Raw genomic sequence first — 57671 nt, forward strand, 5'->3', positions numbered from 1 at the left:
AGAGTTCAGAGCGAGTGACAAAATTGTGTTCTAGGGATTGGGCAAGTGTGACCAGTTAATTTTCCAGTTTGGTATAAGGAGTGTTTTAGCCTGCCTATACTTTTGCGTTGAAGCACTTCACAAGGGAGCAATTATTCCATTGTTAATTAATCTTAAATTGGTTTGCTAAATACCTTAAGTAGATCAATTTCTTATACTGGTCGATAGATACCGCTAAATAATCGCTGCGACTGTTATTTAGGTCATTATTTTTTAACAGCTTAAGGTTGAATCTAATCTTGTATACATAGCACTACTGCCACCTATAGATTGTGGTTTAAGCGAATAGTTTTGCATCATCAAAGTACATATAGTTAAAAAATGGAGGGTAAATACTGCTTAAAATAATCTAGTGGGAATAGAACTTCTATAAAGGTTTTGGTTGCGGCTTGTTGGTTGGCGTAGCCCGTTACATTGGTAACGGGCAGAATTAGGCTTAAACGGGAGAGTTAAAAGAAGAAGAAGTAGGCGATAAGAAAAAATGACAGTAAAGCACCAATTATTACTGGGTAGATCTGATATCCATCTTCTGCTCTACGTGCACGCCTAAAGCATAGGTTAACCAGTAATAAGTTAAACATGGCTACGATGACTGAAGTTGTTGCACCATGCTGGAATGACATCTGTTTAATCTCTACAATCAAATAGATTAAGATAATCCAATCGAACAAGATTAAATATAGGAAAAGCTTTTGTAAGGCATCGGGTCCTTTGCGCTCGTATGAAGCAGGCATTGTGATCTCCTTATTCGTCACTGAATACCTAATTTATTTAAACCACTACTTACGTGGTGACCGACTTAAACTATAGATTTTATTGATAATATAAAGTATTTGTTCTTCTTCCTGTAGCGCCCATTTAGCGCCAATAAAATTAAGCTTATGACTAATATTTTCTACATGCATCACTTGAATTGGAAAGTCTTCGCCATCAATGGATATGTAGATAGTTTGTTTGGCCTTTAAGTTACTGCGACTAATCAGCCCTGCGCCTCCTAAGCCAATATTTTTTATGTTAGCGATACCAAGCTTCTTACTTAGCAAGTAACCTTTTTTTAATAGAGAAACCGTAACGCCGTCACTGGCGAAAAGTATATCTTGTTGGTCATTATCTCTTAGGCTCATTCTTACGTATTGTCGGCTTTCTTTTCCTGGTTTCTGTATCTTTACTTCTTTATCCGCAGGAATAAATTCACCGACTGTAACTATTGGCTCGTCCATAGCTGCGGGTATCTCGTCCGTGGTTGATTGGCTTCGGCAATGTTTTTGGCTTGCTGGACGTTATCATCCGGGGTTGCTGGCTGTATTGGCTGTCCCATCATTTGTCGTAGTTGATTTTCAGCATCAGAGGTCATGACTAACACTTCAATACGCCTATTTGCAGCAGCTGCAGTATCATCAATGATGTACGGGGCCTGGTCTGCCATGCCTGTTACCTGAATGATTTGATTACGCTTAAGGCCGCCATATTCAAGTACCCGCCTCGCTAAAAGAGCGCGATTACTGGATAGTTCCCAGTTGGTGAATGTCTTACCGGCATAAGGGCTTGAATCAGTATGGCCTGAAATGGTGATCTTATTTTCTACCTGACTAAGTAGTGGGCCAAGGGCCATTAGCAGATCTTCAAAGTAAGTTTTCATCTCCGCACTACCACGGGTGAACATAAACTGATTTATATTATCGTGCATTAAGATGCGCACCCCCTGCGGGACGACTTGCAGCTCAACATTGGCGCCCATGCTCACATCTGTGATTACCTTGTCGATTTCTTTTGCTAAGAATTCAAGCTGTGCTTGAGTTTCAAACTTACCAGGAACCAAGGAGTTTAGCTCTGGCCCTTTTCCAGCTTTAGCATTTTCAGTACCTTGTGGAATACGGTTATGCATAGCTGGGCCACTGCGTTCAACGCCACTAGAGCTTGCAGGTAATACGGCTTGTTGTATAGCTATACTCCCTTGAAAGTCGAGCATCGAAGGTGCACCACTTAAGTTGAAAGGGTTAATTGAGCCATTATCGTAAAGATCACCATTAAGGTATTGCACTATCATAGTACGTTCTTGCTGATCGGCTATCTGCATGATCCATAAAACCATGAATAGCGCCATCATGGCTAAGGTAAAGTCAGCAAATGCCACTTTCCAAGCGCCACCATGACCGGCTTTAGCCTTGGAGCGCTTTTTGCGTCTAATGACGATAGGCTCAGGTCTAATTGCCATTAGCTTTTTTGCTCCACCAACCAACGTTCAAGTTCGATAAAGGTTGGACGGTTTTCACTTTGGATCTGTTTACGTCCAGCATCGATAGCAAGCATTGGTGGTTTGCCTTTAGCGAAGGCGGTTAGCATCGCTGCTACGCATCGCATCTGGGCCGATTGACGTTCGACTAAATGCTCCATTGCCTTGGCAAGGGGGTCAAATATGCAATAACAAGCGAAGATCCCGATAAAGGTTCCAACCAGCGCGGCGGCAACTTTTACACCAATCATCGTGATTGGGCCATCGATATTCGACATGGTGATGATAATCCCCATTACCGCGGCAAGAATACCGAAGCCTGGCATGGCTTCTGCGACTTTACCGAGTGCATGGGAAGGACGCATTCTATCTTCATCTATGCGGTGGATCTCTTCTTCGAGCATATGTTCTAGATCATGAGGAGATAGCTTACCTATTGATTGTAATCTCAGGTTATCAATGAGGAAGTTAAGCACGTTAGGGTGTTCAAGTACCGCTGGATACATTAAGAACAGTGAGCTCTCTCTTGGTTTTTCGACATGGTCATCCAGTACTCGCAGCCCTTGAGACTGGATCTGTGACATTAACATGTTCATTAAACCAAATAGTTGCGGGTAAAGGTCAGGGTCTTCTTGTTCGACCTTTACTAGATCTTTGAGCTGCTGAGACATCTCTTTCAGAACCGGCTTAGGGTTAGCGATAATAAGCGCACCGATACCTGCACCAAAGATAATCAGGATTTCGGCTGGTTGCCAAAGGGAAATTAATGCTCCCCCTGCCCACACATATCCACCAAAAACTGACAAGAGAATTATTACTAGCCCAAACAGTTTACTCATACTACCTCACCTGCTTACCGTTCCCATTGTTTGTAGATGTTCTGAAGCTGTTTGACTGCTTGTTTGTGCAGCTGGCAAATACGCGTTTCAGTCAGTCCCAAGGTTGCGGCAATTTCTTTTAAATTGAGTTCATGTTGATAGTAAAGCGACAGGATCAGCTGTTCTCTTTTGTTTAATTTTGAAATAGCTTGGAATAAACACTCTTTTGCTGAAAATTGCTCCAATATGTCATTGTTATCGACAAAGTTTCCGCCTTCGCTTATGAGTTCATCTAGGCTGCGCATCGATTCTGACTGGGAGGCAAATAAGCGCTCTCGGTATTCTGTTTCACTCAATCCCATGGCTTCAGCGACCTCTTTGTCACTTGGCTCTCTTTCCAATAAGCGGGTGAGCTGACGCACGGTGTCGTTAAGTTCGTGAGCTTGCTGTCTTACAGGCCGCGGTCGCCAATCTTGGCGGCGTAGCTCATCTAAAATCGCGCCGCGGATCCGCTGGCCCGCAAAAGAAAGGAAGCCATTATCATATTCTCCAGGGTAACGCCTAGCTGCCTCTAGTAATGCCATCATGCCTATCTGCTCCATATCTTCAATGGCCAGAACAGAGCCACAATGGCTTCTTAGTTGCGATACGGAGCGCTTTACTAAAGGTAGATATTGCACCATCACCTTACTCTCGGATAGACGGTTGACAGCGATATCTTCAGACACTTCTTGATAGGCAGATTGTGCAGCATTCATAGCATAGGCCTTTATTGAATAACCATGCGAGTAAACAGTACGTCATCAAGTTCGATGGCGAAGTTATTTTCTTCCAGTACTGCAGATAACACGTTATGAGCTTCTTGTTGTAGGGGCTCAAATTGTTTTGCACTATTAAGTTCATTGAAATGTTTGTTTGAGAACATCTTCATTAATGAATTTTTGATAACTGGGTCGGCTTGCTCAATGATGCTTGCGACATTATTTGAGCGGCTTTTAAATGCCATTTCTAGTAATAAATAGTGAGGGTATTCATCTCCTGGAATAGAGATGACAAACTTATCTAATGGATAGAATTGTGCCGATTTAACTTCTGGTTCTTTTTCTACAAAGGGGCCGCCAATGAGTGTCGGTGATTGCCAACCAGCCCAAAAAATACCCGCCGTCCATGCAATGATAAAAAGAAAAAGACTGATCCGTTTGCTGCTGTTTTTAGTTAAAGGCATAAGTTGTTCCTTAGTTATGCGAGTAGATCAACCTGATCTTGTTGAGATGTATCAGCGGTTGAATGTTGGGCCTCATGAAAACTTTCAGCCGCTATCGCCGATTGAGATGAGCCCGGTGGTTGCTTCTGTTGCGACTCACCTTGGCTAATATCAACATCAATTTGTCCACCATGATCCATGGCTAATTCAGCCCGAAGTCGATCGAGTCCCATTAATAGGGCATCTCTTACTGAGGGGTTAGCTGCATGCATTTGAATATGTAGCCGATCACCATCTAGGCGCACATTAAGTTCAATCTTGCCGAGCTCTGGCGGGTCGAGCCTAATTTCAGCTTGTTTGATCTGTTGATCGATTTGGAACCTTAGTTGTTCTCTAAGTGGCGAAAGCATTTCGTGGCTCTGCTGCAGTAAGGGCGCAGACTGCGATACCGAAACGGGCCCCCACTGTGCAACAGTGTTGTGAGTACGAGAGCTGACAGTAGCTTGAGCAGAATCGATAGCGTCGATGCCTGCGCTTTCTATCAAGCTCGGAGCAAATGTGCTCGACACCTGCTGGGTGGCAGCTTGAAAGCCTGAATAGTGAGTAGCGCTATCAGGTTTGAGCATACCAGTCGCTAACGACAAATGAGTATTGGCAGGCTGAGTCCCGTTTATACCCGCAACAAGCTCTTTCATTGCTGTGGACTGAACTGAATGTAATGGAGCTGATTGAACCGCCGTTGTGACCTGTGATGTAGGGTTGGCGATAGCCTGGCTAACATTATGCGTGGCTAATGGATTAGCATTTAATGTTTGTTGGTTAAGCGGAAATGTCGCGCTGTAATGGCCTTTATGTTCTATCGACGGATTGCTAGCCGCTTGTGTGAATGAGTCGATTGATAGCTGCGTGTTGCTATAGGCCGTTTGCTGCTGTAGTTGGCCCAATGGCTGGCTCAGATCGCTTACTGTGCCAGCAGAAATTGCTGGCACAGTACCAGAAAGTGATTGCTGCAACGGCTGAATTAGCGAAAACAGTAAAGGCTCTGATCCGCTAGGTAGCTCGGCCTCCTCAGAGTAATGGCTAGCGCCGTGGGCCCTTATTGCACTTGACTGTGTAGAGTTTGTCGATGCGCTGACAAATGTGCTTGGAAGTACAGGGCTAGTCATTGTTTACTCCACCACTGACGCAGGTCAGTTGGTAGGCGGCTAGGCCATCTTGTTGCTGTTTAAATTGACTCATCTCTTGTTTCAGTTCGTCTTGAGCTTGCGCGAGTTGTTTAAGTATTTTTTGATGGGTGTTAGCCAAGGATTGACGCGCAAGTAGTTGCGATCGACTACTTGGTTTGCCAGCCATTTTTAGTGCAGCAGTCATCTTGTTATTCACTATGACCAGTTTTTCCCAGTTTTGAGTGCTCGCATAGAATTGCAGCGCTTTTTCAAACTGTTGCCACTGCTCAATTGAGATTGTCCCAACCTGCTCTGACATCGGTAATTACCTTGGTAATGGGTTCTAGGGCGGTAACGCTGTTTTCAACACTTGCGATTACCAGCTGGCGACTGCAATAGTCATAAAGACGGTTTAGCCCTGTGGCCACTTCGCCGCCATTTTCGATATCGAGCATGGAATCGAGTCCATGCACAATATTGAGGCACTTGTTGATACTCTGACCTTTATCTTCAAAGCTCCTGCGCTGCATAAAGCCGCTAGCACGCTGGATCTCTTCTAATAGACCGTCGAGAAGCATTCGTACCATCTCGTGAGGGTTCGCAGCTGCGGCTCTAGCATTCAAAGAGGTTTGCTTATAAGCATTAAAGGGATCGTGCTCGTTCAACATTTTTTAGTATTTCCTTAATAAAACAGTGCGCTAGCTGAGTTGAGTTGGCTAATAGTGGCTTCCATTGCGGTAAATTGAGCCAGATAAATTTGATACCTTTGTTCCATCTGTCTGTCGTGAGTATCCATACTGGTTTCGACTCTCTCGATCTGTTTCTCAAGGTTGTCTTGCTTGAGATCCATCGAGCCTTGGAACTTGGTGAAGGGGTCGATGATGGTATCGAGCCTGTCTATATAGCTGCCAGAATCGGTAAACATGGCTTGTATCGCGTCAGGATCATCTTTTAGTGCTTTAGATAACTTATCTTTGTCAATGTCGAGTTTGCCGTCACGGCCCATTTCTACACCGATGTCAGATAGACGCATACCGTTTGGCGCAGCATCAAAAATGGCATCACGCATATTCTGTTGCAGCATTCGAATACTCGAATCACCCTTGAGTACGCCTAGCTGATCTTCGGTAATTGAAGAGTTGAAGTCATCATCTTCGTCTTTATCTTCATCTTCATCACTGTCGCTGTTATCGTCATTCTCATTATTAAGATCATCTAAGGCTTCACTGCCCATGGAGCGAGTTAACTTATTTATTTCGTCCATCAAGTCATTGAAAATATCAACAAAATCTTCAATTGCTTGTTCGCTGGAGTCAGTATCAGATTTGATCTTAATGCTACTGCTTTCACCTACTGCGTGGACTTTATTAAGTTCAATAGAGACACCATCAATAACGTTAGTTAAATTGTTACTGCTGCTCTGAATATCTATGCCGTTAAGGGTCGCCAGCGCATCTTGCGCCGCTTTTCGTTCGGTCATGCCCCAGTCTGCACCGTCCATCTTGACGTCAATGGCGTTTGCTTCACCCGTCTCTTTTGAGGTCAGCATCAATTCGACTTGGCCACCCGTTCTGACCAAAGATGCTTGCACTCCCGGGTTAGCTGAATGGTTATTGATGGCATCCCGTAGGTCGGTAACAGTCTTTGTGCCATCGGCATTGAGCACTGCCATGTCGATCTCTATGGTGTCAGCTGCGCTAGGACCAACTTGAATGCTTAGCATGCCCGTTGTCGGTAGGACTTCAGTTTCGCTGGCAAAGCTCTTGGTTAATTGGTGTGCCTGGGCTAGTTGCTTAACATGCAGATCATAGTTACCGGTAGGTGCGCCACTTTCGACCGTGATTGAGGCATTATCATCACTAATGGTTGAGGTTTTGCTCTCGAAAGCGTCACCATCAATTGTCTCTAGTTTGCTGGTCATGCTATTTAGACTACGCTCGAGGATCTTATAGGCATCGAGTTGCGACTCATATTTGGTCATATTGCTTTCAAATATCTGATCTTTACCCATGCGTTCTGCGACGATAAGCTGTTCGGCGAATGAGGCGCCACCCATACCTGAAATCATTTGATCCTCCAATCTTGCTGTAATGCAAATGGCAATCTTTGTGCCAATAGTTAAGTATATGTTTTACATGTTCTTTAAATCTTTAGCTGCATGTGGCGGATTAACTTTCCTTCCGTTACTAACGCTTAAAGGGAAGTACTGCTTCCGCTTGCGACTATTGCACTATGTTCACTACAACCATGTAATAAGTAAGGCGACCTCAAGCTAGGGGCACTGAAGTTTTGCGGGGAATTTGTTGCCAAAAAAAAGGGCCAGAAGGCCCTTGATAGAAAGTTGGGAGAATGGGGGGAAGATTAGCCCAATAGACCCATAACCAAACCAGTGTTTTGGTTTGAAGAAGACAGGATGTTAGTACCGGCTTGAACGAGTAGCTGGTTTTTGGTCATCGCTGCCGTTTCTACCGCAAAATCGGTGTCCATGATACGACCAGCAGCCGCTTTAGTATTTTCGGTAACGTTAGTTAGGTTAGATGCTGTGTGACCTAGGCGGTTAATGCTAGCACCTAGGTTAGAACGCTCAGCAGCAACGGCATCGATCATAGCTGTAGCGTTGTCGATTTCAGTTACAGCAGATGCTTGGTCTGTAATTGTACCTTTGAAGGTAGCATTAGCCACAACAGTAGATGTTACCGTTAGTGTCTCGCCACCTGATGCGCCAATCTGGAAATCTACGCCGGTATCTAGAGTAGCGAACAGTGCGTTGCCGCTATATTCAGTATCTGAAATGATGCGCTGTGCTTCTTCGTTTAGTGCAGCATATTCAGTACCGATAGCAGTAATATCTTCTGCAGAGTTCACGCCGTTAGCCGCTTGTGTTGCTAGTTCTTTTTGACGGTTAGCAATAGTCATTAACTCGTCTAATGCGCCATCGGCAGTCTGTAGCATAGAAGTTGCGTCAGATACGTTACGGTTTGCCGCTTCCATACCGGTTACGTTAGCGTTTAAGCGAGATGCGATCTGTAGACCCGCAGCATCGTCAGCCGCACTGTTGATGCGAAGACCTGTAGATAGACGCTCCATAGCGTTGCTAAGTAGGTCGTTATTTTTAGTGACAGCATTTTGAGCGATGTTAGACGCGTTGTTAGTCATTACAGATAACATAGGATATTCCTTTGAGTTTTACTGATTGTTTGGTTTCTATAATCTTAAAACGACGCGCTAAATGAAAACTGAAAGCAATTGGTGATTTAATTTGTTGCTTTAAGTGTATCCGTATGAATATTAAGGATTAAATATTTTTAATTATAATTGGTGAATGACAAAAAAGACTTTAGTTAATCGGTGTTTTGGTCGCTCTTAATAAGCATATCTAGGCTTGGCCAAAACTTGATAATAAAGAGAGCAATAATGAAGCATTCACTCATTAGACCCAGTTTCGTCACTAACTTCAGCTGTATTGGCGGCGAGTGTGAAGACAGTTGCTGTTATGGCTGGAATATCCATATTGATAAGCAGAGCTATAAAAAAACCTTGGCACATAGCGAGCTTAAGGTTTTGGCTAAAACGGCACTGAAAAAGGTCAAAAAGAGTGATCAGGTGTGGGCTCAAGCGGTATTGAATGAAGAGGGGGCATGTGGCTTTTTAGATGACAATAAACTCTGCCAAATTCATGCTAAGGCCGGGGAGGCATTGCTGAGTAATACTTGCAAGACCTATCCAAGAATGTCGCATATGAGGGGTGGGGATCGCTATGACAGCCTATCATTATCTTGCCCTGAGGCAGCGAGAAATATTTTGCTTCGACCCGATGCATTTAGTTTGCAGCGAACAGCAATTAATCATCATCGTGGCTACAAGGCGACACCACTTTGGGCCCAAAAAGCTTATGATTATTCAATTCAATTACTCTTAAAGCCTGAACAACCGCTGGAACTCGGTCTTACCGCTATCGGTATTTTGATGAATACTGCAGATAAAGCGGCTAAAGGGGAAGTTGAAAGTAGTGCTCTCGATAGTATGTTTCAGCAGCTTGTTATTTTAAGTGATAACGGTCAGCTTAAGCAGCATTTCGAGGGCTTTAATCAAGATACAGATACACACCAAATGCATGCATTTACCTCCATTCAATTGTGGTTGAATACCAATAAAGTGAGGCGAGGTCGGAGTCGGTTTGAGCTAATAAACCAAGCTATTTGCTCAATGGCAGATGAGCGTAAAAACATTAGTATGAGCAGTATTAATCAAGCTTGGAAAGAGATAGCTGAACCTACAATAGGTGACCAACAAGAGTTATTTAGTCGTTATCTGCTTTATTACTTTTACCATATGAATTTCCCCCAGGTTGATAAGCTGACACCATCGCAAGCCTTTAGGGTGATGTTGTTAGATTTCTTTATGTTGCGTTGTTATTTAGCCGTGATTGCGGCTAAAAACAATGGCTTGTCTGAGCACGACATCATCATGTGTTTTCAGGTTTACCACACCAATAGGCAGCATAAAGCCAACTATAGTCAGTATGCTATTAATCTTTTAGATGAAGCTAAATTTGATGATTTAGCTTCAATACTGACCTTGTTATCGTAATCTTTTCCGCTCATGGTTTTTTCGATGATAGTTTAGTTTGTGAGGCCATGGTTTTGGCTTCACCTCACTCAACTAAGATAATAATGCGGATACCTGAGGACGGGTAAAGTTTGCCTGTGCCATCAGTGAAGTCACTTGTAGGCTAAAAGGCGAGGACTGCATTAGCTCGGATACTTGAGTCAAAGTGGCTTCAAGTTCAAGTCCAGCATCTTTGTGAAGGTTTACTTTTTGTAGTTGCAACTTGAGGTGTTGCTGACTGGCATTGAGCTCTTGTAATTGGGACTCAACTTTATGGCGTAATTTTGCTATTTTGGCCAGAGATTGCTTGATTTCAGTTTGGCTGTTGAAGCGCCACTCTCTAGGATCTTGCCAATTAAGCTCCTCACTGACCTTGATGGTTCTAGCGTCACCGGCGGGTAAACGCTGCCCTTGCCCGGTCATCATTAATCCTGACTGAACCTGCTGCCATTGCTGCTTACTGCTCTTGAAGATAAGCTTACCGTCGTTATTCCTCACCGCCTGCATGTCTATCGGTTTTAAGGCGTTATTGAGTTGGTTAATCAGCTCCATAGGTTGAGCATTTGCGGGTAATAGAACTCTTATCGACTCATTGCCAATTTGCATATTAAGCTGCTCATCTCGGAGTTTTACAGCAGCTAAATCTACCGATTTCAAGCTAAAGCAGTATTGACTTGCTGGTCTTTGGGGCGAGATAAGATTGAGCTGATGATCGATCAGAGGCTTACCTTGATAGCTTACCTCTAATTGGGCTAACTTTTGTTGTAGCTGCTGAATACGACTAAATTGCTCAGTCCCTGTATTCGTCGACAAGGATTGCTGACCATGGCCTTGCAACTGCTTAAGTAGGCTTTGTACTTGCTGCAGCCCCTTTTCTGCGACTTGTGAAGCACTGATCTTATGTTGACCCTGTGTCACTTTCGCCCACTTACTATAGCTCTCTAATCTGTGGGTAGGAATGCTAGCAACGTTTGCTTTGGTTTGCTCTTTAACTGGTAGCTGCACGCTAGCAGTGGGCGCAACCGTCTGGCTGCGCTGCTGTACATTAAGTGCGTCTGAAATCCCGTTGAGCATTGACTTCTCTTAAGCTGGTTAAAATTATATATGGTTAAAAAGTGACAGTTGCGATACCTGTACAAAGGTTTGCTGCGTCACTTTTAGGGTTGTCAGCTTTAAGTTGAACTCCGCTGTGGCTTGAGCATAATCTAAGCCTTCAGTTTCACCTATCACTTCTTTATTAAATAGTACCCGTTCTTCGTGCGAAGCTTGCACTAAGCTCAAGGTATTCTGCTTGCCACCAATATCGGTGATCGCCGAGCTGATGCTGGTCAGAGTGTCATCTAAGCTAGTTTGCATGTCGGTGGCTGCTTGACTAAATACAGGATCGCCAGGGGAAAGCGTCGGGTCTTCGAGTGCTGCGATAAAGTCTTTAGTTTGATTCAGAATATCGGTGCTACCGTTAGAAAAAATAAAATCTGCAGCGGTGCTGTTCGCTGTCATCCAAGACGAACCAGAGGTTTGTACTTCTCGAGTATTGGTATCTCCCTGATAAACATAGTTACCACTGGCGTCTTTACCGATTGGAGGCGTATCAGTTTTGTTGCCTGAAAAAAGGTAGTTACCCGCTTCGTCTTTAGCGTTAAGGGTGTCGGCAAAGGCTTCCAGTAGCTCGTTCATCTCGGCGGCATAAGCCGCTCTATCTTCAGGAGACAAACTGCCATTATTGGCTGATACAGTGATTTCACGCATACGCCCTTGCAGCTCGACCATGCTCGACATATAGGTTTCAGAGCGACTAAAGCTGGTACTTAACGACTCGGTATTTTTAATGTACTGATTAGTCGCAGCCATATCTCGCTCGTTGCCCATCACCCTTACTGAGCCAATAGGGTCATCAGATGGGCGTAGAATTGATTTGGCAGTGGACATCATCTCGTTGATTCTGGCGATATCGGCAGTGGAGTTCTGCAGACTCTGTAAATTACTGCTATAGAGATTAAGCATACTTACGCGCATGAAGAGCTCCTTAAATACTGTTCAAAATGGTTTGAAATAGCTGATCGGCAGTCGAGATAACTTTGGCATTGGCTTGGTAAGACTGCTGATAGATGATGAGGTTAACGCCCTCTTCATCCATATTAACGCCACTGGTGCTGGCCCATTGTTTTTGGGCTTCAAGTTGGAGGGTTTCAGCCGTGTCTTTAGACATCTTAGCTTGGCGAGAGGCTGAACCTAGCTCTCCAATCTTACTGGCGAACGCATCGCCCATGGTGGTATCGACACCCATGGAGCTAAAGGTAAAACTCTTGTTAGCGATTTCGACCAGTTCCTTAAGGTTGCTGTTATCCCCAGGTGTCCCGTCTTTACCAAAAGCCAGCATGTCAGCGTTAAACCCCGCAGTCATCTTTAGACTACCTGCTGGGTTTGTTGGGTCGTAAGTGAACAAGTTTTGGGTTGGTGTATTACCATTTAAATCGGTACCGCCAGCAAGCACGGCATTAAATTCATCAGCCATGGCCATGGCCAGCTCATCGATGAAAGCCATCGAGTCGACCATGCTATTATCACGATAGTCGATCAGTGCGCCCAAGCTACCACCGGCGGTTTCATCAAGTGGAAAGCTCGATTGTCCGAACTGAATGCTTAGCTGACTAAACTTGGGATTAGCCGGATCGGGAGTAACCTGGACCTTTGAGGCAATAGTGCCAGATAACAGAGGCTGACCTTGGGCTAGCGAGATGTTGATCATGCCACTAGAGTCTTCAACCACATTGATATCTACAATCGCTGACAGATCATCGATAGCGGCATCTCGCGCATCGAGTAACTCTAAAGGCACGTTGCCAGAAGCGTTTGATGATTGTATTTCAGCGTTAAAGCTCGCGATAGTTTTTAGTTGAGCGTTGATCTCTTTAGCTGAGGCGCCAATCTGGCCTTCAACTTGACTTACTTGAGAGTTCAAGCCTTCACTAATGGAGTTGAAACGTTGAGTCAGCGCTTTAGCTTCGTTGAGTACACCTTGGCGATGAGCTATCTCGCTAGGCTGTTCCATCGCCGAGTTTAGTGAGGCAAATAATAGGTCTAGACCGGCTGAAATACTGTTACCTTCTGAGCCAAAAATCTGCTCTACTTGGCCTAAATAGCTCGATTGAGTCTGAGCAAAGCCTAGGTTGCTGGTGGTGTTCCATAACTGCGCGACTTCATATTGATCCGATATCCGGCGCACACCGTCGACCATCACGCCTGAACCACTGCCGTAGACACCATTACCAACAGAGCTAAGCATCACTTGCTGACGAGAATATCCTGGCACCATGGCATTGGTGACGTTATTGGAAGTGGCTGTTAGGGCTGCCATGCTGGCATTAAGCCCCGACATACCAATGTTGAGCATGCTCATCTTGAATCCTTATCTCTATCGTTTTAAATGATGGCTAATCAGCAGCGTCATTTACTCTTGCGGTTTAGTCATAAATGGCAATATTAAAGCGGGTTGCATCGCAACTGTATTGGGAGTGCCATTCGATTGATTATTAGAGGCGACCATCTCAGGCTCAGACTTAAGTCCCGCTGACAATTGTTTAGTCATCACCTCCGCAAGCCCGGTGTTTTGCATCTGACTTAAGCGTCCAGCGAGCTCGGCATCATGCCAGTCACGGTACATACCATCATTTTGTGAAGAGAGCGGGCTGTCTTTATCGGCCATTACATCGGAGGCGCTACGCATCTGTTTTAAGACGGTTTGCAAAAACTGGGCTTCAAACTGTTGGCTAACAAGTTTAAGGGCACCGTGTTCACCGTTTGCTTTAATTAGTTCACCCGCATCGAGTTGATTGAGGTAACTATGGTTATTGTCGAGTTTCATTAAATCACCACTAATTCGGCTTCAAGCGCGCCCGCTTCGTTTAGCGCTTGTAATATTGCCATTAGATCCATCGGGGAGGCCCCTAAACTATTTACTGCGCGAACAATATCATTGAGGGCGGTACCTTCAGGCCAGACGAACATATGGCTATTGCCTTCATCAATATTGACTTTGCTGTCGTTTGTTACAACCGTTTCACCCTGTGCTTGGCCTAGGTAGGCCCCATTAGGTTGGCTAACAAACTCTTGTTCAACAATGGTCACTGTGAGGTTGCCATGACTGACAGCAGCTTTACGTACCACCACATCGCCGCCCATAACCACGGTGCCGGTACGGCTGTTAAATACCACTCGTGGGGATTTACGACCTTGCTCAATTTGCAGCTCTTCCAACATAGACATAAAGGTGACGCGTTGGCGGTTCGAGCTAGGCGCTCGTACGATTACCTTTGCGCTGCTATCGGCTTCAGCGACATCGGGGCCGAATAGCTCGTTGACTGCACGCTCAATATTGCGGGCAGTTTTAAAACTAGGGTCGATTAAGTTAAGGACAATGTGCTCGTTTTCATTAAAGCTACTGTGCATTGCAGCTTCTAACAGAGCACCGTTAGGTATGTTCCCGACCGTCGGTACATTAATAGTGATTGAGCTGCCGTTGCGTCCTTGTGCCGAAACACCACCGACAACTAAGTTGCCTTGAGCGACGGCATAAACTTCGCCATCGACGGCGCGCATTGGCGTCATCAATAGCGTACCGCCACGTAGGCTTTTAGCATCACCGAGTGATGACACGGTAATATCTAATGTTTGTCCAGGGCTTGCTAGTGGCGGTACGGTGGCGTGAACCGCAACCGCGGCGACGTTTTTCAGTTTCGGGTCGGTCTTGTCATCAATCTGCACCCCAAATTGTTTAAGCATGTTAACGATAGACTGACTGGTAAAGCGGACTTGAGTACGGTCACCTGTACCGTCTAGACCCACGACTAGACCATAACCAACGAGTTGGTTGTCACGGATCCCTTGCACATCGACAATATCCATCAGATAGCGGTGCTGAACCTGTGCCATAACTGGAAGTAAAGGTGATAAGCCGAGCAACATACTGAGCATAAAGATGGCTATTTTTTTCATTCACACAATCCTGACTTTTGAATATTCAAACAAACGATTACAAGGGAAACCAAGGGCTATTGAAGTAGCGAGCGGCCCAGCCCATGCGATTACTATCTGAGATAGCGCCTTGGCCACCATAAATGATTCGTGCATCGGCGATACGTTGTGATGAAATGGTGTTGTCGTTGCCAATATCGTCGGCGCGGATTAGCCCGAGTAAACGCAGGTACTCATCGCCTTGGTTTAAACGCAACCACTTCTCGCCGCGGATCAGCAAAGCGCCATTAGGTAGTACCTTAGCGACGGTCACCGTGATAGATCCTGATAACTGGTTCTGTTGAGTGCTTGAACCTGTACCGTTAAAAGAGCGCCCCATATTGGCTTCACCGCTGCCAGCAATACTGCTTGTGCCCGTAGTGCCTTGGCCGTCAATTGATACACCGCCTGATTTACTGGTTTTAGTGTCGGCGCGTTTACTCGAATAGGTTTTTTCATCCAGCGCCACGGTGAGAATGTCACCCTCACGATAGGCGCGCTTATCTTTAAATAGCGTCAACATAAAGCCTGGACGATAAACACTGCCGTTCTCAGCTGGTGGTAGGCTGTAATCAATTTCTGGCGGCGCCCACTCTGGGTTTCCTGGTGCGGTATCTGGTTCGGGGATGTGCGCGACACAGCCTGATAGCAGTAATGTTAAGCCTACGCAAAAGCTTAGCCATAGTGATTGCATGCTGGAGCCCTTTTCGAGTGTTGTTGGTTGATAAGCCATGGTTGAGCCAGTCAATAAAGCGCTGGTTACAGCGCTTGGTTGAGGAACTTAAGCATGTCGTCTGAGGCCGACACGACTTTGGCGTTCATTTCGTAGGCGCGCTGAGTTGAGATCATTTCGACCATTTCCTCTACGACGTTTACGTTAGCGCCTTCTAGTGCTCCTTGGCGTATTTGGCCTAGAGCTTGGTCACCTGCAATACCTTCAACCGCTGCGCCAGATGCGCCAGTTTCACGATACAGGTTATTACCACGGGCTTCGAGTCCGGCTGGATTGGTAAAATTAACCAAGGTGATCTGGCCTAATTCTTGTGAGTCGGTTTGGCCTGCCATCTGGGCAGAGACGATGCCGTCACTGGCGATAGTGACATTGAGTGCGTCTTCTGGGATCTCAATATTGGGTGCTAGCGGTAAACCTTGAGAGGTCACCATAAGACCTTCGCTGTTGCGATAGAACTGGCCGTCACGGGAGTAGCTTAACTCACCATTGGCTTCTTCAATTTGAAAAAATCCTTGGCCTTCAATCGCCAAATCGAGTTGTTGATTAGTGGTGAGCATGTCACCCGAGGTAAAGACTTTTTGGGTACCCGCAACACGAGTACCTGTACCGAGTTGCAAGCCTGATGGTAGCTCGTTTTGCTCATCGACTTGACCGCCAGGCTGGCGCTGTACTTGATAGAACAGGTCGTTAAAAGCAACGCGGTCGCGCTTAAAGCCTGTGGTATTAACGTTTGCCAAGTTGTTGGCAATGGTGGTCATCTTGGTATCTTGGGCGGTTAAACCGGTTTTACTGACCCATAAAGCTGATTGCATCTGTTTTTCCTTTAAAGTCTAGGCTTTAAAAAATTGGTCTACGCATCACGTAGCAAGCGGTTGCCTGCTTCTGCGAGTTTTTCGGCGCTCTTCATCAGTTTGACCTGTACTTCAAACTGACGGCTCAAATCCATCGCGGCGATAAGTTCGCCCACGGCTTGGACGTTACTGGCTTCGAGAAAACCGCTGCTGACAGTCACTTCATCACTAGCTGGTAACGGTTGGCGGTCGGCGGTATACAGCAAGCCATCTAGGCCCTTGCTCATCAGGCCAATATCGGGATTAACCAGCTTGAGCTGGCCAACTTCTTCGATAATGCCGCCTTCATCGGCAATAATGCTGAGTCTGCCGTCATCGCCAACAAAAAGTTCGCGGTATTCTGGCAGTACGATAGGACCGTTGACGCCAGCGACAGGGCGGCCATCTAAGGTGAGCTGGCCGTTGGCATCGGGGGTGATGGCACCTGAGCGGGTATAACCTTCGCCTTCAGCTGTCATCACTGAGAACAAACCTGCATCGTTGATGGCGAGATCTAAGGTTCTACCTGTAGGGTTCATGGCGCCACTTTGCAGATTGAAACCACTGCTCTGGGTTTGGGCGAGCACACGTGTCTGTAAGCTATTACCTGTCGGGGCAATAATCATGGCATTAACGCGCTCTAAGTCAGCTTTAAAGCCTGTGGTATCAGCGTTGGCGAGGTTGTTGGCGCGGATCGCTTGCGCCTCCATCACTCTGGCGGCGCCTTTTGCTGCTGTATATATCATTCTGTCCATGAGTCAGCCTTAAATCGCGTTTAGCAAGGCTTGTTGCATGGTGGAGTTAGTATCTAACACCTTGGCATTCGACTGATAGTTACGCTGCGCCGTCATCAAGTTAACCATTTCGGCGGTTTGATCGACGTTTGAACCTTCAAGGTAACCGCCCGCAATTGAACCTAAGGTGCCGGTAGTTGGTGTGCCTATGATTGGCTGACCCGCAGCATTCGTTGCAGCCCAAGCATTGTTACTCTGAGGAATTAAGCCGTTAGGGTTATTGAAATCAGCTAGAACGACTTGGCCTTGTAACTGCTCTTGACCGTTGGTGTAAGTTCCGTAGAGCATGCCGCTTTCATCTAAGCGAATACCATTTAGCTCACCAGAGGTGTAACCGTTTTGGCTAAGGCTTGAGTTGTTATAGTCAGAAGCGTATTGAGTGCTCTTGTTATAGCTCAGCGCTAGGCTCATGTTTGAAGCACCGCCAATAATATTTGGGTCGGTGATATTGAGCGTCAGATCTTTACCTGCGGTTAGCATACCGTCTGAGTCGAAACTTAGCTGGTGGCCACCTGCTGGAGTCACATCTGTGTCGCCCATCATGTAGTGTACAGACCAAGAGTTGTCAGCGGTCTTAACGTAGTATTGGGTCAGAGCATGCTCGTTACCGAGTGAATCATAGGCTGTTACAGTGCTTGAAGAGTGATAGGTCGAAGCATCATCTGAGTCGAACGGGGTTGTTGCAGGGTCAATCTCTTCGACTCTAGCATCTAAGTTAGAGATCAAGCCAATGGTTGAGGTCGCTTGGGCAGGTAGGGCTCCGGCTTGTACTTGTAGGTCGGTAACGTTACCTGTCTGCAGATTACCAGCAGCACTCACTGAGTATCCCTGTAAACGGTTGCCTGCAGGGTCAGTAACAAAGCCATCAGCATTTTGGTTAAACATACCGGCTCTTGAGTACATGGTGCTGCCGTCTTGGCCGCTTAGCATAAAGAAACCATCGCCTTGAATACCCATATCTAGTTGGCGACCAGTGTAAGTTAAGCTACCGCCAGCACTGAAGTTTTGGCTGGTATTCATTACGTTCACACCGCCAGCTTGACCGCCATTGTAAATGGCTGAAAACTCACTGCGACCACTGCGAAATCCGATGGTAGATGAGTTAGCAATGTTATTACTGATAGTGTTTAGATCTTGTGTGGTTGCTTGTAAGCCGCTTAACGCAATATTGAAAGACATCGATCAATCCTTTAAACCAATTATGAAACTTCAGAGATTTCAAGCACCGAAATCGTGCCTAGACCATTACCGAGCTCAGCCATCATCATTCCTGATGCGCTGATGAAATGTATTTTTTCGATTTCAGCTTTTACGAAGGTATCAGCTGTTTTACTGACTTCTCCAGCCGTGGTGTTAGCCACAATGCTGTATTCACCTGCAGGCAGTTCTAATGCTTGTGGGTCGATAGTGAAACTGCGATCGCCCGCTTCTTGTGGGCCCATTTCTAAGCTGTGTACCACTTCACCGTGCTCATCGACGATATCGATACTCAAGTTTTCAACCGAGCTGTCGAGATAGACTTTGCCGTCGATAGGAGTGCCGTCGAGGCTAAACTCAGAGGCGGGTACCATGGCATCTTTACCGACAAGCTGTGCTGACTGCACAATACCTAGGTTTTCCATGATCACCATTTGCGTCGATTGGTTAGCACGCATCTGCTCAAGACTTTCAACTTGAGAAAACTGAGCTAGTTGACTGACATATTCAGTACCATCAATCGGATTGGTTGGGTCTTGGTTTTTAATTTGAGCAATCATCAAGGTCATGAATTCGTTCTTGATAGATGCAGAGTCATTCCCCGGTGAATTAACGACGTTATTGGTATTATTGGTGCTTGCTGTATTGGTAACGTTCATTATTTCGCTCCTAGCTGCAGTAAACCTTGCTGCATTGAGCGGGCGCGGTTCATGATTTCAACATTGGTTTCAAATGAGCGACTCGCCGCCATCATGTCTGCCATCTCTTCAATGGTATTGACGTTGGAGTAAGCGACATAACCTTGCTCATCGGCATAAGGGTGATCGGGTTCATAGCGAAGATCCAGCGGCGCATCAGATTGCACTATGGCAGATACTTCCACATGAGCACCGGCGACTTGACCTTCTTGAGTCTGTTTATAGATGGTCGAGAATACAGGCTTTAATGCGCGAAATGCTTCATCTGGACTTTCTGCAGCGGCCCCTGCATTGGCTAAGTTACTGGCAACCGTATTAAGACGAATGGTTTGGGCGTTCATTCCCGCCCCCGCAATCTGGTAAATTTCTGCAAATGACATAAGAGGTTATTGACCTTCGATAGCGGTACGTAAGCCAGAAATCTTCATATTGAGGAAGGTTAGGCTGGTTTGATAATCCATGGAGTTTTGCGAGTATCTTGCCTGCTCTTTTCCTAGTTCGACCGTGTTTTGGTCGGCTGATGTTTGATAAGGCACGCGATAACTGGCTTGATAATTTCGGTCTGGAGACATACCCGCGTTGATCTGCAGCATCACATTTTTGAAGTCGAGATCTCGCGCCTTGTAGCCTGGAGTCTCTGCATTGGCCAAATTACCAGCCAGCATCTTGCTGCGCTCGACTCTGAAATCTAACGTGTGCGGGTGAATGCCCAATGCGGCATCAAGGTTGATAGCCATTACGACTCCTAGTATGGTGTATCCAGTTTAATTACTGCTTGACTATTCAATTAGTGTGCCAATAGTTTTAGGTGAGGTTTTTCAATGGTTTGCATAAATGTGCGGCGCAAGATCGGAACCTGTGTTTCCTGCTTCCTCCTGTGTATTTCCGGTTTGTTTCCGCTGTTAAGTACCGCACAAACTGCGCTGGACGCACCGCAGCAAATAGATCAGGCATTTAGTCAGTTGTTATCTACAGAGTTAGAGTTATGGCAACAACAAGCCGGTTTAACTCAGCTAAGTTCTGATATTAAGATCAAGATACCCTCGGGTGCGAAGAGGTTAGAGCTTTGCCCTTCAAAGCCCATCATCGATGTCGGTTCTGGTATCCCTTTGGGCAATGTGCAGCGTAAGGTGAGTTGTGATGTTCTGGGCTGGAGTCTTTATGTTCGAGCGTCGGTAAGCGTTAGTGTAAAAATCCCCGTCGCCAATCGGGTGCTTAAGCGTGGGGAGCATATCTTGACCGCAGATATCGATTGGAAGGTGATTAAGTTGCGGCCATCTGATAGAGATTTAGTGACGGTTTTTGATGAAATTGTTGGTCGGCAGGTTGTGCGCAAGGTGCGTCGTTATCAGCCGATCAGGGCGTTGCAACTGAGTGCACCTCAGTGGGTCAATATTGGTGACCGAGTCATTATCGAAGCGAGAAGCAATGGTTTCTACGCCAACATGCCGGGCGAGGCGTTGGAAGGGGGCGGTGAGGGGGAGGCGATTCGGGTTAAGAACCTTAGCTCTGGCAAGATCATCTCCGCTTATCCGGTTGCTAAGGGACGGGTCGCAACGCAGTTTTAATGCCCTGATGGTGTAACGATTTATTAAATCGCGCTGCTATTTCAGAATGGGCTGTATGGTGTCGCTTTACTTCCTATAGTAGGCGTATTTGAGGCAGGCATTATGGAAATAAACAAGATAAACAGCACAATCAATGCTGAAATGGGCACAAGTAAGAGCAAGACTCAAAGCTTGCTCCAGCCGCAAGAGAGCCCCGTTTCTGCACAGATAAAACCTCAGCAAGAAGTGAGTGCAGACTGCAGGTTGATTGAACACAGTCAGCATCGCCTTGAGCAGTTGCCTGACTTTGATCTCGCCAAAGTTGCAGAGGTGCGTCAGTCGTTGATCGATGGCAGTTTTGACCTCGATCTTGAGAAGTTAACCGATGCTATGGTGTTACAGCATGGGTGAGTCGAGTCAGAGCATCAGTAAGCGAGAGTTAGTGCAGGGAATAGTGCGCGGCATTCGCCAAGATATTGAAGGCTATAAGCAGCTTAAAAGTCTGTTAAAGCGCCAACGAGAATTGATGCAACGTCGAGATAATGCGGGTCTTAAGCATCATAATGAACATCAATCGAGTTTGTGCGATAGCTTAATGAATAAGGCCAGCGAACGACGTAGGACCTTACAAAAATTAGGTTTTGCGGGTAATGCCAGTGGCATGGTGGCGCTAATTGCTAAGCTGCCTCCGTCGTCATCGGTGCAGGTGTCTATGTTGTGGGAAAATTTACTGTTGTTGGTGAAAGAGAGCCAGCAGGTGAATGAAGCCAACGGTAAGTTATTAGTGTCTCAGCAAGAGATTATTAACCAATTGCTGCAGCGCGAAAATGACAGTGCTATCGATTACGGCAATATACGTTAACCGCCAGTTTATTAGCGGGTCGCATAGCGCGCTGCTAGATCATCTAATTGTTTCTGCTCTTGCTTTTGCTGTAATAGATCACGCTGAAGCAATCTTTCTTTGTATAACCATTGTAAGCCTTGCTGGCGACCGAGCTGTTTACGCCAAAGCAGATGCATTCTTTGTTGCTCTTGTTGCAGTAATAACTGCTTGCGAGTTAATTGTTTCAACATGGGTTCGATGGCTTGGATCATCTGTGCGCTATTTTGCAGCATCATTACCGTACCGCCAGTAATATTGACTTGAGTGTAGTCGGTGACCATCTGTCCAAGCTGCAGCTTTTGCTGTGCTATGGTGTCTATCTTGCTCTGCGCTGCATTTCGCTGTAGCCCAAGTTGGCTGAGTTTTTTCTCTTCTTGCTGACATAATCTGAGTAATTGCTTCATCTAAATTTTTTCCACTATCTATTCGGCTGAAAGAGAAAAACCCATCTGACTAACTAATAGTTCTAAGGCGCTGAGGCTTTGATTCAGGTCGGCTTGGGTATGGGTCCCTTGGCGTAAGAATGCTGCCATTTGTGGATAGCTTTTTACTGCCATATCCATCTCAAGATCATGTCCTGCTTGGTAGCCACCTAAGGGTAATAGCTCTTTCACTTCGTTATAGCGGCTATTGAGATGACGAAACCACTGTCCCTGTTTTAGGCTATTTTGACTCGCAACCTGAGTGGCTAAGCGGCTGACTGAAGCGCCGATATCGATGGCTGGAAAGTGTCCCTGCTCTGCTAGCTTACGGCTAAGCACGATATGGCCATCAAGAATAGCTCGAGCGGAGTCGGCGATGGGATCTTGCTGATCATCACCTTCTGTTAATACAGTATAAAAGGCGGTCAGTGTACCGCTGGGGTGCTGACTGTTACCGGCCATTTCCACTAAGCTAGGCAGTTGCGCAAATGCTGACGGCGGGTAACCTTTGGTTGCTGGTGGCTCACCTAAACTCAGCGCAATTTCACGCTGGGCTTGTGCGTATCGAGTTAATGAGTCGACAAGTAGCAGCACCTGCTTACCTTGATCTCGGTAGGCCGCGGCAATGTGGTGACATAGGCGCATGGCGCGCATTCGCATTAAGGGCGTTGTATCGGCAGGGGCGGCAACTACTACGGCGCGTTTACGGCCCTCTTCGCCTAATGACTCTTCGATAAACTCTCTAACTTCTCGACCACGTTCACCAATTAACCCAACGACCACCACATCAGCTTCGGTGAAGCGTGTCATCATGCCTAACAGTACACTTTTACCAACACCAGAACCTGCAAACAGTCCGAGACGTTGACCACGGCCAACGGGGAGTAAGGCATTGATTGCGCGAATACCCACATCTAAAGGTTCGCGGATCGGCTTGCGTAGTAAAGGGTTAATGCCCTTAAACTGCAGAGGTACATGGGGAATATGTTTAATACTGCCTAAGTCATCGAGTGGCTGACCTAAGCCGTCGAGCACACGTCCGAGTAATCCAAGCCCTGTTGGTATTTGACTGCGCCCTTCAATGGGCATAACCCGAGAGCCTGGCATCAAACCGTTAGTGGGCTCAATGGGCATTAGACACAGGGTCTCTTTGTAAAAACCAACGACTTCGGCCTCGACTAATTGATTATCACGGCACTCGACATAACAGCGATCACCAGTGCCAAGTTGGCAGCCGACGGCCTCGAGTAGCAAGCCGTTAACTCGGGTGAGTCGCCCGTAAACTTGGGCGACAGGGACCTTAGGCCAATCTAAAATATCTGCGTTAAACTTCAACGTCAGCCTCGTTTGCTGGGCTGCTTGTTTGCGGCGTATCTTGTAGGTGAGCTTCAACTTGAGCCATACAGCTGTTGAGGCGAGTCTCAACGGATGCATCTGCATCGGCTGTTTCACTGACAATACGGCATCCGCCAGCGCTGATGCTAGGGTCAGCGACTAAGGTCCAAGAGTCAATCTTGTCGGCAGCAAGCTCTTTGAGCTTATCAACAGCACTAGGTTCTAAATGAATTTTAACTTGGCTCGGATCATCGGGCAGGGCTGATAAGGTTTCTTCAATCAAGTTTAAAATTTGCTGTGGCTGCAGGGTGAGTTCACAGCGAATAACCTGCAAAGACACTCGTCGCACAAGATCGAGGATCAATGATTGCTGCTGTAGGATCTGCTGATTGTGACCCTCTTCCAGTAATGCTTTTAGCGCGCCTAATGGGGCAATAATACTGTTAAGTTGGTCATCGATATTGTCTTTGCCTTTTTGCTGACCTTCAATGCGACCTTGGTTAAAGCCCGCAGCATAGCCAGATTGGCGACCTTCCTCTTCACCAGAGCTAAACCCGGCTTGATGCCCTTTGTGTACACCTTCATCGTAGCCTTTATCGAATGCTTGCTGGAAGTCTTGCCAATTAGCGCCTTCAGTGCCGTTTTCGGTGAGAGGGGCCGTTAGAGGCGAAAAACGATGACGGCGAGTATGATGGCCTACAAGACGCCAACGTGGATCGGATTTTGTAAGGAATGGGCTCATTACTCTACCACCTGCTCTTCAAATAACTGTAGTTCGATTTCACCTTCATCCATCATCTGCTTAGCCAGCTCCATAATCTCTTTACGCGCTGCTATCGCTTGGCTTAATGGCACTGTACCAATCGCTTCTACTTGGGTTTCAATTGCCGAAGACATACGTTTTGGTAGGGCTGCAAGTAATGTCATCTTAAGTTCGTTTTCAATACCTTTAAGCGCTAATGCCAATACATCGGCAGGTACAACGGCCATGATCTCTTGTAAGGTTTCAGGCTTTTGACGACCTAAAATAATGAAGTCGAACATGTTGTCGGCCACGTTGCTGGCGAGTTGCTTGTCATGTAGCTTGAGCATTTCCATCAACTGCTCTCTGTCACCATCAAATCGATTGAGAATATCGGCAACTTGACGCACACCACTAATTTGGGTGTGACTTTTCTCCATTGCCATTAGCATGCAGCGCTCGACCAGTTGCTTTAGTTCATCAACCACTTCTCGGTCTAAATCACCAAGCTGAGCAATACGGACAAGCACTTCATCTTGTCCTTCTGCCGGAAGCCCATGTAGTACTTGAGCGGCACTTTCTGGCGGTAATAAACCTAATAGTACGGCTTGTAGCTGGCAGTGTTCATTGGCAATCTCTCGTGCGAGTAACTGAGGGTCAACCCATTCGAGTCGCTTAACTAGCACCTTAATTTCATCGCCATAAATACTGTCGATGAGGCTTTTGGCGACCCTATCTCCGAGCGCCAGATCTAAGGTTTTTTGTAAGTAGGTACGCGACGCTCTGGCGATCCCTGACTGCTCTTGATAGCGGGTAAAAAATCGACCCAATACGGCCTCGGCTTCATGCTGAGTAATACTCGATAACCGCGCCATCTTATGACTTAGGTGCTGTACATCATTGCGATCTAAATGCGCCATGACCTGTGCCGCACCTTTTTCACCCATGCTAAGCAGCAACATGGCTGCTTGTTCTAGGTTGTCCATCTTGATTGTGAGTTCATTATTCACTGTTCGATTTGCCTATTCTTTTAACGCTAAATGCAATGGGTTTATTAAGCTTGATGAGTGTTTTGCTCACTCTCTCTGTCGCTAATCCAATGGGAAATGACCTCGGCAACTCTTGCTGGTTCTTGGTTGGCGAGTAGACTTAGGTGTTCCATCTGCACTGTCAAAGGCGATCCCGGAGCCGGTAAACTCAGATTACTGGTCCAGTTGCTGTTGATGTTGGCATTATTGTTTGCAAGCAAATTATCGGCCGCGGCTTGGACTGCATCTTGGTTTAAATCTGCTGCTGCTTCTGCTGGTGGCATCAATGGCGTCGGCGTTGCTGTCTGTGTGTCTTTAATATTGTGTTCAACGGTACGAGTTAGATGCTGCACCAGCGGGCGTAATACAAAGAAGATCATGCCTAGGCCTAAAATTGCGCCGATAAAATAGCGCAAATAGGCTTGATAGCTTTCACCTTGCCACCAAGGTAGCGGTTCAAATTCAGCAATTTTTACAGGGGCAAAGTTAAAGCTGCTGATACTAAACTGATCACCACGAGCTGCTGAGTAACCAATCGCGTCCTGCACCATGGTGCTCATCTGGTCGAGTTGCGGTTGAGTCCAGCCTGTTTCCCCTGCTGTTTGGTTGTTGAGCAGTACCGAGATCGACAGGTTTTCTAGCTGCATCTGCTGGTAGCGGGTGTGCTTAACTGAGCGACCGACTTCAAACTGGCGGCTTTCTTGTTGGTTTAGATTGCTCGTGCTGTTATTGGTCGCCGCATTTGCCGCTGGTGGCTGGTTACTCAGTGCGCCTGGAATGCCGAGCGCCATATCACCATTTGTTTGGTTCGTGCTTTGCTTTTCTTGGCTAACAACGGTTTGAGGATCGAGGGACTCACGAGTCTCTTCTACCTGGTTAAAGTTGACCAGTGCTGCCACTTGTACTTGAAAGTTGTCTTGACCAAGAATAGGGAGCAGCATGCTAGATGCGCGATTGATAAGACTTTGTTCTAGCTCTTGGGTGTACAGCAATTGTTTATCACGTGCTTGGCTTAGATCTTGATTAGCATTAATTGCCGAACTGAGATGATTACCTTCTTGGTCAACAATTTGTACTCGCTCTGGTGTCATGCCTGTCACACTACCTGCAACTAAATTTGCGATAGAGGTGATCTGTTGGGCTTGTAGCTGTTGTCCCGCGTAGAGATCTAACATTACCGAGGCTGAAGGTAATTCAGGTTGCTGACGAATAAATAGGGTCTTTTTCGGAATGGCTAAGTGGACGCGAGCAGCCTTGACCGCTTTTAGCGCCATGATAGTGCGCGAGAGTTCACCTTCGAGGCTATAGCGATACTTGGCTTGCTCCATAAATTGGCTGGTACCGATAGCCGAAGCGTCGAGCGACTCCATTCCTGATGGGACTTTGGCTTTAACACCGCGAGCAGCAAGCACCATACGGGCGTTGCCGAGTTTATCTTCAGGAACCATTACCAAACCTGATGTTGGATCAAGGCGGTAGCTAATGCCTTCGGCTTCGAGCACCTCAATAATGTGCGAAGTTTCGACATTTTCTTGATTGCCATATAGAGGGCTATAACCTTGGCCTGTGCTCCATAGCATTAACACGATTACGCAGGCTGCAACTATCGCGAGAATGCCGAGTGTCGCAGCATGTCGGTCTCCTCGACTGAACTGATGCCATTTCTGTTTCAGCGAGTTAATACGATCATTGTTGCCATTTACACCTGTCATGACAGGGCTGGTTTGAGTCAATGTGGTTGACATGCTTTTAGTTATCCTTGCTCAAAAAGACTGTTGAGTTTTTGGGCGTTAATACAAGAGAGGTTATAGGGTGCGGCATGATTTAGATCGGCATTTTCATTACGTCATCGAATGCCTGCACTAGGCGATTTCGAATTTGAATCATGGCCGAAAATGCAAGGCTAGACTTTTGAGATGCAACCATGGCGCCAACAAGGTCGTCGCTCTGACCACTATCTACGGCAGCCACCAAGGCTGATGATGCATTTTGATCAGCATTGATGGAGGCAACTTTATGCTTCATTAACTCTGTGAACGAAGCCGGTTGTAGGCCAAAATCTCGCGGATTGGGGCCGACTTTAATCGCTCCCTTTGCCATCTCTGAATGAATATTGAGTTGCTGGATCATTGACTGGGTGCTGGCGATGTTGGCATTTGACATATGTGCTCCTTATTTATCTTTAAAAGCTGGTTATGCAGCATGACCCGATTGCGACAGGATCTGGTCGATATCAATGCCTTCTTCACGCATTTGTACTAGCTTGTATCTTAATGCTCTGGTCGTCATACCTAAGGCTTGAGCCGTGTTACTGCGGTGGCCGTTATAGCGCTTAAGGGTATCTATGAGGTATTGGAATTCAGCTTGGCGTTTTGAGGCTTTAAGCCCTAACTCATTTTGTTCTACCAAGGCTGAACCGTCTTGATTGACTAAACCAAGCTCTTCTGCTTGTAAGGCTTGTCCACGGCGCATAACAAGCGCTCGTTGAATGGTATTTTCTAGCTCTCGCACATTACCGGGCCAGTCGTGGCTTAAGAGTAAGTTTCGTGCTTGTTCACTGAAGTAGCATTGCTGATTAGCCGCCAGAATTTTATATCGTTGTAGAAAATGGTCAGCAATAGGCAGAATATCTTCACGTCTCTGGCGCAGTGGCGATATCTTGATAGGCAGTACATCTAAGCGGTAGAAGAGATCTTCTCTAAATTTACCGTCTTGCACTGCTTGGCGTAGATCTTTATTGGTGGCGGCAATGACCCGGATATCTAGCGTAATCGATTTGTGACTGCCTAGTCGTTCAACCTCTCTCTCTTGTAGGACTCGCAGTAGCTTGGCCTGCAAAAGCAGTGGCATTTCGCCGATTTCGTCGAGCAGCAATGTGCCGCCATTGGCGAGTTCGAATTTACCTGGCTGGTCTGTTGTTGCACCGGTAAAGGCCCCTTTGATGTGGCCAAACAGAATCGACTCTAAAATACTTTCAGGGATAGCAGCACAATTAATCGCGATAAAGGCTTTATCTGCACGATTAGAATGGCGGTGAATATAGCGGGCGAGCGGCTCTTTGCCGGTACCGCTTTCACCGGTGAGTAGCACGGTCGCTTCGGTATTGGCGGCGCGATGAGCCAGCATCAATAGTTGGCGGCTAACAGGGGCCGCACAAATTAACTCATTATTGGGCAGCTCTAATCGGCGTAACCTTTGTAGTAGTGAGCACAGTTGCTCTTCATCTATTGGCAGTAACAAATAATCTTGTACACCGCACTGCATCGCGATACTGGCTAACTCTGTTTGTTCGGGATCGAGTAGGGCGACTTGATGCTTGCCCGGAAATTGTCGTAACTGTGCGGCCACATTTTGATTGCTGCAATGAGACAGGTTGATCAAGCTTAACCAAGGGCGATTGTTATTATCGGATTGCCATAGATTAAAGCCTTGTTGTATCAACTTACTTTGACTCGATTGCGTCAGCTCTGTATCGACAAACCTTAAACTAGAACGATTCATTTTTAGCTCTCAAAGCTGAGGTTACTGCAGCATTTTTCGCTGATTTGACTAAGCGTAAAGTGACTCGACGGTTTAGCTCTCGTCCTTCAGTGTTGTTATTGCTGGCGATTGGGGCTCGGGTACCGTGATGACGTGTTTGGATCATCTGTGCCGGAACGCCTAGCTCTATTAACCGAGAGACCACTTCGTCGGCGCGTTCTTTACTGAGTACCAAGTTTGCCAAGTGGTCACCAGAAGCATCGGCGTGACCGTCGATCAGCACTTCAACGATACTAGGATCTGCTTGCAGGTAACGGTAAATGGCATACAGGTCTTGTTCATGAGATGTATTTAACAAACTTGAACTTGGGGCAAATAAGAACTCTAGACGTCGCAAATAGGTAAAAGGTTGCGGCAGCAATTGTTGACGACAGAGCCTAAATTGATTGGCTATAGAACTCGTCGATATAGGGCTAGAGCTTATTTGGTAGCCACTACTATCGGCGCTCTTGATATTGACTTGCCAGGTATACCCTTGCTCTAGCGCTTCTAAAAAGGCTGCGGTATTTTTTTGGCTGATTGCTTGTGAGCCAAACCAGTGCAGTGAGGTCGTGGCGATAGGCTGATGCGCTTGCTCCTGCCAAGAAGCGGGAACGACAGAGGCTTGGCTCTGAGCGTTATGTAAACTAAGCCAGTCAGCTTGCAAAGCAAAACTCAGTGCTTCACCTGGGTTCGCTTTTAATGCGAGCGTACCGAAGCTTGCGACTCTATGAGTAATCTCGCAGCCAAATTGATCGCCTACAAATTGCCAATGAGCTTTTTCAAAAGGAGTTTGATAGTTAATTGGTGCCGCAAATGCGTTATTTGTGATGTTTTTACAAATAAAAACAAAACAGATTAATATATAAACTGATAGTTTCAATTTCCAATAACCCTTAAAAGTAGATACTGTGATTTTATTGTTTTTATATTTGTCTTTTTAAGGTTGTCAATTAAACACGTAATACTAAACTATGTAAAACTTTTTATTTGTATTTTGTGCTTGAATCAGATTTTTAAAACTTTAGTTAAAGTTAAGTGTATTTGGTTCAGATGTGATGTAAGCTTGCCGCCATTATTTAACAGCGTTAAATTGTTCGATTTTAATACGTATCGCTTTTTCTCTCTTTGTTTTTGATGAAGGTGTGGTCTTGTAGGTGTTTGTTTTTAAGGTTTATTTTAATTTGATTGAAAAAATAACAAAATAAATTAAAGTTTTCTTTAATACAGTCGCTTTATAGGTGGGTTTTATTTTTTGCTTTTTTGGTGGCTTGTTTTATGTTAATTCTTTTTGTTGGTATAAATAATATTCTAGCTGATCATTGAAAGTGATTTTTTATTTAGTCATTATTTTGTCGCGCGTCATTTAAATAGCGCTTTTATTTTTTCGTCGATTATTTGACGTTATTTTGTTGTGGAATTTAGGATGAAAACAACCGCTAAAGCCAATTTGATCAAATCGAGCCAAGGGATAGATGTAAGGCCTGTGGTCTTGATAAAGGAAAAGTTGGCTAGAAGTCGATTATTAATGCAATTAGAGTCATGTCGGCGACCTATAATGGATGCTGTTAATGAATTGCTGACGCCTATAACTCGACAGGGACATTACGCTTTATCAAAAGTATCGTTGAGTGCAAAAACTAATGTCATTAATCCTCAATTACATCATGCTTGGTTTTTGCTTAGTTATAACCGTGTCGATCTGGGGTGGTGGTTAATAGATAAGTGCACTTTAGATCAGCTTGCAAGTGGCTACTATGGTAGCTGCTCTAGTGCGCTAAAGTCTCCTATGAGAGCACCGAGTCAGTCTGAATTTCGCTTAGTTAAACGTTTGATGATGGCGGTGATAAAAACACTGCCGATAACGGAGATAGATGAAGAAAAACTGGAGCTGGAATTGGTGATGAATACCACACCGATTAAAGCGCCAGTGTGTTGTGAGTTATCTTTCCCTGCTGCCCATGCAGGTCCTTCAATCTGCTTTTATATGGCAGAGTACCTATTAGAGTTGATGGCTGAACAGCCAAGCCAATATCAGGCTGATCCAGCCTTATCTGAAAAGTTGGCGCATCGACTCAAACAGATCCCATTGCGAACATTACTCGAATTGGGGCATCAGAGCATGCCTGTTACTTCTCTACAGAGTTTGGTTGTTGGCGATATTCTGCCGATGAATTTGCATTCTCGCTGCCCTGTTACCGTGGGTAAACGTCCACTTTTTTACGCCACAGTTCATACCCATGAGGGACAGATGGTGGCCAAATTGACCCAAGAAGCCTTTCAAATGGAGGAACAATCCAATGGCTGAACATAATATTCTACAAGATGAAGACTTTTTACTCGATGATGATTTTTTTGCCGATGAGCAAAGCCGTGAGCCAAAAGTTCAAGCTAAGCCGGTAAGAGATATGTCTTTTTTCAATCAGCTTCCGGTACATGTGACTTTAGAGCTTGCTAGCGTAGAGATGTCTCTCGGCGAGTTGGCACAGATGGGTGAAGGTGATGTTGTGGCACTCGATCGTATGGTGGGAGAGCCATTGGATATTAGAGTTAATGGTGCCTTATTAGGACGTGGGGAAGTAGTTGAAGTGAATGGTCGTTATGGTGTGCGCTTGCTCGAAGTGGAAGCGACCAGCCTAACTGGAGCTGTTGACTAACTATGTGGCGAGTGTTGCTGGTTTTTGGGTTGTGTTTTTCATCGGCGGCTTATGCGAGTGATGGATTAACGTTATTTTCTCTAGCTGATGGTGATAAGACACAAGCTGTGAGTGTAAAGCTGGAAATCTTAGCCTTGATGACAGTGCTGAGTTTTCTGCCCGCATTATTAATGATGCTCACCAGCTTCACTCGAATAATTGTAGTGTTAGCCATTCTACGTCAAGCCTTAGGTTTGCAGCAAAGCCCGCCAAACAAGGTATTAATCGGTATCGCTTTAGTGATGACCATTTTTATTATGCGACCCGTTGGACAAGAGATCTATGACGATGCTTTTCTACCCTACGATATGGGGCAGATAGAGCTTCCTGAGGCTGTGGCACGTGGCGAGGTGCCATTGCGTCAATTTATGTTGGCGCAAACCCGAGAAACTGATCTTGAGCAGATGCTAAAAATTGCTGATGAACCTACCACATTAACCGCTGATGAAATCCCCTTTTTTGTACTCATGCCTGCATTTGTATTGAGCGAGTTAAAGACGGCATTCCAGATTGGTTTCCTGCTGTTTTTACCTTTTTTGGTGATCGATCTGGTGGTCGCCAGCGTGCTGATGTCTATGGGGATGATGATGCTGTCGCCACTAATTATCTCTTTGCCCTTTAAATTAATGGTGTTTGTGTTAGTCGATGGTTGGTCGATGACGGTGAGTACCTTGGTGGCAAGTTATGGTTAGCGCATTGTTTAATCGTAATATTTGTCCGCAGAGAGATTGTTGATGAAGACAGTTAATAATGATGAAACACTTAATATTTCAATCATAGACATGATTTACCTGACGTTGAGTTTATTGGTGTCAGCGTTAGTTATATTCAATGATTGGCCGGCAGTGATTAGCTTTTTGATCAATAGAGTCGCTTAGCGCAATGGGTGTAAATGAACTCACAGCGCTATTTGCTGAAGCTATCTTTCTTGTCGTCGCTATGGTGGGCGTTTTGGTTGTACCAGGGTTAATGGTCGGCTTGTTTATTGCGGTTTTTCAAGCAGCGACTCAGGTGAATGAACAAACTCTTAGCTTTTTACCAAGGCTGGTGATCACTTTATTGATGGTTGTGTTTGCGGGAGAGTGGTTGCTGATGAAAATTTGCGACTTTTTTGATCGCTTATTTCTAAATATTCCCCATCTTATTGGCTGAGGACGAATAGCTTGTTATCGCTTACCTCAATCCAGAATAGCAGTGTTATCGAAACCTCTTATTGGCTATGTATGGCTCGTTTACCGTTATTGAACCTAGTCCATCTGGAGGCTGCTAAAGCTTACCGGATAAGGAGGCATATTTGCTGTCACTGACCTCTGTCCAGATAAGTACTTTTATTGGTACGTTTTGGTGGCCATTTTGCCGCATTATGGGGGCATTTATGGTGATGCCTTTTCTGGGTAATAACTACATTCCTGCCACGGTTCGTATCCTATTAGCTCTTAGTATATCGGCGCTAATCGCCCCTATGCTACCGCCTTTTCCGGAGGTTGATGCAGTCTCTTTTCAGGCATTGATATTAGGGCTAGAACAATTGCTAATTGGTTTTATGCTGGCACTATTCTTGTCCATTATGATCCATGTTTTAACCTTATTTGGCGCGATGATGTCGATGCAAATGGGCTTGTCGATGGCGGTGATGAATGACCCGTCCAGTGGTGGCTCAAACCCCATTCTTGGACTGTGGTTTATGTTATATGGCACGCTGTTATTTTTAGCACTAGATGGCCATTTGGTGGCCATTGGCATCTTAGTGGATAGTTTTAGGTTGTGGCCAATTGGGATGGGCGTGTTTGATTTACCCTTAATGGGACTCATTGCGCGTTTCTCTTGGATTTTTGCCGCCGCTTTTATGTTGGCACTGCCTGCTATTCTGGCCATGTTAGTGGTCAATCTTACCTTTGGTGTATTGAGCCGCGCTGCACCGTCATTAAATGTATTCGCCTTAGGCTTTCCTATGTCGATGTTGATGGGGTTGCTATGCGTATTTTTCTCATTCAGTGGATTACCGACTCGTTATAGCGACCTCTGTTTAGATGCGTTATCTGCTATGTACCAGTTTATTGGTGGTACAGCGTGAGCAATAAAGACTCTGGCCAGAGTAAAACAGAAAAAGCGACCCCGCAGAAATTAAAGAAGGCCCGTGAACAGGGGCAGGTTCCACGCTCAAAAGATCTGGCTTCTTCGGCGTTGATCATCGGGTGCTCTCTATTACTGACAACAACGGCTGATTGGATTGCCGCTAAGGTTGCAGCAATGACACGAATCAATATGTCATTTACCAAAGCGCAGCTGGATGAGCCCGGAATGATGACGCGCCATTTAGCCTACTCCCTATTGGAAGTGTTAAATATTCTTGGGCCACTGTTTTTGATGGTGGCGTTAATTGCCATGGTGGCTGGCGCTATGCCGGGGGGGCCGATACTTAACTTTAACAATGCTAACTTTAAATACAGCCGTATCGACCCGATTGCTGGATTGGGGCGGATGGCGTCGGTTAAGTCGTTGGTTGAGTTGGTAAAATCCATTCTAAAAATAGTCTTGCTTATTGGTATCATGCTGCTGTTTTTGCAGAAGAACTTTCAAGCCTTGATGGCAGTGAGTCAGCTGCCTATCGACGAAGCCGTTACGCGCGGTATTGAGATGTTGAGTTTGGCTATGCTCTATATGGGGTTAGGTCTGCTGGTGATCACTTTTATCGATGTGCCGTATCAGTATTGGCATCATCATAAAGAGCTAAGAATGTCACTGCAAGAAGTGAAAGATGAGCATAAGCAGCAAGATGGTAAACCTGAAATCAAGGCTAAGATCCGCCAAATGCAGCAACGTCTTAGCCGTTCACGAGCCGATATTTCGGTGCCTAAAGCCGACGTATTATTAGTTAACCCAAGTCATTATGCGGTCGCGCTTAAATATGACATGACCAAGGCTGATGCGCCTTATGTATTGGCTAAGGGCACCGATGAGTTAGCGCTCTATATGCGTGATATTGCTAAGCGTAGTGGGGTCGAGGTCATTGAATTACCACCACTGACTCGTGCCATCTACTACTCGACTCAAATTGAACAGCAGATCCCAGCGGGCTTATTTGTCGCTATCGCCCACATTCTGAGTTATGTGATGCAACTGAGAGCGGCAAGACAAGGCAAACAGGCTAAGCCTGAGCCTTTGCCACACTTCTATATTCCTAAAAATTTACAACATGATTAAAGGTTATTTGTATTAATGAACTGGTTTAAGCGTACTTTTGCCGGTAGCCCAGGCTATATCGGCATTCCAATCATGCTACTTGCAGTCTTGGCTATGGTGATCTTGCCATTGCCGCCATGGTTATTGGATATCTTATTTACCTTCAATATTGTGCTCGCAGTGATGGTGCTATTGGTGGGTGTTTCAATTCGTAGGCCATTAGAGTTTTCGGTATTCCCGACCGTCTTGCTGCTTGCGACTTTACTGCGTTTAACGCTAAACGTGGCCTCGACTCGAGTGGTATTGATTGAAGGCCATGAAGGGGGAGATGCTGCAGGTAAAGTGATTCAGGCCTTTGGTGAGGTGGTGATCGGCGGCAACTATGTTGTCGGTGCGGTGATTTTCTTAATCTTGATGATCATTAACTTTGTGGTGATCACCAAAGGTGGCGAGCGAATTTCAGAGGTGTCGGCACGTTTCACCCTAGACGCTTTGCCCGGTAAGCAGATGGCAATTGATGCCGACCTGAATGCCGGTGTATTGTCACAGGATCAGGCCAGAGATAGACGTCAAGAGGTTGCGCGTGAAGCCGACTTCTATGGCTCGATGGATGGTGCCTCTAAGTTTGTGCGTGGTGACGCGATTGCCAGTATTTTGATCTTAGTGATTAATATGCTCGGTGGTTTGGCGATCGGTATTTTCATGCATGATCTCAGCACCAGTGAAGCATTTAAGACCTATGCATTATTGACGATTGGTGATGGCTTGGTAGCGCAAATACCGTCGTTGCTACTCGCAACCGCTGCCGCAATTATCGTAACGCGTGTCTCTGATGCTGAAGAGATGCCAGAGCAATTGCGTCAGCAGTTGTTGGCAAACCCTAAAACGTTAGTCACCTCAGCGGGGGTCATGTTTATTCTTGGCATCGTGCCTGGTATGCCAACGTTTGTGTTCTTGTCATTTGCTGTCATCTTAGGATTTGTGGCTTGGAAGCAGAGTCAACTTCAGCCAGAAATTGCTGAATCTAAAGTAGAACAATTACGGGAAACTAGCCTAAGTGAACCTTCGGCGCCGAGTTGGGACGCATTACCTTATACCGATTTAATCGAGGTACGTTTAGGTTATCGCTTGGTGCATTTAGTTGAGCGCAGCAAAGGCGCTGAACTGCAAAAGCGTTTAACCGGGATTCGTCGCACCTTGTCTGAGCAGGCGGGTTTTTTGCTGTCTGAAGTGCGGGTTCGCGATAACTTGTCGCTGGCTCCCAATGCATACCAGATTAATTTGATGGGGAACCCGGTCGTTACCTCAGAGCTGGAACCTGAACGTCTAATGGCGATTAAGAGTGGCCCTGTGTTTGGTGATATAGATGGAGTCATCACCAAGGAGCCAGCCTATCAGATGGATGCCATCTGGATTGAGCAAGACAATAAAGCTAAAGCGCTAAACCTTGGGTACTCCGTGGTGGATAACGCTACGGTTATTGCAACTCATGTGAGTAAGCTTATTCGTGAGTCGTTGCCTGATATGTTGCAGCATGATGATGTGCTTGCCTTGAGTGACCGCTTAGCCAAGCAAAGTCCAAAATTGGCTGAGTCACTCAATAGCGCCCTAACGCCAATTTTACAGTTGAAGGTGTATCGTTTACTGCTTAAAGAGCAGGTGTCGCTGAAAGATATTCGCACCATTGCCACCACTTTGCTTGATTGCAGTGAAAATAGTAAAGATCCTGTGTTGCTTGCAGCCGATGTACGCTGCGCGCTGCGTCACTCTATTTTGCATTCTATTGTGGGTACTGAGCCTAAGCTCAATGTCATGACTCTGGCACCTGAACTAGAACAAACTCTGATGTCAGCGCTTAATCAATCTCAGCAGCAAGGTAAAGGCTCGCTCGATAGTTTTCCGGTCGATCCTCAATTGCTGGCCCAGTTGCAGCAACGTATGCCGCAGTTATTGGCGCAAGCAAAAGAGCATGGCCACAGTCCGCTATTGTTGGTGTCACCGCAATTACGGCCTATCTTGGCTCGCTATGCGCTAGCCTTTGCTCGGGGGCTACATGTGCTGTCTTATAATGAGATCCCAGAGACTCGGGAGCTAATGGTTGCAGGGCAGTTAGGTTAATTGAACACAAAAAAGGGATAGCGTCGCGCTATCCCTTTTTTAATTTTGGATTAAACGTTAGCGTGTTTGCTGTAGAAAGCTGAGCAATACGTTGAGCGCTTGATTACGTGGCTTATCACGTTCCATAAAGATCTCATGGCGGGCATAAGGGATTTTAGTCAGCTTACATAAGCCGTTAATCGCTCGTTTTTGCGCGCGATTATCGACGATTGTGTCTTCTTCCGCTTGCAGGATCAGTAAAGGGATTTGACTATTTCGTGCGGCATCTTCCGCTCGTGCGGCTGCGTCGATTGATTCGACCAACCAATGATTAGTCGGTGAGCCTAACTGCAGTTGTGGGGTTTTCTGATACAGTTCACGATAATCGTCATAACGCAGTTTACTATTTGTCAGGTCGTTCTTATCAAATGGCTCGGCATGGTATCCCTTGCCGCCCAAGATATAGTTGGGTTGCTGATGGTTATCGAGCAATGAGGCTAACCCGCGGATAAAACCTCTAGGCAGAGGCAGTTTTATGCCGTACATAGGGGCCGAAAATACTGCCGCTTTAAAGGTTGCTGGATGCTGCTGTAGATACAGAGTGCCAATGGCTCCCCCCATAGAGTGGCCAACAAGATAATAGTTTTCGCTTGGTATTGGTTTCACAATATGAGTGACAAATTCTGCGAAATCGTCGATATATCGCTGGAACTTGTCGATATATCCCAGATGCGGATTAGCGGTCGTGCGTGCCGACAGGCCCTGACCTCGATGATCGATTGCAAATAAACTATAGCCTTGCTGGTAAAGATCAAACATCAATTCTTTATACTTTAGGTAAGACTCCACCCGACCATTGCTAAGGACAATGGTGCCAATGCTATTCGGGTGAGTTATTTTGGCGTAAGCCAAAGTGATGTCGTCACGAGTCTTAAATGTGGCTTGGGTGACCTGTTGCCAAAAGACTTTTTGCTCAGGACTATTTAAATGGTGCTCAGATGAAAAATTGGCAATTTGCGTATTCGTCATATAAGCCTCTGTAGCTATCGACATGGCATAAGTTCTATTAGGTGATCTTGCATGCAGTGTAACAAACTTGTTCGATAGATTGGCAGAGACGAATTAAGATTAATCAATAAATAAGGCCGCAAGCGCGGCCTTATTCTATTGTGGGTAAGTTTAGATTTGTGCTTTCTGTTGCTCGATAAAATCGTTTATCTGCTGCTCCAGTATCGACATAGGTACAGACCCATTTGCTAATATGGCGTCATGGAAGGCGCGAATATCGAAGTGCTCACCGAGCTCAGCTTCAGCCTGAGCGCGCAGACGTTTAATTGTCAGTTCGCCAATCTTGTATGACAGGGCTTGTCCTGGCCAGTTAATGTAGCGGTCAATCTCTGTGGTGACGTTATGCATCGACAATGCTGTATTGCTGGCCATAAAGTCTATTGCTTGCTGGCGAGTCCAGCCCTTAGCGTGCATGCCGGTATCGACGACTAGACGCGCAGCGCGCCACATTTCGTAGGTTAAGCGGCCAAAGTTGCTATAAGGGTCTTGGTAGAAACCAGCTTCTAGGCCGAGATATTCAGAATACAGCCCCCAACCTTCACCAAAAGCCGAGATATAACTGTAGCGGCGAAAATCTGGCAGGTTGGTTAGCTCTTGGTTTAGAGCTATCTGCAGGTGATGCCCAGGCACTGCTTCGTGTAGGGTTAGCGCTTCCATTTCGTATAGTGGACGTTTATCTAGGGCATAGGTATTGACCCAGTAATAACCCGGCTCATCATCGCGGCTTGAACCTGAATAGCGTCCAGTGGTGTATTTAGGGGCGATTTGTGCAGGAACAGGTTCAATACCGTAAGGCTGACGCGGTAGTTTGCCAAAATACTTTGGCAGCATGGCATCGGCTTTCTTGGCGATAAAGGCCGCTTCTTTTAGCAGTTCTTCTGCTGTTTTAGGGTAAAACTGTGGATCGGTTCTTAAAAAGTGCAGGAACTCGGCAAAACTGCCCTCAAAGCCAACTTGTTCGATGATTTGCTGCATCTCACCGCGAATGCGCTTCACTTCTTGTAAGCCTAGTTGATGTACTTCATCTGATGTCATCGCTAAAGTGGTGTAATAGCGTACGCGGTTTTCATAGAGGGCTTCACCCTCGGGAAGATCATAGGTGGCGATGCTTATCCGGGTGTTAGGAATATATTCGATGGTGATGAAATCGAAGAAGGCCTGGTATTGGGGCAACACTGTGCTTTGGATTAAGGTGCGACCTTGCTGCGTTAATTGGGCTTTTTCTGCCTCGGTAAAGTGCGATGGATACTGAGTAAATGGTTTGAAGTAACCACTGTCTTCAACTGGCACGATAAAGGCTGTAATGCTGGTTTCAAAGCCTTTTAGCGTCGCTTTAGCTGGCGTGATACCGCTTGCGAGTCCCTGCTTTAACCAATAGATTTGCTGCTCAAAATAGTTAGGCAGTGCTTGCAGTTGCTTAATATAGTTTTGATAGTCTTCGACTTTAGCAAAGCGTCCCTTAGCTATCGAGGCGATATAGGCATGAAATCCTCCTTCGGCCGATATGGGCATGTAATGATCTTTGTAGCGATATTGGTCAACATCGTTTTGCAGTTGGTCTTGCAGGATCTGCGCGTTAATTGCATCTTCTTTACTTAAGCTATTTTTGTCTATCTTTACTAATTGCTGCAACAACACTTGCTTGCGCTGATCGAGTGCTTCAAGTGTGGCGGGGGACAAGTCTTGTAGCTTTCCGGCTGCACTCTTGTTACCCAGTGAATAGGCGAAGCTTGGGCTTGAGTCTAAGGAGATTTGCCAAGCGGCATCGATAAGTGATTGTAGCTGGGTATTACTGGCAACTTGTTGGGTGCTGACACCTTGTTGTGGGGCGGTTGTTGTCGTAGTTTGGCAGGCACTTAGGCCTAATACCAACACAGAGGGAAGTAGGTACTTATACATAAACTGTCCATTATTGTTTTAATTTTCAGCTTGATTATGCCGTCACAGCTTACAAAGATCACCAATGAAAATTAAACTAAATGTGACTAGAAGTGTTTGCAGGTTTGGGGGAAAGGAGTCACTAAGAGCATTTTTGGACTTATAGATACAAAAAAACCGGCTAATGCCGGTTTTTTTTGTATCTAACGCAAGATTAGATAACGCGAGAGAACTGCTGTTGTCTTGCTTTCTCACGGTAGTAAACATCGAAACAGATGCAGATATTACGGATCAATAGGCGGCCTGTTGGGCTGATAGTGATCTTGCGGTCTGTGATGTCGACTAATTTATCATCGATAAAGGTTTGCAGCAGCTTTAAATCTTCTGCGAAGTACTCTTCGAAGTTGATGTTCAGCTTCTCTTCAATTAACGCCATATCGAGGTCGAAGTGACAGATTAGCTGCTTGATAACTACACGACGAATTTCATCGTCACGGTTTAAGCTACAGCCTTTCCAGAGCGCATGACCATTAGCATCGATTGATTCGAAGTATGGGCGAATGTCTTTTTGGTTCTGTGCATAACAATCGCCAATTTGGCTGATTGATGACACACCAAGACCTAACAGATCACACTCTTCTTGAGTCGTGTAACCTTGGAAGTTACGGTGCAGACGTCCTTCGTTCTGTAAGATTGAAAGCTCATCATCTGGCTTAGCAAAGTGGTCCATACCAATGTATTGGTAACCCGCCCCCGTTAAGGTCTCGATAGTTTGATGCAACATATCAAGCTTTTGCTGTGGCGACGCTAAGTCTTCATCTTTAATCTTACGCTGCGCCGCAAAACGTGATGGCAGGTGAGCGTAGTTAAATACAGATAGGCGATCTGGATTCAAATCTAGAACGCGTTGCATGGTTTCAGCAAATGTTTCAGGCGTCTGGTGTGGCAAACCATAGATCAGGTCGATGTTAGTTGAAACAAAGCCTAGCTCTTTGGCGCGCGCCATCAGGTCGAAGATAAACTGCTCGTCTTGCTCGCGGTTTACTGCGATCTGTACCTTCTTATTGAAATCCTGAACACCGATAGAAATACGGTTGAAACCGGCTTCTTTAAGGGTGTCTAGCATTGAAAGTTCGATTTCACGTGGATCGACTTCAATTGAGTATTCGCCCACATCGGCAACATTAAAGTTGGCTTTGATGAGTGCTGATAGCTTAAGGATTTGCTCAGGCGTTAGGAATGTCGGTGTACCGCCACCCCAATGAATTTGGGTCACTAAATAATCTTTAAACAGAGGTGCACGTTTAACGATTTCTGCCGCTAGGTATTCAATATACTGATCGGCTTTATGCTGGTGACGAGTGATGACTTTATTGCAGCCACAGTAGTAACAAAGCTTGGCGCAGAAAGGAATGTGAATATACAGTGAAAGTTTGTCACTCTTGCTGTTCTTAATCGAAGTCAGCAATTTTTCCTCGGTAAACGAATCATCGAATTCCAAGGCCGTCGGATAAGAAGTATAACGTGGACCGCTATAATTGTACTTTTCGATCATTGACTGATCCCAACTAATTGGGGTGGGCTGCTTCAAGGCGTGTCCTCCGGCGTATAGTTTAGCAACATGTGAAGTATGCATGGTTATTTGTTGAATAACCTTGATCCATGTTGTAAAAATTTAATGTGGGTAGCAAAGTATGACTGAATATCGCTGAAAATAAGGTATCTGTCTGTGCTCTTTAGAAGATTTTGTGCACAGACTCACCCTATATAAGCAAAATAGGCCATATCTGCGACTTAGATTCGGCCTTTAATGACTGCAAGCTCTATGTCGTCTTCAGCTCTAGTGGAGTGATTCTGACTTAAATTCACTCAGTAGTTTGGCTTCTTCGAGGATTTTTGCCTCTAATTCACCTTCTGAACGCATGCGAGCGTAATCTAGCTTCATGCGCTGCTGTTTATCTAAGCTTTTACGCTGTTCTTTGATTGGATGCGCTTTGATGACGTCGAAATGGGCAAACGTAGCTGGGTATTGGCTCTCAACAAGCTCAGCCATACCGATGAGTTGAAAAAGCTTTGCGATACGCATTACGCCTTCAGATAACTCACAGCGCTCTTGTAGCATAGCGGTTGCGATATATCGGATATTGTCGAGCAGTTCGTCTGATTTGGCTTTAGCGGCTTGTGCTTGCTCTTGTTCGCGTTTTAATTGGCGCTGTTTTTGTTTGCGAACTTGAATAAGCAGGTAGGTCGCATAAGCAGTCAGCGCGATGATGATAAGTACGCCGAGCACAATAAAGGCAGTTGTCATACTAAACCCTAGTTGGTAGGAGTGAGATACAGGTGGTGATTATGGATAAAAAAATGGCATCAATAAAGATGCCATAGATTTTATATATACGAATTTAGTCTTTGTCGAAGTAGTCTTTTAACAGATCTGCACCAGACTCGAACTTATCAAATAGGTCGTCATCACTAACGGCCTTTTTGTTTTTCGGCGCATGGTCTTCTTCGTCATTAATGCCGAGTCTGTCCATTAGGGCTTCAATTTGGTTTAACTGCTTGTTTAACCAAGTTTGATCGTCTTGACTGAGATTTTTACCTTCTTCAAGCATATCGAGTAGGCTATTGAGTCTTGGATCTTCCTCAAGCTTCAATAATTTCTGCTCATCAGTCAGTTTCGGCCCTTTTGGCTTCTTCTCAACTTTCACTTCAGCAGCGATATTCAGTTGAACTGGCTTTTTGCTGCCGTGACGTGGGTCTGCATTCTTAGCTTTACCACCGTTAGCTTGGCTTTCAATCATCGAAGCGTTATGACGACTTCCCGCTTTATTGCCAGCAACTTGTTTTTTGCCTGCAAGAACTCGATCTTTCTTCTTGGTTCTTGGGGCTAATTTAGGAGCATTTTCGTTGCTCTTACGCGTTTTCTTACTACGGGACATGATTGCTTATCTCGATAACTTTAAAGACTCTATTGCTGCAAAGCGGCTTAGCTCATGCAACAACGGAAGTTTGGTCGCGTGTTATATCAGATCCTGATGGTTTTTGCACCAGAATGAGATCATTTGCTGCAAATAATAGCTTAAAACCGACCTTGTTTGCTAGGAACTCAAAGGTTGCTTGTTGATAAAAGCTGACGTGAGTCAGATTATTCTTATGGTGCCACTTATCAAATGCACTCAATTGACTGAGTAATGGTGTGCAAATTGCCATCCAGCCACCGGGTTTAAGTAAGTGGCTAAGCAGCTCCCATTCTTTATAGGGAAAGCGGAAATGCTCAAACACTCGATAGCAGCAGATGAAGTCATATTCTTGCTTAAGGGAACGGTTCCACGGTGCAAGACAGGGGTCATACTGGTTGAGTTGATGACCTTTTTTACTGATTTTCAGTAAGGTTTTGCTATCTAGAGTGCGGCCAAAGTTAAGGCCTAATAAAGGTGTGTGCCCATCTTCACACTGCTCGATAAGCTCCAGGATAAAACGCGCGAGTGATTTTTGTTTATTACTGGCTAGTCGGTACTTTTGCTGCTCAGCGCTAGGGGGGAGGTGTGAGTTAGCGTCGGCAAATACCAGCTGGCATTGGTGGCAATGATACAGGCAGCGCTTTTTGTCGGCGAAAAACCGTACGGTATTATCACTATGACAAAGAGGGCATCTGCGCATATATTAGCTAAACCAATGACTTAATTAATTTGAGTATAAATGAAGATAGTAGAGCGAGAAATAAAAAAAGGCGACAGATTAATCTGTCGCCTCTATAAAAGTGCCAATCGGCACCAATTCTGATTTCAAGTATCCATACTTGCTATGTGACTATCCCGGTCAATATCCATCTTATTTTTTGTCTGCTTTCCATGCATGTCTTTTAGTTGGTGGTCTTCCCGACACTTTATTTTTAGACCTGTCGCCTTCCTGACAACAGTTTCCGTAGATGGTCTTTAAAGACACATCCTAATTTTTATTCGTCCATCCAATGACGCCTAAGTAACCATCCCTGTATATTTTTTTAAGTATCTTCCAGTGATAACAAGCTTCCCGCAAGTGCATCCTAAGCAATAGCTTCCTATGCTGTATCTGTATCCTACAAATACGTTCCTGTTGGTGCTGTTTCTCTGAATGTAAGGTTTAATACTAAATAGCGATATTGGCCTTCCTAACCAATCCTTACTAAAATTCTTACGACCTGGACTTCAAATTGAAATCTCGACTCTTATTATTTTTAGAGAGTGGTCTCAATAATATTATTATTATTTAGTTAATTTATTCTTATATCTTAAATGTACAAATACCGAAATCTGATAGTTATTATTAAATAATTTATTGTACTAACAGTTGGGTTCATCTCGGTACGGGGGCTATTTAAACCTAAATCTGTGATCTCTGTCAAGAGGGTTTTGCGCGTAGTTTACGTAAACGTAAACATAATGATATAAAAAAGGACGGGTTTGCCGTCCTCTTAAGATGTAGCTAATATTTACTTAAGGCTTGATATATATTTAGATAATGCGTCAATGTCATCGCTATTTAGCTTTTTCGCGATGTCTTGCATCATGCCATTTAAGTCGTTGTTACGATTTGTATCGTGGAACTTATTTAGCTGGATCTTGATATAATTGGCATGTTGGGCATCGATTGCAGGGAAGCCTGCAAGTTCAGCACCTTTACCACCTGGTCCGTGACACGCAATACACGCTGTGATGCCACGTGCTGCATCGCCATTCTTATAGAGTTGCGCACCGAGCTCTGGGACATCTTTAACTTCGATATCTTTCTTAGCTTGGCTAGCATAAAATGCAGAGATATCCGCAATGTCTTGATCGCTAAGCGCGACAGACATGCCACCCATGATAGGGTCCATACGACCTTCTTTTCCGCCAGTCTGTGCTGCACTGCGGAAATCATGTAATTGTTTTTCTAGGTATGTACTGTGTTGACCAGCAAGGTTTGGGTACATGTCTATCATGCTGTTGCCGTCAACACCGTGGCAAGCAGAACAAACGATGGCTTTAGTTTTTCCGGCTTCGGCATTTCCTTCTGCCATTGCAGGTGAAGAGATTGTGGCTAAAACAGACAGCGCAAGAGCTAACTTTTTCATGGCGTTCCAACTTCTTATTAAAATATTTGTCTTGAGCTTACTAGGAAGACCCGCAAGCGTGATAAAATGTATTTTATGTGATCGGGGTAATATTTTACACGAAATTGTGAAAATGTAAGCAACTCTTCGATATTTAACCAAGTTAGTTGAAAAAAGTTTTGGAGTTAATTGTGAGTGAATCTCGTATCGATTTCCGTAAAGCAGAGTTTTTAATTAGTGCGCCAGATATTGCGCACTTGAATGAATACCTCCCTGGCGACGTTGGGGTAGAAATTGCGTTTGCGGGTCGTTCTAACGCGGGTAAGTCGAGTGCACTGAATTTACTGTCGGAGCAAAAAATTGCTCGAACCAGTAAAACACCTGGACGTACGCAGTTAATTAACGTTTTTAAGTTGGATAAGCACCGCCGTCTGGTCGACTTACCAGGTTATGGTTTTGCTCAAGTACCTTTAGCACTTAAACTTAAGTGGCAGCAGGCGTTGGGTGAATACTTGCTTAAGCGTGATTGTTTGAGCGGCGTTGTCGTACTGATGGATATTCGTCATCCGCTAAAAGATCTTGATATGCAGATGATTGAGTGGGCCGTTGAAAGCCATATCCCTGTTTTAGCGCTATTAACTAAAGCTGATAAGCTTGGTCAAAGCGCCAGAATGAAGATGGTTAACGAAGTTCGTAAGAAACTGAGCAACTTCGAAGATGCTGTAAAGGTTGAGCCTTTTTCTTCATTAAAAGGAATTGGTAAGAGCAAGGTGCTCGGTATTCTTGATGGTTGGTGTAAGCCTGAATGGTTGATGCAACAAATTCAAGCCGATGCGATAGCTGCTCAATCAGAAGCTGGCAAAGAGTAACTTTTACGTCAGGCCAAACTGATACATAACGCTCCTTTTAAGGGGCGTTTTTTTTGGTATTTTTTTAGGAAAAATAGTGAAAATGAGGCAAAAAAAAACCGACGGAAAAACCATCGGCGTAAAATAGCTCTTTTGGGGAGAAGCTAAATTCAACAAGACTCAAGTTCAATCAAACAGTGTTGATATCGCTCAATGAACACAGCATAACTCGAATTTTATTCAATTTAAAGTAATTACTCTAAAATTTATTTCAGACGAAAAAAAGCCCCAGCAAATTAGATTTGCTGAGGCGCCATAATTTGGCCATTTACTACAGAGTAGTAAACGTAAAAAAAAGGTCTGAAAGATAGAACATCTTAACCTCTGTACCCTACGCAGAGAATATTACTCCATTAACCGCTATATGAAAAACTGTTTTTGTAAAAAACACACAATAATGTGATGGATATCTCAACTTGTGCTCAATAAAAGCACAGTTATTGATCGAAATATTTCATATAAACATCTAATTTTAAAGTTGATACTTGCTGTTCTAGCTTAAAAATATCACAGCGGTTCTGGCGCGGCTCTGAGAGTGTATAGTGCTGCAAAAAATAGGGTGGGAAGAAGAGATAAAAAAGCTGACAGTGTGGGACTGTCAGCTAATGTCATTGCGCTTAATTTGATTGGCAGCAAATTAGTGAGCTTGTTCCCAGTTGTCACCAAGTCCAGCTTCTGCGAGTAGTTCTACATCGAGTTTTGCCGCAGCGGCCATTAGCTCACACACCTTAGCTTGTAAGCTGTCTGCTTTTGCTTCATCGACTTCAAACACCAATTCATCGTGTACCTGCATGATCATGATGATTTCGCCGTTTGTTTCAGTTTCAATCCAGTTGGCAATATTGATCATTGCCTTTTTGATAATGTCAGCAGCTGTGCCTTGCATAGGTGCGTTGATCGCAGCACGTTCGGCCGCTTGTCTGCGCATAGCATTTCTATCTTTAATAGCAGGTAGGTAAAGACGACGACCAAATAGTGTCGATACATAACCGAGATCGGCTGCTATAGCGCGGGTTTCTTCCATATACTTGAGCACGCCTGGGTAGCGCTTAAAGTAAGTGTCGATATAGCTTTGTGCTTCAGCGCGAGGAATATCAAGCTGCTTGGCTAAGCCAAATGCCGACATACCATAAATTAAACCGAAGTTAACCGCTTTCGCGCGGCGACGCTGATCTGAGCTTACCTCGCTAAAATCGACATCGAAGACCTCTGCCGCAGTTGCTTTATGGATATCTTTTCCTTCGGCAAAGGCGGTGAGTAGCCCCTTGTCTTGTGATAGGTGAGCCATAATTCTAAGTTCGATTTGCGAGTAGTCGGCCGCGAGGATCTTTTTACCCTCAGGTGCGATAAATGCGTGGCGAATGCGGCGCCCCTCTTCGGTACGAATTGGGATGTTCTGCAAGTTAGGTTCACTTGATGACAAACGACCCGTGGCTGCATTCGCTTGATGATAGCTAGTATGTACTCGACCTGTTTGAGCATTAACCATCAATGGTAGTTTATCTGTGTAGGTGCTCTTTAGCTTTGCAAGGCTACGGTGCTCTAAGATGATCTTAGGTAGCGGGTAATCTAGCGCAAGCTCAACCAGCACTTCTTCTGCTGTTGACGGCGCACCCTTAGGGGTTTTCTTGATAATCGGGTAGCCGAGTTTTTCAAAAAACAATTCTTGTAGCTGCTTGGGAGAGCTGAGGTTAAATGCTTGGCCTGCGATCTCGTGAGCCTTGTGTTCGAGCTCATCAATTTTGCGCGCTAGCTCTTCACTTTGTTGACCTAGCAACATGCTATCGATCAATACACCCTGGCGCTCGATATTCGATAAAGTATTGATCAGTGGCAACTCAATATCAGTGAATACGCTGGCAAGTTTTGGCAGTTTTTCTAGTCTCGACCAAAGGTGCTGATGCAGGCGCAGGGTGATATCGGCATCTTCTGCGGCATATGGCGCGGCTGTTTCAAGTGGAATTTGGTTAAAGGTGATCTGTTTAACCCCTTTACCTGCAATTTCTTCGAAACTGATGTTCTTGTGGCCAAGGTACTTAAGCGCTAAATCATCCATATTGTGCTTTGAAGCGACAGAGTTAAACACGTAAGACTCAAGCATGGTGTCAAATTGTACACCGCGTAGGGTAATTCCTGCATTAGCCAAAATGCTGATGTCATACTTAAGGTTTTGGCCAACTTTTTTAAGATTTTCATCTTCAAGTAGTGGCTGCAGCTTTTCAAACACAACGGCTTTATCTAGTTGCTCTGGTGCATCAACGTAGTCATGAGCAATCGGCAAATAAGCGGCTTTACCTGCTTCAACCGCAAAAGAGATCCCGACTAGCTTGGCTTCCATGTAGTTAAGGCTTGTGGTTTCCGTATCAATGGCAACCAGCTCGGCAGACTTTAATTTTTCAATCCAGCTGTCGAGTTGTTCTAGGGTAAGAATGGTCTCGTACTCAACTGCGATATCAAGCTTTGCTGCTGGCGCATCATCTTCAGAGTCCGCAGCCGTGGCTTTGTCGCCTTTGTTATCGAGTACTTCTGCTAACCAGCGTTTAAACTCCATCTCACCGTAACACTTAATGAGCTCGTCTTTATTTGCTGGCTCAATTGATAGTTGATGCCAATCTTGCTCAAGCTCTACGTCTAATTTGATGGTCGCTAGTTCATAACTTAGTTTGAGCATATCTGCATGCTCAATGATTTTAGCGGGCATTGTTTTAGAACCACGGAATCCGAGTTCAGGCATTTTCTCTGGAGCCGCTAAAATCTGTTCAACACTCCCCGCTCCGGTTAGCATTGCCAGCGCAGTTTTCTCTCCCACACCAGGTAAACCTGGAATGTTATCGGCTTTATCACCTTGCAAGGCTAATAGGTCGATGATTAATTCCGGACCGACGCCAAACTTTTCGGTAACCTCTGTAGGCCCCATGATGGTGTTGGTCATGGTATTGATTAGTGTGACATTATCATCAACTAACTGCGCCATATCTTTATCACCAGTACTGATAAGAACCGCGCGACCCTCTTTACTTGCTTGAGTTGCGATAGTACCAATCACGTCATCGGCTTCAACCCCTGAAATACACACTAGAGGTAAACCGAGCGCCTTAATGATTCTGTGTAGTGGTTCAATCTGATTGCGCAGATCATCAGGCATTGGCGGGCGCTGAGCCTTGTATTCTGAATACATGTCGTTGCGGAATGTTTTGCCTTTTGCGTCAAACACCACAGCCATTTGTGATGGCTTATATTGGTTAATCAGGCTGCGAAGCATATTGATTACGCCGTAGACGGCACCGGTTGCTTCCCCTTTAGAATTCGTTAGGTGAGGTGGTGCATAGTAAGCGCGGTAAAGGTAAGAAGAACCATCCACAAGAATTAAAGGGTTATCGGCAATTTTAGGCATAGTTTAGTATTCGTTTATCGGTATTCGATGATGGCGCTAGCATGCCATATAAGGGCAATTTCGGCCACGTAAAAATGTTACACAGCCTGTGGATAACTCTGTGAATGGAACAGGGTAACACGATCTTGATAAAAAAGAGGAGTGAGAGCGGTAGCTCTTAAGTTGTTGAAAAATAGCCGATAAAATTAAATGTGTGAAGTGAGTTTTATTTTGGCTATTTGAACTAATTATGTGGACTTTTTATTTTTATGCGTATTTTGAACCCATTCCTTGGTTAAATATTATTCACTTGACAAAGTGTTGACCTAACTTAGCATGATAAATAATCTGATCAAGCGGTTTATTACAAATTTGTTAAAACAATATGATATATAAAGAGGCTTTTTAATGAAAAAAGTAGCAGTTCTTTTGAGTGGTAGCGGCGTTTATGATGGCACTGAGTTACATGAATCAGTTTTAGCGTTATTGGAGATCACTAAAGCCGGTGCAAGTTATCAATGTTTCGCGCCTAATATCCCTCAATACCATGTAGTGAATCATTTAACTGGCGAAGTGCAAGAGGGCGAAAGCCGCAATGTTTTAGTGGAGTCAGCAAGAATTGCTCGTGGTGAAATTAAAGCTGTAGACGAACTGAATATTAACGAATTTGACGCTTTGGTGATCCCCGGTGGTTTCGGTGCAGCCAAGAACTTATGTGATTTTGCGGTAACAGGGGCTGAACATTCGGTTGAGCCGAGTGTTGAACGCTTTATTTCACAATTTGCCAGCGCGCATAAGCCGGTGGGCTTTATCTGTATCTCGCCAATTATGATCCCGAAACTGTACGGCCAAGGAGTATGTGGCACGATTGGTTCAGATGAGGGCACTGCAGCAGCCTTTGAACAGCAAGGCGGACAGCATCATGCCGTTTCTGTTGATGATATTGTGGTTGATGAGCAACACAAAGTTGTGAGTACCCCAGCCTATATGTTGGCCAGTAATATTGTTGAGGCGCACTCTGGGATCAGTAAATTAGTTACAAAAGTACTTGAGATGGCTTAGGGCTTAATATGAATAAAGCTTGCTGCTGTATTCTTTGTTAAGTGGTGATGATTGTTAGCCCGCAAGGAGCGGGCTATATGTTAGCTGTCTGTATAAAGGTGATATTCACGCTGAGTGCGTGCTTTAACATCACGTCAAGCCTCTTAAGCTATAGTTACGGCTAAAACTTGCGGGATTTACTGTCAATAAACCCTTGAATAACGCCAACAAGCAGACCACCAAGATGTGCCCCGTTAGCGATAGACAAGCCAAACATGTCGGTGAAGCCGAGTACCAGCCATAAAAGCATAAAACCGATATAAGCTGGTGGAAGCCCAATACCTGATTCTGGCCGCTTAACTCCCATTATCCACGTGTAACCGACAACAGCATAGACTACCCCCGACAATCCGCCGAAGTTTGGCCCTGCCATATAGTATTGCAAGATGTTAGGCAGAGTACCGCCAACGATGAGCAGAATAAACAGCGGGGTAAAGCCGATTTTATTTTCTATCTTGCCACCCAGGTACCACCACCACAGCAAGTTAAAGATAATATGCATGGCGGAGAAGTGCATTAGGCTGGGAGTAAAGATCCGCCAAAACTCACTTAGCGTTGCTGAAGGTGTCGCACCGAAAAATGATAATTGTTCAAAAATAGGGTTGGCAAACCCAAGACTCATTGCAGCATAGATGACGACACAGGTAAAAAAGACGAGCAGAGTCAGCGGGCCGGCCCCTGTTATAAACTGGCTAACGAGTTGCAGACTCGGATTACCGTAATCAAGCTTGGTGTGAGTATCGCCATTTTCCCAAGATGCTGCGAGATACTTTTCGTCATAGGGGTTATGAATAAAGGCTTGGTATTCACGGTGGGCTCTGTCGAAGTGATTTTGGTCATGGATCATCAGTGCCACACCTTGCTCGGTTGGCATCAGTTCGCAGTCAATGTGAAGCCCTTTTAGGTAGTCAATGAGAGCCTGCGCTGCTCGGCTATTGGGGAGCCTGCCAATCTCGATCATTAATTTACCCTCACGCTGGTTTATAGGTTGGCTTGGTGCCAGGCACTGTATCCGCCATCTAAGCTAAAGACGTCATCAAAGCCTTGCTCATTGAGGTAGGTCGCTGCACTTTGGCTACTAATTCCATGATAGCAAACTACTATGAGCGGCAGATCCATATCGGCATCGCTAATATAGTGGGCCAAGTTGTCATTGGTTAGATTAACCGCGCCAGTAATATGGCCTGCTTCATAGCTTGCCGCATCTCGGATATCGACGATTTGCAGCTCACTTGATTCTGCTTGCATCTGGATAAGTTGATTAACGCTAAGGTGTTGAAACGCTGACATAGTAAACCTGTATTGTTTGATAGATATAACGGGGATGGAATACTCGCAATGACGTATTACAGCCCCTTTGTAGAGTCAATAATTAGCGTTATGTTTAACAGATTAAAAGTTAAACAGGCTAATAATTTAATCCCAGTTTAAGATAACTTTACCAGATTGGCCTGAACGCATTGCATCGAAACCTTGTTGGAACTCATCAATACTGTAATGGTGAGTGATGATTGGCGAGATATCTAGGCCTGATTGGATAAGACTGGCCATCTTGTACCAAGTCTCAAACATTTCACGGCCATAAATGCCTTTAATGATTAAGCCTTTAAAGATCACCTTGCTCCAATCGATAGCCATTTCGCCACCTGGAATACCTAGCATAGCAATCTTGCCGCCATGGTTCATGGTATCGAGCATAGAGTGGAATGCACTTGGCACACCTGACATCTCAAGACCAACATCAAAGCCTTCAGTCATGCCAAGTTCTTGCATTACATCTTCTAAGCTTTCTTTGGCAACGTTAACGGCGCGGGTAGCGCCCATTTTCTCTGCCAATTCTAGACGGTATTCGTTGACGTCAGTAATCACCACATGGCGCGCACCTACGTGACGACAAACGGCCGCAGCCATGATACCTATTGGACCTGCGCCCGTGATTAGCACGTCTTCACCGACTAGATCAAATGACAGTGCAGTGTGAACAGCGTTACCAAATGGATCGAAGATAGATGCTAAGTCATCCGAGATATCATCTGGGATTTTAAAGGCGTTAAAGGCCGGAATAACTAAGTACTCTGCAAAGGCACCTTCACGGTTTACACCCACACCAGAGGTGTTACGGCATAGGTGAGTACGTCCACCGCGGCAGTTACGGCAATGGCCGCAAGTGATATGGCCTTCGCCAGATACGCGATCGCCAATAGTAAAGCCACGAACCTCTTGGCCCATACCAACGACTTCGCCGACATATTCGTGACCAACAACCATAGGCACTGGAATCGTGTTTTGCGACCATTCGTCCCAGTTATAGATATGAACATCGGTACCACAAATAGCTGTTTTACGGATTTTAATCAGTAGATCGTTATGGCCCACTTCTGGCTTAGGCGCATCAACCATCCAGATGCCTTCTTCAGGCTTTAACTTGCTCAGTGCTTTCATTTTATAACCTATTACAAGCTAGCGTTTGCAGCTTGCTAAATGTCATTCAAGAAGGGCTACATACGTAGCCCTACAGGTTTAATTTTAGCTGATAATGCCCATCTCTTTGGCGATACGGGTAAAGGCTTCAATCGCTTTGTCAATCTGCTCTTTAGTGTGGGCTGCAGACATTTGCGTACGAATACGTGCCTGGCCTTTTGGTACCACAGGGAAAGAGAAACCGATGACGTAGATGTTTTCAGTTAATAGACGGTTAGCAAAATCACCAGCCAGCTTTGCATCGCCAATCATCACAGGGATAATTGCATGGTCAGCCCCACCAAGGGTGAAGCCTGCAGCAGACATTTTTTCACGGAAGTAACGACTGTTTTCCCAAACCGCTTCACGTAGCGCTTGGCCAGACTTGAGCATTTCAAGTACGTGGATAGAGGCGGTGACGATTGAAGGGGCCAATGAGTTTGAGAATAGATAAGGGCGAGAACGTTGACGCAACCAGTCGATCACCTCTTTCTTACCTGAGGTGAATCCACCTGAAGCCCCACCAAGAGCCTTACCTAATGTGCCAGTGATAATGTCGACGCGGTCCATCACTTCACAATACTCGTGAGTACCACGACCTTCTTGACCAACAAAGCCCACAGCGTGTGAGTCATCAACCATGACCAGTGCGCCGTACTGGTCGGCCAGATCACACACACCTTTTAGGTTGGCGATAACGCCGTCCATTGAGAATACGCCGTCAGTGGCGATCATGATGTTGCGTGCGCCCGCTTCTTTAGCTGCTTTTAGCTGCGCTTCAAGATCGGCCATGTCGTTGTTGGCATAACGGAAACGCTTAGCTTTACAAAGACGCACACCATCGATGATAGAGGCGTGGTTTAGCGCGTCAGAAATAATGGCATCTTCGGCACTCAATAAGGTTTCAAACAGACCCGCGTTAGCATCGAAGCACGAAGAATAAAGAATGGTGTCTTCCATGCCTAAGAATTCGCTAAGGCTTGCCTCAAGTGTCTTATGGATATCTTGAGTTCCACAAATAAAGCGCACAGATGCCATGCCAAAACCGTGGGCATCGAGACCGCCTTGAGCAGCTTTGATGAGTTCTGGGTGATTGGCCAAGCCAAGGTAGTTATTGGCGCAAAAATTGATGACTTTATCGCCATTGACTTCAATTGCCGTTTGTTGAGGAGAAACAATGACGCGTTCGCTTTTATATAAGCCTTCGGCTTTTACGTCAGCAAGCTGTTGATTTATCTGGTTGTAGAATGAGGTCTTAGGCACCTTTATTCTCCTTAATTAGCATTATTTTGAGTATTGGAGTGGCGGCATTTTAACCTTAATTTACGCGGCTCTACAGCCTTTTTTTAAGGTATAGCAAGGGATTATTTAGATTAGGGGATAGCTTGAAGTAACATTAGATAAACTAATGCGTTACCTGTGGGTAACTTTTGCCGGTGGGTGGCGACAATTATGAGGCTATGCGGTGGTGATTTTTAGCGTATAGATTATGGCCTATACGCTTGATTTGCTCACTTGAGGATTAAAGCATTTGCGAGCGGTAATGCTCTTCTAGCCTCACAAACGTGGCTTGCGAGCTTGGCGTTGCATAGGATTTAAACAGCATAATCACACGTAATAAACCTTCGTATAGCGACTCTTTAGTGATTGAGCCAATATTTGATTGGGTCTGAGTGAGTTTGTAGCTGATCCAGAAGCTGACTAGCATCTTAATTGTATCGGCCAGTGGTTTTATATCTTCTTGATGGACTGCTAGAAAGCCATCATGGTTTAGTTTTTCTAGTACACCCGTCGAGCGTGCCAATACGTCTTGCTGCGCCTTAAGATAACGATTTTTTAAGGTTTCATCGCGACTAAGGATGTCTGCAAGGTTGGCATACATAAAGCGAAACTGCCATAGGGTGTAAAACATCGCATCGAAGTAGCCAATTAACAGGTCAACATCAACCTCTTTATCGATATAAGGCTGAAAGCCTGATTCTAGGTGTTGCTCATAAAGGCTGAAGATTGAGCGAATGATGTCTTCTTTATTGCGAAAGTGATAATAAAGGTTACCGGGACTGATATTTAGGTGGGCGGCGATATGATTGGTTGTGATAGCTCTTTCGCCGTGTTCATTAAACAACTCTAAACTGGCTTGTACGATTTTGTCACGGGTCTTCATATTCATCCTAAATGATTAATATCCAGTATAATGGTTAAGTCGGCACGTAATAGGCTATTTAAGGGCCTTTCCTTGTGCGCCATCTTGTTTAAATCACACGAGTGTAATTACGTTAAGCTGCGACTATCATGTTAGCATTAGCTTAATTCTTCAAGTAAAACTCACGAAAGTACCCAATTTCATGAATCGCAGCCTTTATTCGATAGCCCTATACTTAATTAGTCCTCTATTGTTGGTTTACCTTGCTGTACGCGCCTTTAAAAGTAAGGACTACCGTGGCCGCTGGGCAGAGCGCTTCGGCTTTAAAAAATTAAATCGGACCGACCTCTTAGTCCATTCAGTATCAATGGGGGAGACCTTAGCGGCGATTCCGCTAATTAAACAGATCCAGCAGCAGCACCCTAAGCTAACTATTACCATTACCACAACTAGCCCAACAGGTTCTGCCGAGGTCACTCGCGCCTTTGGTGATAGTGTGCAGCACTGTTACTTGCCTTTTGATTTGGCATGGTGTGCCAAGCGTTTTGTAAAGCAAGTCGCACCTAAATACTGCATCATCATGGAAACAGAGCTTTGGCCAAACTTGATCCACTATCTCAAGCTATCGGGCGCTAACGTCCTATTAGCTAATGCGCGTTTGTCGCAAAAATCGGCCGAATCTTACCAAAAGTACCATAAACTCACAGCGCCTATGTTAAAGCAGCTCGATGCCATTGCGGCGCAGTCGCAGCAAGCGGCCGAGCGTTTTATCGCCTTAGGTGTAGCCAGTGACAAAGTAACAGTGTGTGGCAGTTTGAAGTTTGATATCAGTATTGATAAACAGCGTATCGACAGCGCTAAATCATTACGTGAGCAATGGCTGGCGACCAATAAACCGGTATGGGTGGCAGGCTCTGTGCATCCTGGCGAGTTTGAGGCGTTAATTCAAGCCCATAAACAACTGCTAGCTTGCGACCCAGATGCGCTCATGGTGATGGTTCCTCGCCATCCTGAGCAGTTTGATGCGGCGGCACAAGCGATTAAGTCGGCAGGGTTAACTCTTGCACGGCGCAGTATTAGTGACCCGGTTTTAGGAAGTACACAGGTGTTGTTGGGTGACACTATGGGCGAGTTACTGACCTTTTATGGCGCCGCCGATCAAGCCTTTGTGGGTGGCTCGATTATTGTGCATGGCGGTCATAATCCGCTGGAACCTGCAGCAATGGGATTACCTGTGATGATGGGGCCACATTACCGTGACTTTAATGAGATCACTGAGTTACTCGAAGCGGCTGGTGGATTAAAAGTAGTTGCTTCATCTGAAGCGTTAGCACAAAACTTGATCCATTTATTCGAAGATAAAACAGCCTATAGTCAGGCGAGTGAAGCGGCAAAAGATGTTGTGGCACAAAACAGAGGCTCACTACAAAAGCAGATGGCCATGGTGGAGGCGTTTATTCGCAGCAGGGCATAATCTCTGTTAGAGCATGGCTTCAGTAAATATTTTGAGCTGACTAGGGCTGCTTGAGCTAAGAGCGATAACCAGAACGAATAGAGTGTAAAAAGGTCTGCAATTAATGCAGACCTTTTTTGATCCAACTAGACAATTGATTCAGCTAGATAATAGGTTGAGCTTGGCTTGATAGGCCAGATGCAGTTGCAGCCAATTTTCTTCGGTAAATGCCAGCGTTGCTAGTTTACTAAGTTCTTTTCTAAAGGAGCGTAGTAAACGGCTCATGTTTGCTTGCTGCCATTGAGTATTTGGCTTTCTAAGTTCGCCGCGGTCAAAATCGATTAAGTAAAACTTGTCATCGCAAATAAGAATATTCTTTGCATTAAGATCGGCATGGTAAACACCGTGATGATGAAACTCTGCAATCGCTTCACCGAGAGTTTGCCACTGCTCAGTGGTCATAGTGGTTGTACTCAGTCTCGCGACTAAGTCTTCAGCACCTTCCACTCGCTCTATGATTAAATCTGCACGATAGAATAGACCTGAGCGCTCGACGTTTGCCGCTATTGGCTTAGGCACTGCAAAGCCTTGCTGGTACAGGGTTTCTAATAAGGCGAGTTCTGCTACCGCGCGAGTTTTTTCTAAACCGGTAAATAGATATTGGTCACGGCTGATTTTTTCTATCAAACCACCACGATAGTAGTGGCGAAGCACCCACTGATTTTGTTCGCTAGCAATGCAACTCGCGTCGACGAACCAAGTGGTATAACGGCCTTTTGATGAGCCTGTTACTGCAGATTTTTCGCGCCAAAAATCGGCACCAAACCAAGTTGGTTCGATATCTTGTGGCGTATTGTGGCAATAAGCGATGCTGCCTTTGGCGGTTTTTTTAAACTTCATAGATAGAATTGTAAGCTAAAGCGTGGAACCTGCAGGCATTCTACATTAAGATCGGTAGATTGCGCCAAATAACCTTCGAGCACTAATGAGCTTATCTACTTCCAGTGACAATCAGAACGCTAAATCAAACAGCATAGATTTAAGCAATGCAGAGTCTTTATGCCTATTAAGGTTGTCAGCAATTGGTGATGTTTGCCATGCGGTGGCAATGGTGCAGGCGATTCAGCGTCGCTATCCACAACTAAAAATTACTTGGATCTTGGGTAAGATTGAATATCAACTGCTTAAGCACCTTGAAGGGGTGGAGTTTGTGATTTTTGATAAATCACAGGGCTGGCGCAGCTATTTTAATCTTAAGCATGCGTTAAAAGGTCGCAAGTTTGATGTGTTACTGCATATGCAGATCGCCCTGCGCGCGACGATTGCCTCATTAGCTATCTCTGCTAAAACTCGTATTGGCTTCGATCGCTTTAGAGCCAAAGAAGGCCAGTGGCTAGTGACAAACCACCATATTGAACCTCAGGCAACACC

General features: G+C 45.3%; 60 protein-coding genes (1 of these 60 running past the window's edge). 15 read left to right on the plus strand and 45 right to left on the minus strand.

What is annotated here, in order from left to right; all coding sequences use genetic code 11:
- Window positions 1–488 precede the first annotated feature (488 nt).
- The 11 genes from ACVBIO_RS09550 to ACVBIO_RS09600 form a co-directional block, all read right to left on the minus strand.
- Entirely contained in the window at window positions 489–773 is a 285-nt protein-coding gene (locus tag ACVBIO_RS09550) for a hypothetical protein (protein WP_447160984.1), read from the minus strand.
- 45 nt (window positions 774–818) lie between these two features.
- Window positions 819–1259, minus strand: coding sequence for a hypothetical protein (locus ACVBIO_RS09555; RefSeq protein ID WP_447160985.1), 441 nt, complete (start codon window positions 1257–1259; stop codon window positions 819–821).
- Complete coding sequence (locus ACVBIO_RS09560) at window positions 1244–2254, minus strand: flagellar motor protein MotB (protein ID WP_447164204.1); 1011 nt, start codon at window positions 2252–2254, stop codon at window positions 1244–1246. The genes ACVBIO_RS09555 and ACVBIO_RS09560 overlap by 16 nt, the downstream gene beginning before the upstream one ends.
- Window positions 2254–3111, minus strand: coding sequence for a flagellar motor stator protein MotA (gene motA, locus ACVBIO_RS09565; RefSeq protein ID WP_447160987.1), 858 nt, complete (start codon window positions 3109–3111; stop codon window positions 2254–2256). Before motA ends, ACVBIO_RS09560 begins: the two co-directional genes overlap by 1 nt.
- Window positions 3112–3125: 14 nt before the next feature.
- The gene (locus ACVBIO_RS09570; protein ID WP_447160988.1) at window positions 3126–3848 is read right to left on the minus strand and encodes an RNA polymerase sigma factor FliA; all 723 of its coding nucleotides are present in this window, start codon (window positions 3846–3848) and stop codon (window positions 3126–3128) included.
- Between the two features lie 11 nt (window positions 3849–3859).
- Window positions 3860–4315: a flagellar basal body-associated FliL family protein gene (locus ACVBIO_RS09575; protein WP_447160989.1), complete on the minus strand. Its 456-nt coding sequence runs from the start codon at window positions 4313–4315 to the stop codon at window positions 3860–3862.
- A 14-nt stretch (window positions 4316–4329) separates the two neighbouring features.
- Window positions 4330–5460 (minus strand): flagellar hook-length control protein FliK, encoded by a 1131-nt coding sequence (locus ACVBIO_RS09580; protein WP_447172476.1) that lies wholly within the window; start codon window positions 5458–5460, stop codon window positions 4330–4332.
- Window positions 5453–5779 (minus strand): hypothetical protein, encoded by a 327-nt coding sequence (locus ACVBIO_RS09585; RefSeq protein ID WP_447169594.1) that lies wholly within the window; start codon window positions 5777–5779, stop codon window positions 5453–5455. The genes ACVBIO_RS09580 and ACVBIO_RS09585 overlap by 8 nt, the downstream gene beginning before the upstream one ends.
- A complete protein-coding gene (gene fliS, locus ACVBIO_RS09590; protein ID WP_447160992.1) occupies window positions 5748–6128 on the minus strand; it encodes a flagellar export chaperone FliS in 381 nt (126 codons plus the stop codon). Before fliS ends, ACVBIO_RS09585 begins: the two co-directional genes overlap by 32 nt.
- 14 nt (window positions 6129–6142) lie before the next feature.
- Complete coding sequence (fliD, locus tag ACVBIO_RS09595) at window positions 6143–7528, minus strand: flagellar filament capping protein FliD (RefSeq protein WP_447169593.1); 1386 nt, start codon at window positions 7526–7528, stop codon at window positions 6143–6145.
- Window positions 7529–7821: 293 nt separating this feature from the next.
- Complete coding sequence (locus ACVBIO_RS09600; protein ID WP_447172477.1) at window positions 7822–8628, minus strand: flagellin N-terminal helical domain-containing protein; 807 nt, start codon at window positions 8626–8628, stop codon at window positions 7822–7824.
- Window positions 8629–8874: 246 nt separating this feature from the next.
- Between ACVBIO_RS09600 and fliB the strand changes: the two genes are divergently transcribed.
- The gene (fliB, locus tag ACVBIO_RS09605; protein WP_447172478.1) at window positions 8875–10050 is read left to right on the plus strand and encodes a flagellin lysine-N-methylase; all 1176 of its coding nucleotides are present in this window, start codon (window positions 8875–8877) and stop codon (window positions 10048–10050) included.
- 72 nt (window positions 10051–10122) lie between these two features.
- Here fliB and ACVBIO_RS09610 read toward each other — a convergent pair whose 3' ends face one another.
- The 12 genes from ACVBIO_RS09610 to ACVBIO_RS09665 form a co-directional block, all read right to left on the minus strand.
- Complete coding sequence (locus ACVBIO_RS09610) at window positions 10123–11142, minus strand: hypothetical protein (RefSeq protein WP_447172479.1); 1020 nt, start codon at window positions 11140–11142, stop codon at window positions 10123–10125.
- 24 nt (window positions 11143–11166) lie between these two features.
- Complete coding sequence (gene flgL, locus ACVBIO_RS09615; protein ID WP_447160997.1) at window positions 11167–12084, minus strand: flagellar hook-associated protein FlgL; 918 nt, start codon at window positions 12082–12084, stop codon at window positions 11167–11169.
- A 10-nt stretch (window positions 12085–12094) separates the two neighbouring features.
- Window positions 12095–13468, minus strand: coding sequence for a flagellar hook-associated protein FlgK (gene flgK / locus ACVBIO_RS09620; RefSeq protein ID WP_447160998.1), 1374 nt, complete (start codon window positions 13466–13468; stop codon window positions 12095–12097).
- 51 nt (window positions 13469–13519) lie between these two features.
- Window positions 13520–13933, minus strand: coding sequence for a rod-binding protein (locus ACVBIO_RS09625; protein ID WP_447164201.1), 414 nt, complete (start codon window positions 13931–13933; stop codon window positions 13520–13522).
- The gene (locus ACVBIO_RS09630) at window positions 13933–15063 is read right to left on the minus strand and encodes a flagellar basal body P-ring protein FlgI (RefSeq protein WP_447172480.1); all 1131 of its coding nucleotides are present in this window, start codon (window positions 15061–15063) and stop codon (window positions 13933–13935) included. Before ACVBIO_RS09630 ends, ACVBIO_RS09625 begins: the two co-directional genes overlap by 1 nt.
- 37 nt (window positions 15064–15100) lie before the next feature.
- Window positions 15101–15775, minus strand: a complete 675-nt coding sequence (flgH, locus tag ACVBIO_RS09635) for a flagellar basal body L-ring protein FlgH (RefSeq protein WP_447164200.1) — start codon at window positions 15773–15775, stop codon at window positions 15101–15103.
- 65 nt (window positions 15776–15840) lie between these two features.
- Window positions 15841–16626 (minus strand): flagellar basal-body rod protein FlgG, encoded by a 786-nt coding sequence (flgG, locus tag ACVBIO_RS09640; RefSeq protein ID WP_447161002.1) that lies wholly within the window; start codon window positions 16624–16626, stop codon window positions 15841–15843.
- Window positions 16627–16664: 38 nt separating this feature from the next.
- Window positions 16665–17399: a flagellar basal body rod protein FlgF gene (locus ACVBIO_RS09645; RefSeq protein ID WP_447164199.1), complete on the minus strand. Its 735-nt coding sequence runs from the start codon at window positions 17397–17399 to the stop codon at window positions 16665–16667.
- Window positions 17400–17408: 9 nt separating this feature from the next.
- Entirely contained in the window at window positions 17409–18617 is a 1209-nt protein-coding gene (gene flgE, locus ACVBIO_RS09650; RefSeq protein WP_447161004.1) for a flagellar hook protein FlgE, read from the minus strand.
- A gap of 20 nt (window positions 18618–18637) precedes the next feature.
- The gene (locus tag ACVBIO_RS09655; protein ID WP_447161005.1) at window positions 18638–19294 is read right to left on the minus strand and encodes a flagellar hook assembly protein FlgD; all 657 of its coding nucleotides are present in this window, start codon (window positions 19292–19294) and stop codon (window positions 18638–18640) included.
- Window positions 19294–19713, minus strand: a complete 420-nt coding sequence (gene flgC / locus ACVBIO_RS09660; protein WP_447161006.1) for a flagellar basal body rod protein FlgC — start codon at window positions 19711–19713, stop codon at window positions 19294–19296. The genes ACVBIO_RS09655 and flgC overlap by 1 nt, the downstream gene beginning before the upstream one ends.
- Before the next feature lie 6 nt (window positions 19714–19719).
- Window positions 19720–20070, minus strand: a complete 351-nt coding sequence (locus ACVBIO_RS09665; RefSeq protein ID WP_447161007.1) for a flagellar basal body rod protein FlgB — start codon at window positions 20068–20070, stop codon at window positions 19720–19722.
- A gap of 99 nt (window positions 20071–20169) precedes the next feature.
- Between ACVBIO_RS09665 and flgA the strand changes: the two genes are divergently transcribed.
- From flgA to flgN, 3 genes are all read left to right on the plus strand, one after another.
- Window positions 20170–20901, plus strand: a complete 732-nt coding sequence (flgA, locus tag ACVBIO_RS09670) for a flagellar basal body P-ring formation chaperone FlgA (RefSeq protein WP_447172481.1) — start codon at window positions 20170–20172, stop codon at window positions 20899–20901.
- Between the two features lie 102 nt (window positions 20902–21003).
- Window positions 21004–21291 (plus strand): flagellar biosynthesis anti-sigma factor FlgM, encoded by a 288-nt coding sequence (flgM, locus tag ACVBIO_RS09675; protein ID WP_447161009.1) that lies wholly within the window; start codon window positions 21004–21006, stop codon window positions 21289–21291.
- Window positions 21284–21742 carry a flagellar export chaperone FlgN gene (gene flgN, locus ACVBIO_RS09680; protein ID WP_447161010.1) on the plus strand — a complete coding sequence of 153 codons (459 nt, stop codon included), beginning with the start codon at window positions 21284–21286 and terminating at the stop codon, window positions 21740–21742. The genes flgM and flgN overlap by 8 nt, the downstream gene beginning before the upstream one ends.
- Before the next feature lie 11 nt (window positions 21743–21753).
- Here the strand turns inward: flgN and ACVBIO_RS09685 are convergent, their stop codons facing one another.
- The 8 genes from ACVBIO_RS09685 to ACVBIO_RS09720 all read right to left on the minus strand — a co-directional run bounded on the left by ACVBIO_RS09685 (window position 21754) and on the right by ACVBIO_RS09720 (window position 29692).
- Window positions 21754–22167, minus strand: a complete 414-nt coding sequence (locus ACVBIO_RS09685) for a hypothetical protein (protein WP_447161011.1) — start codon at window positions 22165–22167, stop codon at window positions 21754–21756.
- Window positions 22168–22185: 18 nt separating this feature from the next.
- Window positions 22186–23520, minus strand: a complete 1335-nt coding sequence (locus ACVBIO_RS09690) for a FliI/YscN family ATPase (RefSeq protein ID WP_447172482.1) — start codon at window positions 23518–23520, stop codon at window positions 22186–22188.
- Window positions 23510–24262: a flagellar assembly protein FliH gene (gene fliH / locus ACVBIO_RS09695; RefSeq protein WP_447172483.1), complete on the minus strand. Its 753-nt coding sequence runs from the start codon at window positions 24260–24262 to the stop codon at window positions 23510–23512. Before fliH ends, ACVBIO_RS09690 begins: the two co-directional genes overlap by 11 nt.
- Complete coding sequence (locus ACVBIO_RS09700; RefSeq protein WP_447161101.1) at window positions 24262–25248, minus strand: flagellar motor switch protein FliG; 987 nt, start codon at window positions 25246–25248, stop codon at window positions 24262–24264. The genes fliH and ACVBIO_RS09700 overlap by 1 nt, the downstream gene beginning before the upstream one ends.
- A 68-nt stretch (window positions 25249–25316) precedes the next feature.
- The gene (gene fliF, locus ACVBIO_RS09705) at window positions 25317–27035 is read right to left on the minus strand and encodes a flagellar basal-body MS-ring/collar protein FliF (protein WP_447161014.1); all 1719 of its coding nucleotides are present in this window, start codon (window positions 27033–27035) and stop codon (window positions 25317–25319) included.
- A gap of 79 nt (window positions 27036–27114) precedes the next feature.
- The gene (fliE, locus tag ACVBIO_RS09710) at window positions 27115–27453 is read right to left on the minus strand and encodes a flagellar hook-basal body complex protein FliE (RefSeq protein ID WP_447161015.1); all 339 of its coding nucleotides are present in this window, start codon (window positions 27451–27453) and stop codon (window positions 27115–27117) included.
- 30 nt (window positions 27454–27483) lie between these two features.
- Window positions 27484–28791: a sigma-54 interaction domain-containing protein gene (locus tag ACVBIO_RS09715; RefSeq protein WP_447169584.1), complete on the minus strand. Its 1308-nt coding sequence runs from the start codon at window positions 28789–28791 to the stop codon at window positions 27484–27486.
- Window positions 28778–29692: an OmpA family protein gene (locus ACVBIO_RS09720; protein ID WP_447172484.1), complete on the minus strand. Its 915-nt coding sequence runs from the start codon at window positions 29690–29692 to the stop codon at window positions 28778–28780. The genes ACVBIO_RS09715 and ACVBIO_RS09720 overlap by 14 nt, the downstream gene beginning before the upstream one ends.
- A 675-nt stretch (window positions 29693–30367) precedes the next feature.
- Here ACVBIO_RS09720 and ACVBIO_RS09725 point away from each other — a divergent pair.
- The 7 genes from ACVBIO_RS09725 (at window position 30368) to flhA (ending at window position 36806) form a co-directional block, all read left to right on the plus strand.
- Window positions 30368–31117 (plus strand): FliM/FliN family flagellar motor switch protein, encoded by a 750-nt coding sequence (locus ACVBIO_RS09725; RefSeq protein WP_447172485.1) that lies wholly within the window; start codon window positions 30368–30370, stop codon window positions 31115–31117.
- Complete coding sequence (fliN, locus tag ACVBIO_RS09730; protein ID WP_447161019.1) at window positions 31110–31466, plus strand: flagellar motor switch protein FliN; 357 nt, start codon at window positions 31110–31112, stop codon at window positions 31464–31466. The genes ACVBIO_RS09725 and fliN overlap by 8 nt, the downstream gene beginning before the upstream one ends.
- 2 nt (window positions 31467–31468) lie before the next feature.
- Window positions 31469–32197: a flagellar type III secretion system pore protein FliP gene (gene fliP, locus ACVBIO_RS09735; protein WP_447161020.1), complete on the plus strand. Its 729-nt coding sequence runs from the start codon at window positions 31469–31471 to the stop codon at window positions 32195–32197.
- 190 nt (window positions 32198–32387) lie between these two features.
- Entirely contained in the window at window positions 32388–32657 is a 270-nt protein-coding gene (locus ACVBIO_RS09740; protein WP_447161021.1) for a flagellar biosynthetic protein FliQ, read from the plus strand.
- Window positions 32658–32799: 142 nt separating this feature from the next.
- Entirely contained in the window at window positions 32800–33579 is a 780-nt protein-coding gene (gene fliR, locus ACVBIO_RS09745) for a flagellar biosynthetic protein FliR (RefSeq protein WP_447169581.1), read from the plus strand.
- On the plus strand, window positions 33576–34709 hold the full coding sequence (gene flhB / locus ACVBIO_RS09750; protein ID WP_447161023.1) for a flagellar biosynthesis protein FlhB: 1134 nt from the start codon (window positions 33576–33578) through the stop codon (window positions 34707–34709). The genes fliR and flhB overlap by 4 nt, the downstream gene beginning before the upstream one ends.
- A gap of 15 nt (window positions 34710–34724) precedes the next feature.
- Window positions 34725–36806, plus strand: coding sequence for a flagellar biosynthesis protein FlhA (gene flhA, locus ACVBIO_RS09755; protein ID WP_447172486.1), 2082 nt, complete (start codon window positions 34725–34727; stop codon window positions 36804–36806).
- Between the two features lie 57 nt (window positions 36807–36863).
- Here flhA and ACVBIO_RS09760 read toward each other — a convergent pair whose 3' ends face one another.
- The 7 genes from ACVBIO_RS09760 to ACVBIO_RS09790 all read right to left on the minus strand — a co-directional run bounded on the left by ACVBIO_RS09760 (window position 36864) and on the right by ACVBIO_RS09790 (window position 44823).
- A complete protein-coding gene (locus ACVBIO_RS09760; RefSeq protein ID WP_447161025.1) occupies window positions 36864–37838 on the minus strand; it encodes an alpha/beta fold hydrolase in 975 nt (324 codons plus the stop codon).
- A gap of 126 nt (window positions 37839–37964) precedes the next feature.
- Window positions 37965–39752 carry a DUF885 domain-containing protein gene (locus ACVBIO_RS09765; RefSeq protein WP_447169579.1) on the minus strand — a complete coding sequence of 596 codons (1788 nt, stop codon included), beginning with the start codon at window positions 39750–39752 and terminating at the stop codon, window positions 37965–37967.
- A 193-nt stretch (window positions 39753–39945) separates the two neighbouring features.
- Window positions 39946–41322 carry an oxygen-independent coproporphyrinogen III oxidase gene (gene hemN, locus ACVBIO_RS09770; RefSeq protein WP_447161027.1) on the minus strand — a complete coding sequence of 459 codons (1377 nt, stop codon included), beginning with the start codon at window positions 41320–41322 and terminating at the stop codon, window positions 39946–39948.
- Window positions 41323–41571: 249 nt separating this feature from the next.
- On the minus strand, window positions 41572–42039 hold the full coding sequence (locus tag ACVBIO_RS09775) for a DUF2489 domain-containing protein (protein ID WP_447172487.1): 468 nt from the start codon (window positions 42037–42039) through the stop codon (window positions 41572–41574).
- A gap of 94 nt (window positions 42040–42133) precedes the next feature.
- Window positions 42134–42670, minus strand: coding sequence for a Der GTPase-activating protein YihI (gene yihI, locus ACVBIO_RS09780; RefSeq protein ID WP_447161029.1), 537 nt, complete (start codon window positions 42668–42670; stop codon window positions 42134–42136).
- Window positions 42671–42722: 52 nt separating this feature from the next.
- Entirely contained in the window at window positions 42723–43391 is a 669-nt protein-coding gene (locus ACVBIO_RS09785; protein WP_447172488.1) for a methyltransferase domain-containing protein, read from the minus strand.
- Window positions 43392–44202: 811 nt separating this feature from the next.
- A complete protein-coding gene (locus ACVBIO_RS09790) occupies window positions 44203–44823 on the minus strand; it encodes a c-type cytochrome (RefSeq protein ID WP_447161031.1) in 621 nt (206 codons plus the stop codon).
- 170 nt (window positions 44824–44993) lie between these two features.
- Here ACVBIO_RS09790 and yihA point away from each other — a divergent pair, with 170 nt between their 5' ends.
- Window positions 44994–45671, plus strand: a complete 678-nt coding sequence (gene yihA / locus ACVBIO_RS09795; protein ID WP_447161032.1) for a ribosome biogenesis GTP-binding protein YihA/YsxC — start codon at window positions 44994–44996, stop codon at window positions 45669–45671.
- Between the two features lie 676 nt (window positions 45672–46347).
- Here the strand turns inward: yihA and polA are convergent.
- Window positions 46348–49104, minus strand: a complete 2757-nt coding sequence (gene polA, locus ACVBIO_RS09800; RefSeq protein WP_447172489.1) for a DNA polymerase I — start codon at window positions 49102–49104, stop codon at window positions 46348–46350.
- Window positions 49105–49491: 387 nt separating this feature from the next.
- On the opposite strand from polA, the gene elbB reads away from it, so the two are divergent.
- The gene (elbB, locus tag ACVBIO_RS09805; RefSeq protein ID WP_447164190.1) at window positions 49492–50145 is read left to right on the plus strand and encodes an isoprenoid biosynthesis glyoxalase ElbB; all 654 of its coding nucleotides are present in this window, start codon (window positions 49492–49494) and stop codon (window positions 50143–50145) included.
- 160 nt (window positions 50146–50305) lie between these two features.
- Here the strand turns inward: elbB and glpG are convergent, their stop codons facing one another.
- The 5 genes from glpG to ACVBIO_RS09830 all read right to left on the minus strand — a co-directional run bounded on the left by glpG (window position 50306) and on the right by ACVBIO_RS09830 (window position 54808).
- Window positions 50306–51145 carry a rhomboid family intramembrane serine protease GlpG gene (gene glpG / locus ACVBIO_RS09810; RefSeq protein ID WP_447161035.1) on the minus strand — a complete coding sequence of 280 codons (840 nt, stop codon included), beginning with the start codon at window positions 51143–51145 and terminating at the stop codon, window positions 50306–50308.
- A 20-nt stretch (window positions 51146–51165) separates the two neighbouring features.
- The gene (gene glpE, locus ACVBIO_RS09815) at window positions 51166–51474 is read right to left on the minus strand and encodes a thiosulfate sulfurtransferase GlpE (protein WP_447161036.1); all 309 of its coding nucleotides are present in this window, start codon (window positions 51472–51474) and stop codon (window positions 51166–51168) included.
- 126 nt (window positions 51475–51600) lie between these two features.
- Entirely contained in the window at window positions 51601–52626 is a 1026-nt protein-coding gene (tdh, locus tag ACVBIO_RS09820; protein WP_447164189.1) for an L-threonine 3-dehydrogenase, read from the minus strand.
- 84 nt (window positions 52627–52710) lie between these two features.
- Window positions 52711–53907, minus strand: coding sequence for a glycine C-acetyltransferase (locus ACVBIO_RS09825; protein WP_447161038.1), 1197 nt, complete (start codon window positions 53905–53907; stop codon window positions 52711–52713).
- A gap of 259 nt (window positions 53908–54166) precedes the next feature.
- On the minus strand, window positions 54167–54808 hold the full coding sequence (locus tag ACVBIO_RS09830) for a TetR/AcrR family transcriptional regulator (RefSeq protein WP_447161039.1): 642 nt from the start codon (window positions 54806–54808) through the stop codon (window positions 54167–54169).
- A gap of 181 nt (window positions 54809–54989) precedes the next feature.
- Between ACVBIO_RS09830 and waaA the strand changes: the two genes are divergently transcribed.
- Window positions 54990–56261, plus strand: a complete 1272-nt coding sequence (gene waaA / locus ACVBIO_RS09835; RefSeq protein WP_447172490.1) for a lipid IV(A) 3-deoxy-D-manno-octulosonic acid transferase — start codon at window positions 54990–54992, stop codon at window positions 56259–56261.
- 138 nt (window positions 56262–56399) lie between these two features.
- Here the strand turns inward: waaA and ACVBIO_RS09840 are convergent, their stop codons facing one another.
- Window positions 56400–57140 (minus strand): 3-deoxy-D-manno-octulosonic acid kinase, encoded by a 741-nt coding sequence (locus tag ACVBIO_RS09840; protein WP_447172491.1) that lies wholly within the window; start codon window positions 57138–57140, stop codon window positions 56400–56402.
- 85 nt (window positions 57141–57225) lie between these two features.
- Here ACVBIO_RS09840 and ACVBIO_RS09845 point away from each other — a divergent pair, with 85 nt between their 5' ends.
- Window positions 57226–57671 carry the 5' portion of a glycosyltransferase family 9 protein gene (locus ACVBIO_RS09845; protein WP_447161042.1) on the plus strand. The gene runs 640 nt beyond the window's last position, so 446 of the gene's 1086 nt are visible here — the first part of the coding sequence; its start codon is at window positions 57226–57228; its stop codon lies beyond the right edge, outside the window.

The organism is Shewanella sp. 0m-8, assembly GCF_052977265.1.

Coding starts and splice junctions, on each gene's coding strand:
- ACVBIO_RS09630 (WP_447172480.1), bottom strand. CDS start 15,063: ATGAAAAAAATAGCCATCTTTATGCTCAGTATGTTGCTCGGCTTATCA.
- ACVBIO_RS09725 (WP_447172485.1), top strand. CDS start 30,368: ATGGATGCTGTTAATGAATTGCTGACGCCTATAACTCGACAGGGACAT.
- flgL (WP_447160997.1), bottom strand. CDS start 12,084: ATGCGCGTAAGTATGCTTAATCTCTATAGCAGTAATTTACAGAGTCTG.
- flgN (WP_447161010.1), top strand. CDS start 21,284: ATGGGTGAGTCGAGTCAGAGCATCAGTAAGCGAGAGTTAGTGCAGGGA.
- motA (WP_447160987.1), bottom strand. CDS start 3,111: ATGAGTAAACTGTTTGGGCTAGTAATAATTCTCTTGTCAGTTTTTGGT.
- fliH (WP_447172483.1), bottom strand. CDS start 24,262: ATGAGCCCATTCCTTACAAAATCCGATCCACGTTGGCGTCTTGTAGGC.
- ACVBIO_RS09715 (WP_447169584.1), bottom strand. CDS start 28,791: ATGAATCGTTCTAGTTTAAGGTTTGTCGATACAGAGCTGACGCAATCG.
- fliE (WP_447161015.1), bottom strand. CDS start 27,453: ATGTCAAATGCCAACATCGCCAGCACCCAGTCAATGATCCAGCAACTC.
- glpG (WP_447161035.1), bottom strand. CDS start 51,145: ATGATCGAGATTGGCAGGCTCCCCAATAGCCGAGCAGCGCAGGCTCTC.
- waaA (WP_447172490.1), top strand. CDS start 54,990: ATGAATCGCAGCCTTTATTCGATAGCCCTATACTTAATTAGTCCTCTA.
- ACVBIO_RS09740 (WP_447161021.1), top strand. CDS start 32,388: ATGGGTGTAAATGAACTCACAGCGCTATTTGCTGAAGCTATCTTTCTT.
- ACVBIO_RS09600 (WP_447172477.1), bottom strand. CDS start 8,628: ATGTTATCTGTAATGACTAACAACGCGTCTAACATCGCTCAAAATGCT.
- ACVBIO_RS09830 (WP_447161039.1), bottom strand. CDS start 54,808: ATGAAGACCCGTGACAAAATCGTACAAGCCAGTTTAGAGTTGTTTAAT.
- ACVBIO_RS09625 (WP_447164201.1), bottom strand. CDS start 13,933: ATGAAACTCGACAATAACCATAGTTACCTCAATCAACTCGATGCGGGT.
- ACVBIO_RS09785 (WP_447172488.1), bottom strand. CDS start 43,391: ATGCGCAGATGCCCTCTTTGTCATAGTGATAATACCGTACGGTTTTTC.
- ACVBIO_RS09610 (WP_447172479.1), bottom strand. CDS start 11,142: ATGCTCAACGGGATTTCAGACGCACTTAATGTACAGCAGCGCAGCCAG.
- ACVBIO_RS09555 (WP_447160985.1), bottom strand. CDS start 1,259: ATGGACGAGCCAATAGTTACAGTCGGTGAATTTATTCCTGCGGATAAA.
- fliP (WP_447161020.1), top strand. CDS start 31,469: ATGTGGCGAGTGTTGCTGGTTTTTGGGTTGTGTTTTTCATCGGCGGCT.
- flgC (WP_447161006.1), bottom strand. CDS start 19,713: ATGTCATTTGCAGAAATTTACCAGATTGCGGGGGCGGGAATGAACGCC.
- fliB (WP_447172478.1), top strand. CDS start 8,875: ATGAAGCATTCACTCATTAGACCCAGTTTCGTCACTAACTTCAGCTGT.
- ACVBIO_RS09645 (WP_447164199.1), bottom strand. CDS start 17,399: ATGGACAGAATGATATATACAGCAGCAAAAGGCGCCGCCAGAGTGATG.
- ACVBIO_RS09700 (WP_447161101.1), bottom strand. CDS start 25,248: ATGGACAACCTAGAACAAGCAGCCATGTTGCTGCTTAGCATGGGTGAA.
- elbB (WP_447164190.1), top strand. CDS start 49,492: ATGAAAAAAGTAGCAGTTCTTTTGAGTGGTAGCGGCGTTTATGATGGC.
- fliN (WP_447161019.1), top strand. CDS start 31,110: ATGGCTGAACATAATATTCTACAAGATGAAGACTTTTTACTCGATGAT.
- ACVBIO_RS09560 (WP_447164204.1), bottom strand. CDS start 2,254: ATGGCAATTAGACCTGAGCCTATCGTCATTAGACGCAAAAAGCGCTCC.
- ACVBIO_RS09685 (WP_447161011.1), bottom strand. CDS start 22,167: ATGAAGCAATTACTCAGATTATGTCAGCAAGAAGAGAAAAAACTCAGC.
- ACVBIO_RS09570 (WP_447160988.1), bottom strand. CDS start 3,848: ATGAATGCTGCACAATCTGCCTATCAAGAAGTGTCTGAAGATATCGCT.
- ACVBIO_RS09840 (WP_447172491.1), bottom strand. CDS start 57,140: ATGAAGTTTAAAAAAACCGCCAAAGGCAGCATCGCTTATTGCCACAAT.
- ACVBIO_RS09580 (WP_447172476.1), bottom strand. CDS start 5,460: ATGACTAGCCCTGTACTTCCAAGCACATTTGTCAGCGCATCGACAAAC.
- ACVBIO_RS09575 (WP_447160989.1), bottom strand. CDS start 4,315: ATGCCTTTAACTAAAAACAGCAGCAAACGGATCAGTCTTTTTCTTTTT.
- flgH (WP_447164200.1), bottom strand. CDS start 15,775: ATGCAATCACTATGGCTAAGCTTTTGCGTAGGCTTAACATTACTGCTA.
- yihI (WP_447161029.1), bottom strand. CDS start 42,670: ATGTCCCGTAGTAAGAAAACGCGTAAGAGCAACGAAAATGCTCCTAAA.
- ACVBIO_RS09665 (WP_447161007.1), bottom strand. CDS start 20,070: ATGGCTATCAACCTTGATGCCGCATTGGGCATTCACCCGCACACGTTA.
- flgE (WP_447161004.1), bottom strand. CDS start 18,617: ATGTCTTTCAATATTGCGTTAAGCGGCTTACAAGCAACCACACAAGAT.
- ACVBIO_RS09550 (WP_447160984.1), bottom strand. CDS start 773: ATGCCTGCTTCATACGAGCGCAAAGGACCCGATGCCTTACAAAAGCTT.
- flgG (WP_447161002.1), bottom strand. CDS start 16,626: ATGCAATCAGCTTTATGGGTCAGTAAAACCGGTTTAACCGCCCAAGAT.
- ACVBIO_RS09775 (WP_447172487.1), bottom strand. CDS start 42,039: ATGACAACTGCCTTTATTGTGCTCGGCGTACTTATCATCATCGCGCTG.
- ACVBIO_RS09765 (WP_447169579.1), bottom strand. CDS start 39,752: ATGTATAAGTACCTACTTCCCTCTGTGTTGGTATTAGGCCTAAGTGCC.
- ACVBIO_RS09585 (WP_447169594.1), bottom strand. CDS start 5,779: ATGTCAGAGCAGGTTGGGACAATCTCAATTGAGCAGTGGCAACAGTTT.
- fliF (WP_447161014.1), bottom strand. CDS start 27,035: ATGTCAACCACATTGACTCAAACCAGCCCTGTCATGACAGGTGTAAAT.
- ACVBIO_RS09655 (WP_447161005.1), bottom strand. CDS start 19,294: ATGAACGTTACCAATACAGCAAGCACCAATAATACCAATAACGTCGTT.
- flhA (WP_447172486.1), top strand. CDS start 34,725: ATGAACTGGTTTAAGCGTACTTTTGCCGGTAGCCCAGGCTATATCGGC.
- glpE (WP_447161036.1), bottom strand. CDS start 51,474: ATGTCAGCGTTTCAACACCTTAGCGTTAATCAACTTATCCAGATGCAA.
- flgK (WP_447160998.1), bottom strand. CDS start 13,468: ATGAGCATGCTCAACATTGGTATGTCGGGGCTTAATGCCAGCATGGCA.
- fliS (WP_447160992.1), bottom strand. CDS start 6,128: ATGTTGAACGAGCACGATCCCTTTAATGCTTATAAGCAAACCTCTTTG.
- ACVBIO_RS09790 (WP_447161031.1), bottom strand. CDS start 44,823: ATGAAAAAGTTAGCTCTTGCGCTGTCTGTTTTAGCCACAATCTCTTCA.
- tdh (WP_447164189.1), bottom strand. CDS start 52,626: ATGAAAGCACTGAGCAAGTTAAAGCCTGAAGAAGGCATCTGGATGGTT.
- polA (WP_447172489.1), bottom strand. CDS start 49,104: ATGCCTAAAATTGCCGATAACCCTTTAATTCTTGTGGATGGTTCTTCT.
- fliD (WP_447169593.1), bottom strand. CDS start 7,528: ATGATTTCAGGTATGGGTGGCGCCTCATTCGCCGAACAGCTTATCGTC.
- flgM (WP_447161009.1), top strand. CDS start 21,004: ATGGAAATAAACAAGATAAACAGCACAATCAATGCTGAAATGGGCACA.
- ACVBIO_RS09760 (WP_447161025.1), bottom strand. CDS start 37,838: ATGTCGATAGCTACAGAGGCTTATATGACGAATACGCAAATTGCCAAT.